The organism is Plantactinospora veratri, from assembly GCF_036421995.1.
GTDB lineage: Bacteria > Actinomycetota > Actinomycetes > Mycobacteriales > Micromonosporaceae > Plantactinospora > Plantactinospora veratri.
Genome location: NZ_JAZGQL010000014.1, coordinates 230,685 through 288,214 on the forward strand (window position 1 = coordinate 230,685; position 57,530 = coordinate 288,214).

Genomic DNA, 57,530 nt, shown 5'->3' on the forward strand with positions numbered 1-57,530 from the left:
GACCGCCCATCGATGGGAGAGCGCCATGGTCACACGGAGAGCCGTGCTCGGCGGGGCCGGCGCCATAGCGGGCGCCACCGCGGCGGGCGGCCTGCTCGGCGAGGGCACCGCCCGGGCGGATGCCACCATCACCGTCACGCCCGGCGCCGACTTCGGCGCCTGGGAGGGCTGGGGCACCTCGCTGGCCTGGTGGGCCAATGTCTTCGGCAACCGGGACGACTTCGCCGACATCTTCTTCACCACCAGGTCGGTGGGGTACAACGGGGTGACGCTGCCCGGCCTCGGGCTCACCATCGCCCGCTACAACCTGGGCGCGTGCAGTTGGAACTCGGTCGACGGCGCCACCATGGTGGCCTCACCCAACATCCCCTCGTTCAAGCAGATCGAGGGCTTCTGGCAGGACTGGCGCAACACCGACCCGGCCTCCTCGGCCTGGAACTGGAACGCCGACGCCAACCAGCGGGCGGCCCTGACGAAGGCCACCCAGCGGGGCGCGGTCAGCGAACTCTTCGCCAACTCCCCGATGTGGTGGATGTGCCTCAACCACAACCCGTCGGGTGCGGCCGGCGGCGGCAACAACCTCCAGTCCTGGAACTACGCGCAGCACGCCTACCACCTGGCGGTGACCGCCCGTCGGGCGCGGGACAGTTGGGGGGTGACCTTCCGGACGGTCGACCCCTTCAACGAACCGTCGTCGAGCTGGTGGACCGCGACGGGCACCCAGGAGGGGTGCCATATCGACGCGAGTATCCAGCGCACGGTCCTGACCAACCTGCGGACGGCCCTCGACGACCAGGGCCTCACCGGCGTCGCGATTTCGGCCTCCGACGAGACCAGCTACGACCTCGCCCGGACCACCTGGAACAGCTTCGACGCGGCCACCAGGGCGGTGGTCCGGCAGGTGAACGTGCACGGCTACCAGGGCAGCGGCGGCCGGCGGGACCTGCTCCACGCCGACGTCAGGGCGGCCGGCAAGACGCTCTGGAACTCGGAGACCGGCGACAGCGACGGCACCGGCATCACCATGGCCAAGAACCTCTGCCTCGACTGGACCTGGTTGCACCCCACCGCCTGGGTCTACTGGCAGGTGATGGATCCGAGCGCCGGATGGGCAGCCATCGCGTACGACCCCGCCACGCGTACCCCCGGAGCGGTCCAGCCGAAATACTACGTCCTGGCGCAGTTCACCCGGCACATCCGCCCCGGTATGCGGATCCTCAACACCGGCAACGGCAGCGCGGTGGCGGCGTACGACGCGGCGGCCCGGCGACTGGTCGTCGTCGCGGTCAACACCGGCGCCGCACAGACCCTCACCTTCGACCTCTCCGCCTTCGCCACGGTCACCGGCGGCGTGGCCCGGTGGACCACCGTCCCGGCCGGTGCCGACCGCTACACCCGGCGCACCGACGTCCCGCTCGACGGCAGGTCGGTGCGCCTCGCCTTCCCCGCCGCCTCCGTGCAGACTCTGGAGATCGACGGAGTGAGCCCCTGACCCGTTCCGCCGCCCCTCGGCCACGCCGGCGCAAGGTGGCCGGCCACTAGGAGATCGTGCTGACCAGGTGGGCGACGGTCCGGGCGACCGCCTCCCGGGCCGGCGCCAGGTACTTCCGGGGATCGACGACCGGCGCGGCGGCCAACTCGGCCCGGACGGCCTCGGTGAAGGCGACGTTCAGGATGGTGCCGACATTGATCTTCACGATCCCGGCCCGCACGGCCCGGACCAGGTCGTCGTCGGGGACACCGGAGGAGCCGTGCAGCACCAGCGGCACCGGCAGGGTCTCCCGGAGCCGGCCGATGAGCGCGAAGTCGAGCGCGGCGGTCCGGTCCGTCATCGCGTGCGAGCTGCCCACCGCCACCGCCAGCGCGTCGACCCCGGTCGCGGCGACGAACTCGGCCGCCTCGGCCGGATCGGTGCGTACCCCCGGGGCGTGCGCCCCGTCCTTGCCGCCGACCTCCCCCAGCTCGGCCTCCAGCCACAGCCCGCGCGCGTGCGCCCAGCCGACCGCCCGCACGGTGGCGCGGACGTTGTCGGCGTAGTCGAGCGTCGACGCGTCGAACATCGCGGAGCTGATCCCGGCCCCCTCGGCGGCGTGCAGCAGGTCCGGGCTCTGCACGTGGTCGAGGTGTACGGCGACCGGCACGGCGGCGAGTTCGGCCACTGCGGTGACCGCGGCGGCGATCGGGGCCAGCCGGCCGTGATGAAAGCGGACCGCGTTCTCGCTGATCTGGAGGATCACCGCCCGGCCGGCCTGCTCGGCCCCGGCGACGATCGCCTCGGCGTGCTCCAGGGTGATCACGTTGAAGGCCACGATCGCGGTGTCGGCGGCACGCGCGCGGTCGACCAACTGTCCGGTGGCGGTGAGGGGCATCTCTGCTCCGTTCCCGGGTTCTCCGGTCTCGAAGTGTCGGCCGGGTGGTCGACGTGCCGACTCTTGACAGCTTCACGACGAAAAGCAAATATCCCCAGCACCGCACAACCGAGTGGCACCGCATCACGAGAAGGTGATCGGGTGGCAGCTCCACTGCTCGTCGGCCTCGACGTCGGCACCACGGCCAGCAAGGCCGTGGTCTTCACCGACGCGGGTGAGCCGCTGGCCCAGGCCTCGGCGCCCACGCCCTGGACACCCACCCGCACCGGCGCCGAACTCGACGCGACCGCCCTGTTCGGCTCCGCCGTCGCGGCCCTGGCCGGGGCACTGTCCGCCGCCCCGCCCGGCCCGGTCGCCGGACTCGGCGTCGCGAGCATGGGCGAATCCGGGGTACTGCTGGACCGCTCCGGCGAGCCCCTCGGCCCGGTCGTCGCCTGGCACGACACCCGGGACGCGACGGAGGTGACCGACCTGCACGCCCGGATCGGCCCGGACACGTTCGCCCGCACCACCGGGCTGCCGCTGCGGCACCAGTGGGCGCTCACCAAGCACCGCTGGCTGCTCGCCCACCACCCGGAGACCCGGAACGCCGTACGCCGGCTCAACATCGCCGAGTGGGTGGTCCGCAAACTCGGCGGAGCGGAGGCCACCGAACAGTCCCTCGCCTCCCGGACCGGCTGGCTGCGGCTCGACGGCCGGGACTGGTGGCCCGAGGCGCTGGAGTGGTCCGGGGCGCGCGCCTCGCTGATGCCCGAGGTGGTGACCGCCGGAACCGCGCTCGGCACCGTCGAGGCGGGCACCGGACCCGACCGGCTCGCCGGAGCCACCCTCACCGTCTGCGGCCACGACCACCAGGTCGCCGCGATCGGCGCCGGAGCGGTACGTCCCGGCGACGAGCTCGACTCCTGCGGTACGGCGGAGGCACTGGTCCGGTCGGTCCCGCCGGCCCTGCCCCCGGAGACCGTCGCCGGGCTGGTCACCGCCGGGGTCACCGTCGGATGGCACGCCCTGGCCGGTCGCTGGTGCCTGCTCGGCGCCACCACCGGAGGACTGGTGCTGCAACGGGTACTCGCCGGACTCGGCCTGGACCGGGCCGACCTGTCCCGGCTCGACACCCTCGCCGCGCGGGTCGAACCGGGCCGGGTCGAGGTGCGGATCGCCGACGAGGGGCGGTCGGTGGTCGTACCGGCGGGGCAGCCCGCCGAGCCGGCACAGATCTGGCGGGCGGCGCTGGAGACGGTCACCGAGGAGATCGGCGCCATCCACGACGCGATGACCGGGTACAGCGGCGACCACCGTGAGATCGTCGCCGTCGGCGGCTGGTCGCGCAGCGAGACGCTGATGGCGGTCAAGGCCCGCCGGCTCGGCCCGGTACGCCGCTCCCCGGTCGTCGAGGCCGGGGCGCGCGGCGCCGCTCTGCTGGCCGGGCTCTCGGCCGGGGTCTACGGCGGCGTGCACGACTTCCCGGACGCCGTCGGCAGCGCGGCCGGAGCCGACTCCGACGACACGGCCGCGGCGGGGCGCCGGTGGTGAGGAGCCGACCGCCGTACCCGGACGAGCGCGGAGGGCATATCCCGCAGGCGTTGCGCAGCGGGGGCCGGGCCGAGGCCGGCGAGGTGGCCGCCGCGCTCGGGCTCACCGGCGAGACGGTTGGCAAGGACCCGAGCGACATCGACCTGCTCGTCACCGACACCGGGCTGCCCGACGGACGGCGTCGCGAGCTGACGAACGCCGGTCTGCGAGTGGAGTACGCGTGATCCTCACCCTGACCCCCAACCCGAGCGTCGACCGCACTGTCTTCGTCGACGCGCTCCCCCGGGGGGCGGTGATCCGCAGCCGTCGTGGCCGGAGCGAACCCAGCGGCAAGGGCGTCAACGTCGCGCTGGCCCTGCAACGTCACGGCCGGTCGGCCACCGCCGTCCTGCCGGTGGGCGGTTCGATCGGTGCCCAGCTCGCCCGGATGCTCCGGCTGGCCGGGCTGCCCGTCCGGGAGGTGCCGGTGCGGGGTGAGATCCGCAGCAACATCAGTCTGGTCGAGCCGGACGGCACCGTCACCAAGGTGAACGAGCCCGGTCCGGAACTGGCGGCCGGGGAGACCGAGGCGCTGGTGCGCGCCGTCCTGGACAACCTCACCGGCGTCACCTGGCTGGCCTGCTGCGGGAGCCTGCCCGACGGCGTACCGCCGGACCTGTACGCAAGTCTGGCCGAGACGGCCCGGTCCCGCGGTGTCCGGGTCGCGGTCGACACCTCCGGCGAACCGCTGCGGGCCAGCCTTGCCGGCCGACCCGACCTGGTCAAACCGAACTCCGCCGAACTGGCCCACCTGGTCGGCCGACCGTTGCGTACCTTCGGCGACGCGGTCGACGCGGCGCTCCAGGTGCGCCGGCTCGGCGCGGACGCGGTGCTGGCCAGCCTCGGCGCGGACGGCGCGCTGCTGGTCGACGCCACCGGGGTGCGGCACGCCGAGGCGCAGGTGGCCCGGGTGGTCAGCGCCGTCGGTGCCGGTGACGCCGCGCTGGCCGGCTTCCTGCACGGCGGCGGGGCCGGTACGGCCGCACTGCGTACCGCAGTGGCCTGGGGCACGGCGGCCGTCCAGCACGAGGGAACGCTCTTCCCCGCCGCCGATTCGGATCAGACGGTACTGGTCAGCACCGACGTCGACCCGAACCGGCCGCTACGGGACCCCGACGTCGGCCTGCCCCGCGCCGAACCCGGCACCCGGCCGACCTGAGCGGCGGCGACCGCCCCCAGGGCGCACTCGCCTGGACGGAGAACCCGACGACTCCGCGACCGTGCTCGGCACGGACGCGAGCAACCGTCCCGCCGGGCTGGCGGTCGCGCCCGGGTCAGCTGTTGCGGGCCTGTTGGCACGGCATGCAGAAGCGGGCGTGCGGCAGGATCTCCAGCCGCTCGGTGGGGATCTCCCGCTGGCACTGCTCACACGTGCCGTAGGTGCCCTCGGTCATCCGCTTCAACGCTTCGCTGTTGTCGGCCACGGCCCGCTGAGTGGAGTTGATCAGAGCGGTGACGGTCTGTGGATCCAGGCCGATCTGCTCGGGGTTCGTCCGGTGCGCCCTGAGCTTGGTCAGTTCGGCGGTCTGCTGGTCGAGCTGGGCTTGCAGGACCTGCTGGAAGTTCTGGAGACGGCTGTTGCCAACGGTGGTCATGACGTTCCCTTTCTTGAGATACCAAGGCTGATATGGCCGCGGGACGCGGCGTGGACGGGTTGAGCCGGACCGGTCAGTGTCGGTGCGGGCCGCGACGTATCGCCGCGAGGGCGGACAGGCCGGCGCCGTGCACGGCGGCGACCCGAGGGCGCCGGGCGGACCGGACCGGTAGCCGCAGGGCGGCGGCGGTGCGGGCGACCAGCTCCGGAGCGATCGCACCGCCGCCGACGAGGACCAGGCCACGGTGTACGGCTGCTCTGTCCACGTCGCGCGCCTGCGCGTCGCGACGTAGGTCCTGGACCAGCTCGGTGACGGTGTGCACGACGATGTCGTCTGCGGTGGGGCCGGTGAGGTCCCGGATCCCGATGTTGGCCTGACGCGCCGCTATCAGGCCACCGTCGGCCAGGAGCGCGACCTCGATGAGCTGTGCGCCGATGTCTGCGATCAGCAGTGGACCCGGCGCCGCGCCGGCCCCGATGGCGGCGGCCCGGATGGTGGGCGTGACCAGCAGCCGGGACGGGTCGAAGACCGTGCTGAGCAGGTCCCGCATGGCGTCGTCGTCGGCCGCCTTGCTCAGCACCGGTCGGCAGGCGACCACGACGGCACCGGCGGGCAGCGGCCGCTGATAACGGGAGAGGATCCGCGCGAGCAGCGCCCGCAGGCCGCTCGAGTCGACGATACGACCGCGCCGCATCAAGGGTCGGGGGTTGCTCAGGCTGTCGTTGAGGCTGGGCAGTTGGACCAGGGGGCGGCCGGAGGCCCAGATTCGGGTGTAGCCGCTGCCCAGGTCGATCCCGACCGCGGCCGGCTCGGTACGGGTGGTCTCCGAGGCCGAAGACTCGGTGGCCTCCGGGGCCGGAGGCTCGGTGCGGAAGGCGGCCGCGTCGGACGCCGATGTCAGGGCGCCGTGTTGATCGATGATGCTCACCGTCAAGCCCCTTCCACGTCGAGTACGGTCGGTCGCCGGAGTTGACCGAGGAGAATGCTGGTAGCGCCGATCGCCTGCCAGTCCGTGGCAGGTGTGTGCGGGCGCTGCTGCTAGCGGGTCGTGCCTCTGGGCGCGGTGCGGGCTGCTACACGCACTCGGGCCGCTGACCTTTCCTGCACCGGACCGTCAGAACCTGGTGGCGCGGGCGGTGCGCTGTCGGCCGGCGCATCGACGGCATGCGCGCGCAGGTTGGCGACGCGCCGATAATCGGTGACCTTACCGGTCGTCATCACACCTCCTCGCACGTTCGCGACCAGATAGAACCTCGAGCATCCGCCGCTCGTGCCGTTGGGACACCGGCCGCTGTCGGTAACGTCTTCGCCTTCTCACTGCCGACGACCGGCAACGTTGGCTGCTCGGATACCCGCAACGGCGGGTCACCGGTACCTCTGTCGAGCGTCCTTCACGTCAAGACCGATGCCCGGGTAACGGGATGTCCGGAACCAGGGTGCTACGCCACCCGCGCCACGTCGCCGGGGACAGGCGCTCCCTCGTGACGGCCGGCCCGCTGGTTCGCCCGGACCGCGACCTCGAGATGTCCGGCCGGTGTTCCGTCGGGCGGGTGGGCCGGGACCAGGACCACCGGGCAGGTGGCCAACTGGAGCAGCCGGGCGGCGACGCTGCCGAACACGAGGCTGGCCACCGGACCGTGCCCGCCGTTGCCGACGACGAGCAGGTCGGCGCCGGTACGTCCGGCAAGATCCACGAGCCTGCGCGGGGTGTCTCGGATGGCGGCCCTGGAGCACCGCACGGTGGTGTCGATGCCTTCGTCCCGCAACCGCCGCGCGGAGCGGTGCAGCCCGGCCACGGTGGCGCTGGCGTCTTCGGCCAGGAAGCCGGCAGGGCTGATCGTGACCTCCTGCACGTGCAGGAGCACCAGCCTGCCGCCGAACGTACGGGCAAGCCCCGCCGCGACCGCCAACGCGGTCTCCGCCGCCGGCGAGCCGTCAGCGCCGCAGGCGATGGTGTGGAACACGGATCCTCCTTCGGTGGCCCGTCCGCCGCACAGGTGCGGATGACGGCCGGAACAACCCAACCGCCGCTGCCGGCAGCGCTCCCTCCGTACTGCCGTCAAGGCTGCCTGGTCCACCGGCCAGCGGCCGTGGCCGCGTCCGGCCGACTTCGCGACCTCTGGTTGCCGGCCCCCGGCAGCCGCCTGCCCGCCCGACACCGGCCCCGTCCGGGAAGCCGTCCCGTGAAGACGGATGTCCAGCGCAGGCCGCCCCACGGCGGCATAATGATCGAGATCAACCACCCGAACGGCCCAGGTCGGCCGGAACGGGACGGTCGAGTCGAGGTCTCCCAGCCGGGGACGATCCCACCGGCGGCCGCGCCTCGTCACCGCAAGCGGCGGCAACCACCACGAGGAGGCCACGATCGTGACTTCAGAACCCGGGAACACCTCGGACGCTCCCATGCCGGCGGCCTTCTTCGGCCACGGCAACCCGATGAACGCACTCGAGGTCAACCGCTACTCCTCGGCGTGGCGGGCCTTCGGCGAGACGGTGCCGCGCCCGCGCGCGATCCTGGTGGTCAGCGCCCACTGGTACATCAACGCCACCGCCGTCACCGCGATGCCGAGGCCGCGGACGATCCACGACTTCTACGGCTTCCCGCAGCAGCTCTTCGACGTGCAGTACCCCGCACCCGGGCTGCCCGAGATGGCGGCCGAGGTCAGTGACGTCGTCCACCCGACCTGGGTAGGTGCCGACGTCGACAGTTGGGGCATCGACCACGGCACATGGTCCGTACTCGTGCACGCCTTCCCCGACGCCTCCATTCCGGTGGTCCAACTCAGCATCAACGCCGACAAGCCTCTGAACTACCACCTGGAACTGGGCGCGAAGTTGGCGCCGCTGCGCGAACGCGGGGTCCTCATCGTCGCCAGCGGCAATGTCGTGCACAACCTGCGCGGGATGAACTGGAAGCTCACCGACGAGGGCTACGACTGGGCTCAGCGCTTCGACGAGGACGCCAAGACCCGCATGCTCATCGACCCGACCGAGTTCGCCACCCTCGACGCCCATCCGGACTTCGGCCGCGCCGCCCCCACCCCGGACCACTTCATCCCCGCCCTGTACCTCGCCGGGCTGGCCGGCGCCACCGACGCGCCGGACACCGAGATCCTGGTCGACGGCTACGCCTACGGGTCGCTGTCGATGACGGCGTACACGCTGGGCCTGCGCTGTCCGAGCAGCACCGGCGGCGCCGGCTCGCCGCAACCGCCGGCCGACCTGCCCCCCGACGGGTCCAACATCTAGCCCGGTGACCGCAGGGGCTCGCCGGGCCGGGGTCCGGGTCCCTCCGGTACGCCGGCCTCGGCGGTCATCCGGATTTGTCGCCGCGTTGCCGGGGCGCGGCGAGTTCGTCGGTGACCAGCAGCTCGCGCCGGAACTGGCCGGTCCGGTAGGCGGCGCGGCCCACCATGTGCGCGGCGACGGGTGCGGTGGCGAGTTGGAACGCTCCGACGAGTACCAGGGTGGTGATGTCCACGAGGGTGCCCAACCGCAGCGCGGTGCCGGTCAGGATGAGCAGTAGTCCGAGCACCTGCGGCTTGGTCGCCGCGTGCATCCGCGAGAGCAGGTCCGGAAAGCGCAGCAGGCCGAGACCGGCGGCGAGGCTGAGCAGGGCGCCGCTGAGCAGGCACGCGGCGGCGAGGACATCGACGATGACGGAGAGCTTCATCGCTGCCCCGCAGGACCGGGCGGCAGATCCTCCGGATCCTCGTCGTGCCGGGGTACCGTCCCGGCGACCGGTGTCACCGGGTCGACGAACCGGCCGACGGCGATCGAGGCGATCGGGCCGAGCAGGGCCAGCCCGAGCAGGATCGGTAGGCCGGTGGCGTCCCGGGTGTAGGCCGCCTCGGTGGCGATCGCGCCGACGGTGATGGCGAGCAGCACATCGTTGGCGACGATCCGGTCCAACGTGGACGGCCCCCGCACGATCCGGATCAGTGCCAGGCCGAGACCGGCGGCGAGCAGCACCGCGACGGCGAAGGCGACGACAGTCATGGCTGACCTTTCTCGTTGGTGATCTGCTTCAGTTCGGCCTCCGAGCCGATGGCGCGCACGATCCTGGCCTCCAGGGCATGGACCTCGCGGCGGAACTCCTCGACGGCCTCGGGATCGCGGACGTCGAAGACGTGGATGTAGAGCACGCCCGCGGCTCGGTCCGTGTCGACGATGAGGCTGCCGGGGATCAGCGAGACCGCCTCCCCGCACAGGGTGAGGTTCAGGTCCGAGCGGACGGCCAGCCGCACGGCTATCACGGCACTGCGTGGCCGGTACCCGAACCGGAACGCGGTCCAGGCCAGGTGCGCGCTCGCCGCCACCAGGTCGACGAGGAATCTGGCGGCGAATCGCACCAGGCCCATCGGGTGTGGCCGTCCGACGAAGGTCACCGGCGGCAGCGGGAAGACCGCGAGCACGACCGCGGCGACGACGAGTCCGCCGAGGAGGGTCGCCCAGGAGAAGACGCCCCAGAGCAGCATCCAGATCACGGTGAGCCCGCCGAGGGCGATCAACCGGTCGCGGGTGCGCCGGCCCGGACGGGCGGTCACGGTACACCGCCGGGGAACACGGCCCGCACGTAGGGATCGCGGGCCAGCAGGTCGTTGGCTGCCGTGTCGGTGAGGTCGTACAACGGCCCGGCGACCAGCGTCAGCGCGACACCGGCCACCACCAGCGCGGCGGTCGCGGCCACCATCATCCGGGACGAGGGCCGGGGCGGGGCGTCGGCGGACACGCCGGCCGGGGACCGCCAGAACGCCAGGTTCCACACCCGACCTATCGCGTAGAGGGTGAGCAGGCTGGTCAGCATCGCCCCGGCCACCAGGACGTACGCCAGCGGGCCGCCGTCCTGGACACCGGCGCGTACCAGTCCGAGCTTGCCGAGGAAGCCGGAGAACGGCGGGATGCCGGCGAGGTTGAGCGCGGGGATGAAGAAGAGCACGCCCAGCACCGGAGTGGTGCGTGCCAGCCCACCGAGCCGGTCGACGGCGGTGGTTCCGCCGCGTCGCTCGATCAGCCCGGCGACCAGGAACAGCGTCGTCTGGATCACGATGTGGTGCACGGTGTAGAAGACCGCCGCCGCGATGCCGGCCCGGGTGGCCAGCCCGACCCCGAACAGCAGGTACCCGATGTGGCTGACCAGGGTGAACGAGAGCATCCGTTTGATGTCGGACTGGGCGACGGCGCCGAGGATGCCGACCACCAGGGTCGCCAGTGCGGCGACCGTCAGCACGTCGGCCACCTCGCCGCCGGGGAAGAGCAGGGTCTCGGTGCGGATGATGGCATAGACGCCGACCTTGGTGAGCAGACCGGCGAAGACGGCGGTGACCGGGGCCGGAGCGGTCGGGTAGCTGTCCGGCAGCCATGCCGACAGCGGGAAGACGGCCGCCTTGATGCCGAAGGCCAGCAGCAGCATGCCCTGGAGGAGCAGGCTGACGCTGTCGGGCAGCGCGTCGAGCCGCGACACGAGTTGCGCCAGGTTGAGGGTTCCGGTGGCGGCGTACACCAGGCCGATGCCGACCAGGAAGATCACCGAGGAGAGCAGGCTCACCACGACGTACGTGGTGCCGGCCCGGACCCGGGTCTCGGTGCCGCCGAGGGTGATCAGCACATAGCTGGCGGCCAGCAGGATCTCGAAGCCGACATAGAGGTTGAACAGGTCACCGGAGAGGAAGGCGTTGGTGACGCCGGCGGTGAGGATGAGGTACGTCGGGTGGTAGACCGCCAGCGGCGCCGCCTGCTCGCCGTCGGCCACACCCTGCCCTATCGAGTACACCAGCACGCAGAGCGTCACCGCGGCGGAGACCACCAGCATCAACGCGGCGAGTTGGTCGGCGACCAGCACGATGCCCAGCGGTACCGGCCAGCCGCCCACCGCGGCGACCAGCGGGCCGCTCCGGGACAGCACCAGCAGCGCCACCGACGCGGCCAGGGTGGCGGTCAGGACGCCGATGCTGACCGCCCGCTGGATCCGGGGTCGCCGGAACATCAGCAGGGTCACCGCCGCACCCAGCAGCGGCATGACCACGGGCAACGGAACCAGCCAGGTCACGGGCCCCCCACTCGGGTCACGCCACGGTCGGCGGTATCGGTTCCGGCATCCGTATCGGCGTCGGCGTCGGCGTCGGCGTCGGCGTCGGCGTCGGCGTCGGCGGCATCCGATCCCTCGTCGCGTTCGGCCATCGCCATGATCCGACGGTCCTCGATGTCGTCCTGCACCTCGTCGTGGCCGACCAGTCGCCAGCTCCGGTAGGCGAGGGCGAGCAGGAACGCCGTCATCCCGAGCGTGATGACGATGGCGGTGAGGATCATGGCCTGCGGGAGCGGATCCGTCATCTCCCCGGGCGCGGTGGTGCCGACGATCGGCGGGCCACCCGGCACCGCAGCGGACAGAATCAGCAGGTTGGCGCCGTTGCCGAGCAGGATCACCCCCAGCAGCACCCGGGTCAGCGTACGTTCCAGCAGCAGTGTCACCCCGGCGGCGAAGAGCACGCCGACGGCGACCAGCATGATCAGACTCAACTTCACACCAGCTCCTCCGTCTGCTCGGATGTCCGGTCGGCGTCCTGATGCCGGTCCACCTCGGCGCCGAGACTGCGCAGTACGTCGAGGACCAGTCCCACGACGATCAGATAGACGCCGATGTCGAACAGCGTCGAGGTGACCAGGTGGACGTGGCCCAGCAGCGGCAGGTGGCAGTCGAGTACCGCGCTTTGCAGGACCTGCCCGCCCAGCACCATGGCACCGATGCCGGTACCCACGGCGACGAACAGACCGGCACCGAGCAGCGCCCCGGCGTCGACCGGAGCGGCGGTGGACAGTTCGTGCCGCCCACCGGCCAGGTAGCGGATCACCAGCGCCAGGGCCGCGACCAGGCCGCCGGTGAAGCCACCGCCGGGGGTGTTGTGCCCGGTGAACAACAGGTACACCGACAGCAGCACGATGGTGTGGAACAGCAGCCGGGTGACCACCTCCAGCATGGTGGAGCGGCGACCCGCCTCCACGGTGTGTCCGGCCATCAGCCATACCGGCTCACCACCCGGCGGCGTCGACGGCGAATCGCCGGGCCCTCGACGGTGCAGTCGCCGGGCCCGCCGGAAGATCAGGCTCGCCACTCCGGTGGCCACCGCCACCAGCACCGACACCTCGCCCATCGTGTCCCAGGCCCGGATGTCGACCAGGATGACGTTGACGATGTTGTGGCCGCCGCCGTACGACACGGCCAGGTCCGGGAAGTCCACCGAGACCGGCGTCGCGGTTCGGGCCCCGACGGCGACGTACGCCATGGCGGCCATGACCGTCCCGACCGCGACACCGATGCCGACCCGGATCCACCTGGTCCGAGGTTGTGGCCGCTCGGAGAAGTGGCTGGGCAGCCGCCGGAGCACCAGTATCACCATCACCATCGTGACCGTCTCGACCAGGAACTGGGTCAGCGCCAGGTCGGGTGCGCCGTACAGCAGGAACAGGCCGGCGACGGCATAGCCGGTGATCCCGACCAGGATCACCGCGGTCAGTCTCCGGCGGGCCCGGGTGGCGAACACCGCCGCGACGACCAGCACCGCGACCGGCAGCGCGTGCAGCGGCGCCGCCCAGAGCTGGATCGGCTGCCCGAACGGCCTGCCCACGAGGAGCACCGTGCCGGCCGAGGCGATCAGCACCAGCAGGGTGACACCGAGGTAGAACGGCAGCGAACCGCGCTGGGTCGCGCCGGTCACCTCCACCGCCGTCCGGTCCACCGCGGCCATCACCCGGTCGTAGCCGGAGCCGGCGGAACGGCCGACGGTGCGCGCCGACCGGCGACGGCCGGGCAGACCCGACCGGAACAGCACCGTGCCCAGCACGAGCACCAGGCCGGAGAGGCCGAGCGCCAGGCCGGGCCCGTGCCACAGCGCCAGGTGGTACACCGGACCGGCCGCCGCGAAGCGGTCGGCGTACGGCGACAGCAGCCGATCCACCACCGGAGCGGCGATCCCGGCGGCGAGGCCGGTCACCGCGATCAGCATGGGGGCGGCCAGCAGCGCCGACACCACCGCCCGGTCCACGCCCGGCACGGTGCCTCCGTCGGGATTCTCCCCCGGCACGCTCGCCTTGCTCGCGAAGGCGCCCCAGACGAACCGCAGCGTGTACGCCACGGTGAGCACCGAGCCGGCGAGCACCGCGACCAGCACCACCCGGCCGGTGGCTCCGGCGTCGAACAGGGACGCGAAGACCGCCTCCTTGCCGACGAAGCCGAGCAGCGGCGGTAGCCCGGCCATCGACGCCGCGGCCAGTCCGGCGGCCACGGCGAGTGCGGGCGCCCGCCGGCCGAGACCGCTCAGCCGGCGCAGGTCACGGGTACCGGTCGCCCGGTCCACGATGCCGACCACGAGGAAGAGTGCCGCTTTGAACAACGCGTGCGCCAGCAGCATCGCCACGCCGGCCACCGCCACGTCCCGCCCGCCGACGCCGAGCACGGCGGTCAGCAGGCCGAGTTGGCTCACCGTGCCGTAGGCGAGCAGCAGCTTCAGGTCGTGCTGACGCAGGGCGGTCCAGCCGCCGAAGAGCATCGTGGCCACGCCGCCGCCGACAGCCATGACCAGCCAGGTCGTCGCCGCCGGACCACCGGCGGCGGTGATCGCCGGCGCGAGCTGCGCGACCAGGAAGACCCCGGCTTTGACCATCGCGGCGGCGTGCAGGTAGGCGCTGACCGGGGTCGGTGCCGCCATCGCCGCCGGCAGCCAGAAGCTGAACGGGAAGATCGCCGACTTGGACAACGCACCGAGCAGGATCAGCCCGACCGCCGTGGCCAGGTACCAGCCGCCGGGCAGCGCGCCGGCCACCTCCGACCACCGGTAGCTGCCGGCATGCTCGCCGAGCATGACGATGCCGACCAGCATCGCCAGGCCACCGGCGGTGGTCACGACGAGCGCCTGCAACGCCGCCCGCCGGCTGGGCCTGCTGGTCACCGAGTGCCCGATCAACAGGTACGAGCAGACGGTGGTCAGCTCCCAGAACACGTACAGCAGGAGCAGGTCGTCACTGACGACCAGGCCGAGCATGGTTCCGGCGAACGCGACGAAGACACCGGCGAACCGGCCCAGGCCCGGCTCGGTGGCGTCGAAGTACCGCGCGCAGTACACCAGGACCAGCGCGCCGATCCCGCCGACGAGCAGCACCATCAGCCACGACAGCGAGTCCATCCGCAACGCCAGGGTCAGCCCGAGCGGGCGTACCCATGGATAGGTCGACTCGACGGCGCCTCCGCCGACGACCTGGCCGGTGTGCGCGGCGGCCCAGCCGGCGGCCGCGAGCGGTGCCCCGGCCAGCAGGTAGAACGCCCTCGGTCCGAGCCACCGCACCAGCGCCGGTGCCGCCACCGCGACCGCCAGGTGCGCCAGCAGGACGATCAGCACGTGGCGGCCAACAGGTCCCGCAACTGTGCCAGCCCGTCGTCGTGCCCGACGGCCACGACCACGTCGCCGGCCCGGAACACGAAGTCCGGACCAGGTGAGGCGCTGACCTCCTCACCGCGCACCACCGCGACGATGGAGGCCCCGGTACGGGTCCGCGCCCGGGTCTCGCCGAGCGGGCGGTCCACGTACGTCGACCCGGCCCGGATGCGGATCCGCACCGCCTGCACCCCGCCCAGCGGCTCGACCAGGTCCGCGACGTGGTCCATGGTGACCGTGCCGTGCAGCACATCCGCCACCGAACGGGCCTCGGCCGGCCGCAACGTCACGGTGCCGAGTGCCCGCTCCGGCTCGGCCTGGTCGTAGAGGACCAGAACCTGCCGACCGTCGAGGTGCGACACGATCCCCAACCGGTTACCCTCCCACGTGGTCAGCACGTGCGATATCCCGACGCCGGGCAGGCCAATACGTTCCATCGTCATGGGCACTCCTGTTCAGGATCGGTGCGGTGGACCTGCGGACCGGACCGCATCGTGCTCGGTGGCGGTGGTACCCCGTGTCGAATACGTCCAACCGGGTCTCGGGCGACGCGCCGGCAGGGGGCGGCCCCAGGCGCGGATCCCTTCGTCGGGCGGGAAGAGTGGCAGCGACCCCGTGAGCGCCTCGGGTGGCTCGGAGCCGACCACGATCGCACCGCTAGCGAATCCCGCTCCAGCGGCGCAGGTCGAGCCTAACCCGGCCATCCGCGGGCACCATCGGGCGACACCGGAAATCTACTTCCGCGGCTCGTTGCCGGACGTCGGCAATCGCGCTCGCGAACCGTACGGCGACGGCCTGTCCGCCGTAGTGTACCTGGCCTGGCGGGCCTGGTCAGCTTGCCGACCGTCGGCATCAGGCGCGGCCGATCTCGTCTGGTGCCGCACCTCGCCGTACGGCCGCCGCACGGCCACGCTGGAGTCATGCACAGTCATCGTCCGCGACCCCGTACCGCCCGCGCCGGCCGTCGACCGCAGGATCCGTACATCGAGGCACGATCCGCCCGGGCCCGCCGGTTCGGCTGGATACTGCTGGCGCTGGCGGTGGCGGTCATAGTGGCCGGCATGCGGACCGGACACGGCTTCGTACTGGCGGCCGGGCTCGCGCTCGCCCCGGTCGGCCTGCACCTGATCGCCGGTGGTCCGGGGGCGGCCGACCGGGTGGAGCGCGGCCGTACCATCCGCACGACCGGACCCGGCGACCGTAGCCGAACCGATCACCGCCATTCGCCCGGTCCGGTGCGATTCGCCCGCTCCCCTGGTCGGCGGAGCGGGCGGACCGGCGGAAGCAACACCCCGACCGTCCGGAAAGGACGGTCAGGCAGCCGCGACCAACCACGGTACGGCCGTCGGCGAACCGAGACGAGCGCGCGGTGGCGCGCTGTCCGGTGCGCCCACACGGTTCGCTATCCGGTGCGCTCACATGGTGCGCAGAACTGTGCATCCGGCCGGGTCCGCAACCACTCGATGCTGATCCTCGCCCGGCACCGGCCGCAGGTGCCGTAGCTGCCCTCGGCCATCCGTTGCAGCGCGTGCGCGGTATCCGCGATCGCCTGCCGGGTGACGGTGATCTGTTCGGTCAGGCCGGGGTCGTCGCGGCGGCGGCCGGGCGGACCACTCCGGACGGTGAGGTCGGCGAGATGGTCGGTGTGCCGTTGGAACTGCGCCTCAAGAGTCTCACGCAGCGCCTCGATCGGGTCGTACCCGGTGCTGGTGGCCTCGATCGGGTCGTACACGGTGTGGGTCATCACGCTCATCCCTTCACCGGACTGGGCTTACGACGCGGGTCCGTTCCGTCGCGGCCGGGAGACGGCCGCCGCCACGCAGGTCCGGCCACGACGCGCGGCTGGCCGAGCTGCCAGCCGAACGTGCACACGCCGGCCCGATGACCGGGTGACGGAAACGGTCGCGAAACCTGCCCGCTGCGTCCCGTCGAGCGGCCGGGCGCCGCGACAGACCCGGGGTCTGACGCGGCCCCCGACGCTTGGCCAGGCCCCAGAACCGCGACCCGGCCGGTATCGACGCCGGCTACTGGGGCCGGAGCCTCTGGCGGCTCCGCACGTCCGGTGACGCCACCGGCGGCACGGTGCCGAAGTAACCGCCGGGACAGCGGCTGACCCCGTCGTCAGCCGCTGCCCGGCCTGCCGTGCAGGCGCCCGCCCTGTCACTTCTCAGCGCCCGCCGGCTCGCTTTCGCAGATCATTCGCCGTACGTCTACCCCCAAGCCTGCCCGTGGCCCGCCGGCACCGCACCGGCTCCGGCCGGAAGCGTGCAGGGGCTGTCGTTGCCATACCTCGGCAATCGGCGGCTCGGGCCCCGGGGCACGGCGGATCTGCCGAAGGGCCCGGCTGCGGAGCCGGTGGTCGCCGCCGAGCCGGCCCAGCCTGGCTCCGGGCGGCGGCAGACCCGATCCGGTCTGTCAGGCACGCAGGGTCGCGGCCACCGGGCCGCGCTCCGGCATCCGGGAGGGCGCCACGGCGTGTACCTCTCCTCGGTGGCCCAGCGTCGCCACCCAGGCCAGGTCGAGTTCGTCGGCCGGTTGCAACGTCTCGGTGAGCCGGACCAGCGGGCCGGCGTCCACCCCGGTGCCGTGGCCGGGCGCGTCGGTGGAGAGGAACAGCGCCTCGACCCGTCCCTGCCGCGCCGCGGTGAGCACCTCGCGGGGATCGCCGGTGGTGCGTCCGGTGCCGCGCAACCGTCGGTAGGTCGCCACGGCGGTGGCCTCGTCGCGACGCAGCATCGGCTCGACGAGTGCCCACGCCCGCCGGTGCAGGACGTCCACGGGCACGCCGCGCGGACTGCCGTCCACCCCGGTCGGCAACAGCCGTGGATAGGTGTTCGCCTTGCGGTACAACGCCTGTAGGGGGCGGACGCCGGCCAGGACGAGCGGGACCTGTCCCTGGTGGCAGAGGTCGCCCAGGGCCTGGTCGACCCGCTGGAAGTGCTGTAGCACCCGCTGTCCGGTGTCCCGGTCGCCGCCGTCGTGGAACAGCGTCCCGCCGCCTGCCCCGGCCCGGTCGGCCAGGAACGCGTGCGCGTGCTGTTGCGTCCGGGGCATGGTCAGCCACACCGCCAGCGGCAGACCTTCCAGGGCCACCTCGTCCAGGCCGCGACGGGTCCCCTCGAAGAGCCGGATCTCGTCGTGCGTGAGCGTGAGTACGCAGAACCGGCCGCTCGCGCTCAGCAACGGCAGCAGTGGCCGTACCACGAACCGGTCGCCGACGGTGACCAATTCGGGCAGCCGGAGCGGCACGCGTACCTGCCGCGCCTCGTCCGGGCCGAGGAACAGCGCCAGGCCGTCGCTGGGTTGGTCCCACGACCGGGGCAGGTCCAGCAGCTGCCACGCCGGTCCGAGCACGGCGTCGAGCCGGCCCACGCCGATACCGTCGGCCCGGAGGACCTGTTCGGTGTGCCGCAGCAGGTTCCGCAGCCGGATGCGGTTGCGGACCGTCGCCGGCCCGCCGCGTTGGGTCGGTAGGTACAGCGAGATTCGCAGGCCACCGCGACTGCTCGCCAGCTCCGCGAGATCGGGCGCGGTCAGCAGATCCATCTCGGCTCCAGTCAGGCAGTTCACGGGCGCGGCGACCTCGCACGCCGTGGCCGGCGCGGCGTCGGCTCCGGCGACCGGGCGGCGTACCGTCAGCGACGTCATGCACCTCGCACGTCGGCGCCGCGTTGGGCATGCCGGCCGGGACGGTCCGCGCAGTGGCTACGGCTCGGGGACCGACCTACCAGTTGGCCGGTGGGTCGCTGGCCGGAAAGGACTGCTCTCCCCACTGGTCGACGATGTCGACCGGTACGTCCGGGGCCGGCACCCGCAGGTCGGGTGGCAGCACCCGGTCGACGGGCACCTCGGGCAGGGGGAGGTGTGGTGGCGTAACGGTGGCCAGGACCTGGTTTGTCATGTCATCTCCGTGTCTTTGATCCGCCGCTGGCGCCGTAGGCGGCTACGTTGTGGTCGAAGCCGGGACGCCGCAACCGGTACGACTGGTTGATCGGAATCGCGGCGCCCGGCCGCCATCCGGCGGGTGACGCGTCGGGATTCGGCGGCTCCGGCGCCGGTGAGGTGTCGTCGGCGTCGTAGGAGATCAGGTCGACGACGTCGGTGACGCCGGGAACCATGGCGGTCATCGCGACCGCCGCCATCGCGGTCGTCCTGCGCCCGGTGCGGCCGGTGAGGGTGACCAGGCCGTCGTCCACCTCGGCGCGGACATCACCGGCGGGGATCATCAGGCCGCGCCGTAGTACCCGCTGGGTCACCTCGTCACGGATGACCGCGTCCAGCCGGTCGTGCACCTTCAACAGGTCGCTGCGGGTGACGATGCCCATCAACCGGTTCCGGTCGTCCACGACCAGCAGCCGGCCGACCCCCCGGCGGCGCATCAGCCGGCCCGCGGTCGCCAGGGACGCATCGGGCGAGATGGTGACCGGTGGGGCGCTCATCACGTGCACCGCCCCCGTCTCGGGCCAGCGCAGCCGAGGGAACCGCAGGCGCCACCGGCGGCCCGGGGTGTGGTTGCCCGCCTCGTCGGTCTGCACGGTGTCGCGCAGGTCGGTCCAGGACACCACGCCGGTGACGGTGTCGAATCCGTCGACGACCGGGACGGCGCTGATCTGCCGTTCGGTCAGCACGGACGCGATCTGAGTTACCGGTGCGTCGTCGTGCACCGTGATCACGTCGGTGGTCATCACATCGCGTACCCGCCACTGCATGGTGCTCCTCCTGTCCGAGCGATCAGGCACCGAAAGCGGTGTCGTGATCGGAAACTCCTGCCGGCGCGGCGCCCGCCGTCGGCGGCCGAGACCCGCTACTCGGCTCGGCTTCGCCACCCGGTTCGGGCGGCGCGGGCGATCCGTCCCCGTCGGGTCCGGGCAGTGCGGCCCGCAGCGTCGGCGACGACCCTCGCACCGTCCCTCGGCCGCGGATCGGGTCACCGGGGTCTCCGTCGCGCGGACGGCCGGTGTCCCGCAGTGAAAGGCGCGGCGGGCGGAACGGCGCAACGGAGACGCACCAACCCAGCACGGCCACGATCGCGACCATCAGCACCCGGTCGAGCACGGCGTACCCGACGGCGAACATCCCCACCAGAACCGCCGCGGCACCGGCCGCGAGCATCAGGGCGAACCGAACCCTCCCACCCACGAACAGCTCCTTGGATCACGGCGGGCGGCGCTCGCGGGCGTCGCCCACTTCCCGGCGCCTCGGTCCGGGTGCCGTGCCGTGTCTCCATGCTCGCCCGCGCAGGCCAGCCCGGACAGGGTCGCGGCGCGCAGACACGGTCGGGGTCAAACTGCCGGTGGTCGGCAAGAAGACGAGGCGTGTGGTCCTCGGCAGCTCGCGGTCCGGGCGCACCGGGCACCGTCGCCGCGTTTCCTGACGCGCTGGCGAAGCGGCAGGCGAAGGTGTTCGGCACGGTGGATGGCTCCGACGACGGCCGGGGAACACCACGTACGTCCGCGCTCGACCGGCGGGTTCGCCGTCCGGCGGGTACCCTCGGCGGGTGTTCTCGGCTCAAGGCCCGTCTCTGCGCGAACTCTGCGTCCAGGCGATGTCCTCGGTCGAGCGCGGCTACGACCTGCTGGCGCCGAAGTTCGACCACACCCCCTTCCGTACCTCGGCGCGCATTCTCGACGCGAGCGCCCACGCGCTGGCCGAACTCGGGCCGTTCGACGACGGGTTGGACGTCTGCTGCGGCACCGGTGCGGGCATGCTGGTGCTCGAGTCCCTCTGCCGAGGCAGGATCACCGGCCTCGACTTCAGTGCCGGCATGCTCGCGCAGGCCCGGAACGCGCATCCGGACGCCTCATGGGTTCGCGCCGACGCCCGGGCGCTGCCTTTCGCCGAGGGCTTCGACCTCGCGGTCAACTTCGGCGCGCTCGGGCACTTCCTGCCTGCCGAACGGCCCGCCCTCTTCGCGGGGGTGTACCGCGCACTGCGGCCCGGCGGGCTCTTCACCTTCGCGATCAGCACACCGTCGCCGCCGACCTCGGTCTGGCACTGGGCCACGCTCGGATTCGACCTGGCGATGCGGGTCCGCAACGCCGTCTGGCGTCCTCCGTTCGTCATGTACTACCGCACCACACCGCTGCGCGCACTCCACGACGACCTGACGGCGGCCGGCTTCAGCACGACCACCGTCCCGCTGGCCGCCCTGGGGCAGCACCGCAACGGCAGTCCCCGGTACCACCTCTTCCTGGCGCGGAAGCCCGCGGACCCGCGCTGACGCCCGCCGCGCCTCGCGGTGCCGACTCCGCTCCCCCAGCTCGTGGGCGGTTACCGCCGCATCGCGCGGATGATGTTCGGCGCGCCGGGAGTGGGGTAATGGGACAGGCGTTCGAGAAGAGGGGATGAGCACCGTGACCGATCACAATCCGGCGAAGGACCCCGAGCAGTGGGTGACCGGCGACGAGCCGCCGACCGGACCGCAGGAGTCGTACCTGGCCACCCTGGCCCGCGAGGCCGGCCGGGACGTACCGGACAACCTGACGAAGGCGGAGGCATCGCAGCTCATCGACGAGTTGCAGGAGCAGACCGGCCGGGGCAGCCGATCCTGACCTCGCCGGCCCGACCGTTCGTCGCAGGTGGGCCCGGACGGGCTCGACCCGTCCGGGCCCGCCGACCTGCGCTGGCGCGGCTGACCAGTGCCGGCAGGGACCGGTAACTGCTAGATCAAGATCGAGCCGGAACGATACCAACAGGACGAATGCGTTGGTACTGTGCGGCAGTGTCTCCCCCGCTAGCTGCCGAACGCGCCCGGACCGGCGCCACCGCGGATCCCCCCGCACCCACGCGCGGCCGGCCACGACGTGAGGCGTCGCTCTCCTGGCTGCTGTTACTGCCATCGGTCGTGGTCTTCGGACTGTTCATCTTCTGGCCCCTGGCCCGCACCTTCTACCTCTCCGCCCACGGCAACGACATCTTCGGTGCGCCGAGTGCCTTTGTCGGCCTCGACCACTACACCGAGATGTTGTCGGGCGAGTTCGGCGAGGTCCTGGCCACGACGGCGTTGTTCACGCTGATCAGCGTGCTGCCCGCGGTGGTCGGCGCGCTTGTCGTGGTGTTGCTGCTGGAGGCGCGGCTGCGCGGCGTACGGGTGCTGCGAACCGCCTTCGCCCTCCCGTTCGCGTTCTCCGTGGCGACCGCGTCGGTGGTCTTCGCCGTCATCTACAACCCGGCGATCGGGATCGCGAACGGCCTGCTCGGGGCGGTCGGGATCGACCGGGTCAACTGGCTCACCGATCCGTCCATCGCGCTGCCCGCGGTCGGTCTGGCCACGGTCTGGATGAACCTCGGCTACAACGTGCTGGTGCTCTCCGCCGGGGTCGCGGCGATCCCGCCCGAGGTGGTGGAGGCGGCCCGGCTCGACGGCGCCACCGGCTGGCGGCTGGCCACCGGCATCACCATCCCGCTGCTCTCCCCGCAACTGTTCTTCCTGGTCGTGGTCTCCACGATCCACGCGTTGCAGAGCTTCGGTCAGATCCACATCCTGACCAAGGGCGGCCCGGACGACGCGACCACCACCCTGGTCTACTCGATCTACGAGCGGGCCTTCGCGTTCGGGTCGTCCGACTTCGGCGGGGCGAGCGCCCAGGCGGTGGTACTGCTGGTGATCATGCTGATCTGCACGGCGATCCAGTTCGGCATCCTGGAGCGGCGGGTGCACTACCGATGAGAAAACCGAACCCCGGCCGGATCGTCGTCTACGTCGTCCTCGGGCTGGCGCTGATCCCGGTGCTCTTCCCGGTCTACTACGCGTTCGCCGGTGCCGTGATGGGCCCCGGTGACCTGGCCAGCTATCCGCCGGCGCTGGTGCCGAGCGCCCTGCACTGGGCGAACTTCGGCGACGTCTTCCGCTCGGTGCCGCTGGGCCGGTTCTACCTCAACTCCGCCGTACAGGCCGGCGTGATCACCCTCGCCCAGGTGGTGACCAGCATCCTGGCCGCGTACGCCTTCGCGTTCCTGCGGATGCCGGCGAAGGCCGCGACCTTCGGTCTCTTCCTGGCCACCCTGATGGTGCCCTGGGAAGCGATCATCATCCCGAACTACCTGGCGATCTCGGACTGGGGGCTGACCCGGGGCGGGTTGACCTACCTCGGGCTGGTCCTGCCGTTCCTCGCCTCGGCGTTCGGCACCTTCCTGCTGCGCCAGGCGTTCCTCCAGTTCCCGTCCGAGCTGCGGGACGCGGCGGTGATCGACGGCTGCGGCCACTGGCGACTACTGTGGCGGGTGGTCGTACCGCTGTCCAAGCCGTCGATCGCCGCGGTCGGGGTCTACGTCTTCCTCTCCGCCTGGAACCAGTACTTCTGGCCGTTGATCCTGATCCGGGACGCCGAGTTCCAGACCCTCCAGATCGGCATCTCGCAGCTCAACGACGCCGAGGCGGCCCAACCCGGTCTTGTCCTGGCCGGCGTCGCGCTCTCCCTGCTCCCCACGTTGGCCGTGGTCGTCTTCGGCCAGCGGTACATCGTGCGCGGACTCACCGCCGGCGCACTGCGGTAAACCCCCGACAAGGACCGTCGCATCTCTCAAAAGGAGTAGAAATGGCAAATTCGCGGCTACGCCGGACGGGTGTGGCGGCCGTCGCCCTGCTCGTCGCCACCGCGCTGGTCAGTGGGTGCGGCTCGGGCTCCGACGGAGGCGACTCGGCCGAGGCTCTGGACGCACCGGGCGCCGAGGCGCTCGACAATGCCGACGGCAAGACGACCGTCGAGTTCTGGCACGCCATGAAGGGCGCGAACGCCGCCGCGGTCGACAAGCTGGTCGCCGACTTCAACGCGCGCAGCGGCGGCAAGGTCGAGGTCAAGCCGGTCTTCCAGGGCAGCTACGACGAGACGATCGCCAAGTACAAGGCGTCGGTGCAGCAGAAGAACACCCCGGCCCTGGTCCAGGTCTACGACATCGGCAGCCGGTTCATGGTGGACTCCCGGCAGGTCGTCCCGATGTACAAGTTCATCGAGAAGGACGGCTTCGACACCGCCGACATCGAGCCGAACATCGCCAGCTACTACTCGGTCGAGGGCAAGCTCTGGTCGATGCCGTTCAACTCCTCGACCCCGCTGCTCTACCTGAACAAGGAGGCGTTCGAGCGGGCCCGGCTCGACCCGACCAAGCCGCCGAAGACCCTGGCCGAGATCGGCGAGATGGCCAAGCAGCTCACCGTCAAGGACAGCAGCGGCAAGACCACCCAGTACGGCTTCGGCGCCGCGATCTACGGCTGGCTGCTCGAACAACTCCTCGCCACCGACGGCAAGGAGTACTGCGACAACGGCAACGGGCGGGAGAAGCTCGCCACGAAGGTGCAGTTCGACCAGGCCACCGGGGTGCAGGTGGCGCAGTGGTGGGCTGACCTGGTACGCAACGGGTACGCGACGAACACCGGCCGGAAGACCGACGACGCCCAGGCGGCGTTCAAGGCCGGCACGGTCGCGATGCACCTCGAATCCACCAGCGTGCTGCGCGGCTATGTCGACGCCGCCAAGGGCCGGTTCACCGTCCTCACCGCGCCGTACCCGAAGGTCTCCGACGCCTCCGCCGGTGGCCCGATCATCGGTGGCGCCTCGCTCTGGATCAACGGTGTCGGGCACAGCGACGCCGAGAAGCGGGGAGCCTGGGAGTTCGTGAAGTTCGCCTCCGGCGCGGCGCAGCAGGCCCAGTGGCACACCGGGACCGGCTACGTGCCGATCAACCCGAAGGCCCTGGAGGAGCAGGTCGACAAGGACTGGGTGGCCCGGTACCCGCAGTTCCGGACCGCGGTCGACCAGTTGCACGCGCTCCCGCCGTCGGTCGCCTCCGCCGGCTGCCTGCTCGGGGTGATGCCGCAGGCGCGCAAGGCCTCCGAGGACGGCCTGGAGGCCGCGATCGTCGGCGCGAAGCCGGCCGAGCAGGCCTTGAAGGACGCCGCGGCGGGCGTCCAGCCGGAGATCGAGAGTTACAACAAGTCGGTCGGTTGAGTTCGGCGGCGGCAAAGGGCCCGCGGGCGGCCGTCGGGCAGGTCTCGCCCTGCTTCGACGGTCGTCCGGCCCGGCCGTCGCCCGACGATGGCCGATCTCCCGCCCGGCCGTCGACGGCGCGGCGAGCCGCCGACCGGACCTGTCGGGCAGGCGCGGCTCCGGGGTGGGTGTTCCGGGTCGACCCCGCGAAGTCCGGATACCAGCAGGTCAAGGAGTACGGAACCGGGCTGGGAATTCCCCCGACCCCGCTCGGTTTCGCATAGCGCGGACGGATGGTGGACGTACCGACCGAACCACCCCGGTCAGTCGCCCCGACTACCCCCGTGGTGGCCGAGGGCTTCGCGGTCGCCGGTCACCCGTCCGCGACGCGCGGCCGGCACGCCGGACAGGATCGGCCGCAGCCGGTGCCGCCGCCGGGCCCCGGCGGGTCGATGGTTCGCCACAGTCGGGAGCTGTCGTACCAGTGGTCGGTGAAGAGCAGTCGCAGTTGGCGACGGGTGAACGGGGCGGGGAGCCTCCGTTCGGCCTCGCCCAGGCTGATGCTGGTGCTGGGCAGTGGGCCGCTGGCATGGCGGGCGACCAGGTCCCGGACCCGTACCGGGCACGGGTCGGTGGCGTGGTAGACCTCGCCGGGCGTCAGCGGCGGGCCGGTGGCGGCGGTGGCGATGACCGCGCCGAGGTGCTCGACCCGGATGGTGGAGAGCCAGGCCCGGCCCTCGTCGACCCAGCAGCCCAACGCCCGCACCAGGTCGAGCAGCGTCGGCAGGAACCAGGTGTCGCCCGGACCGGTGACGAACATGGGACGGAGCACGACGCCGCCCGCGGCGCGTACCAGCCGTTCGGCGTCGTACCGGGAGCGGCTGGTCGGGGAAACCGGCCGAGGGTCGAGCTGGTCCTCGGTCGGGCCCCGGTGCACCCCGTCGCCGTAGACCGCGGCGGTGCTCAGGGCGACGATCCGGCGTACCCCGGCGCGACGTGCCTCCGCGAGCAGCGCCGCCGTGCCGTGATGGTTGACCAGCTGACAGGTCGCCTCGTCGCCGCCGATCCGGGCCGCCAGGTGCACGACGGTCTCCACCTCGTCGCAGATGCCGCGCAGCGACGAGGGTTGCCCGAGGTCGGCGGGTACCAGCCGCACTCCGTCGCCGCCCACGGTCTCGGGTGAACGGCGGTGCACGAGGAGGTGGACGCGCCGGCCTTCCACGGCCGGGAGCAGCACGCGCAACGTGGCGGCGCCGACGAAGCCGGTACCACCGGTGAGCAGGATGCCGCCACTCACCAGGGCCACCCGACCGCTTGGACCGCGAGGGCCTGGACGATCAGGCCGAGGTAGAACCAGGCCAGGAATCCCCGTGCCGGCGCGGCCGGCCAGACCGGTACGGACCGGGAGAGGAAGCGCTCGCCGCCGACCCACAGGAAGCCCCCGGCGGAGAGCGGGAACCATGCCGCGAACGCCGCGAGACCCTCGGCCCGCCAGGGTCGGAACATCACCAGGGCGATCACCACCGCCCCGAGTGCCGAGCCGATCGCCAGACCCGCGCTGCCGCGCGCGCCGACGACGTTGGAGTAGTAGTTCGGTTCGTCCCGAGGGGTCCAACTGGTCTTCCGGGCGAACTCGAAGTGCAGGAAGACGGCGGCGAACATCACCAGCACCGGCACGGCGTGCCAGGTCGGTGCGGCATCGGCGCGGATCAACAGGGCCAGCCAGATGTAGCAACTCACCATCAGTTGACCCGGATAGCTGACCAGCAGGTTGAGGAAGAGCCGCGCGCTGGCCCGGGGCGCCGCGCGTTCCCACCCGACGAGCAGACAGACGTAGCCGAGGTTGAGCAGCGACCAGCCGGCGAGCCAGGGGGATATCGCCAGGTTGACGGCGACGACGACCAGTCCGCAGGCCGCCGTCGCCGCACGCACCTCCCCGAGCCGTACCGCGCCTCGGGGCAGCGGCCGGTCCGGGTGGTGCTCACGGTCGTAGGCCAGGTCCTTCTGCTCGTCGACGATCCGGATGAACAGCAGCGTCAGGAGCACCGAGGCGATCTCCACCAGGAGGTACGGGCTGAGCTGCCAACGCCGGATGTTCGGCTGGACCAGCGAGATCGAGCCGTCGAGGGCGAGGACCCAGAGCAGCGCGTACGTGCCGTAGACGCGCAGCGGGAAGCGTTCCCGCGCGAAGCCCAGCAGCCGGCCCGCCGGCCCCGTCCTGCCTGCCGTGATGTCCCCCGCCATGCCTGCTGTCATGCCTCCTCCAGAAGCGTCACCGTGCCCTCGGCGCCATCGATCTCGATGGCGGCGCCGTCAGGAATCCGGTCCGTCGCGCCGGGCACCGACACGACGGTCGGGATGCCGAACTTGCGACCGGTGATGGCCGTGTGCGAGAGCATGGTGCCGCGCTCGACCACGATGCCCCGGGCCGACATCATCAGGAAGAGCCATCCGGGGTCGGTCTCCCGGGCGATCAGGATCATGTCGTCGCACGGATCCACCCGGGCGTGCGGGTCCCGGACGACCCGGGCGGTGCCCCGGACCTTGCCACTGCTGGATCCCAGGCCGCGCAACTGCGACCGACCGCCGTCGCCGTCGCCATCGACCGGAGTCGGGTCACGGTCAGGATCGGGCCAGGTGTCCCGCACCGGCCCCATGGTGGCGAAGTGCATCGGCAGTTCCCGGTCCGAACGGTCGTACTCGGCCCGGCGCACCGCGACGAGTGCACCGAGTTGGTCGGTCGGCCCGGTGCCGTCGAAGTACCCGAAGATCTCGTCCTGGGTCAGGTGGACGACGTCGCCCGGGTTCGCGAGCACCCCCCGGGCGGCCAGGGCGTCGCCCAGCGCCGAGAAGGTGCGTTTGGCGAAGCCGAACAGCTCGCTGCGGGAGTACCGCGAGTCCTCCCGGTACCGGATGTAGCGGCGCTGGCGGGCCAGTAGCACCGCGAGGACCAACCGCCGGGGCGACCCGGTTCCGAGGAGTTCGGCGAGGCGACGGTCGCCCCGGTCACGGGCGGCGCGCTCGGCGTCCCGCAGCCCGGCGACCGTCATGCTCTGTTCCGCGTACGACCGGATGACCCGGACCAGCTGCTCGGGCCGCTGCCGGGGGTTGGCCTGCTCCAGCTTCAGTTCGTGCAGTCCCCGGTCGCCGTAGCGCTCGACGTGCTCGTGCAGCCGGAGCGCGAGCGCGTCACCGTACGCGCCGCCGGCCATCGCACGCCACACCTTGTCGTCCGGGCCGTGGGCGACCGCCGCCGCCAACCGTGGATCCACCCGGACCCGCTCGGCAATGTCGACAATGGAGAGCAGCGCCCGCATGCTCTGGTTCTCCTCGTCGCCGCAGAGCAGGTCACTGAGCAGCCCGGGGTCGGCGTCCGGCAACCAGCGCGCGAAGAGTGCCGCCGTCGCACCGGCGGTGCTGGTCAACAGGAGATCGTTGACCAGCGTCCTGCCCCAGTGCCGACCCACCTCCGCCCAGACGTGGTGGAAGTCGTCGATCAGCCCGAGCGGGTCGGTGGAGTCGAGTGGGTGGCCCCGGCGCGGGCCGGCGATTCCGGCCCACCAGCGCCCGAAGTCGCGCATCGCCCGGTCGTGGGTCACCGCGAGTCCGGCCAGCCGCACCCCGGCCGCCACCGACCGGTAGATGCCGGTCGGGGTACGGGCGAGCCGGTCGCGCCGGGCGTCCGGTGCCGTCCGCTCCAGGCCCATCATCCGCTCCCAGGCCGCCCGCCAGACGGGGAAGAGCGCGGTACTGCGGTGCAGGCGGTACCAGGCGGAGAGCGAGTAGTAGATGCGGCCCCGCAGCCGCCCGACCATCCGGTCGAGGTCGGGCTCGCGGCGGCGAAGCTCGGCGTCGCTCACCCCGAACCGCCGGTAGAGGTCGGTGAAGATGACCCGGTAGAACCGCTGCGCGAACGAGTACGTCAGGACAGTGCTGACCCCGGGGAAGCTCTCGGTGATGTTCGCGTTGCTCCAGAGTCGCTGCCGCGCCCAGTCGAGCACGATCGGCCGGCTCTGCAACACGTGCACCCGGCCGTCCGCGGTGATCGTCCCTTCGATGTCCTGTGGTACGCCGAAGATCTCCTCGATGCGGTGGCCCAGCCGGACCAGTTCGGACACCTCGCGCCCGCGCAGCACCGGGCCGGGCGCTTCGGCGCGTTCGGCGACGTGCGACCGGACGTCACCGGTGGCCCGGTCGACGAAGTAGTGGTCGACCGGCACCTTCTCCTGGACGATCCCCTCGCCGATGCCCTGTCCCGCCGCGATGACGGTGTCCCGGGTGCCGAGGCGTGGGTCGGCGGTGAAGAGCACGAACGACCGCTCTCCGAACACCATGCGCTGGACGCCCACCGCCATGGCGACCGCCGGTCGACCGGTGCCGGCGGGTGCGGCCCGTCCGCCGGCCACGGCGTGCCGGTACAGCAGGCTCTCCGGGTTGAAGGCGGACGCCCAGCAGTGTCGGACCCGCTCCAGCAGCCGGTCCCGGGTGACGTAGAGGAAGCTGTCGCTGAGGCCGGCGAACGCGTCGTCGGTGGAGTCCTCGCTGTCGCCCGGCTCTGCCCCGACCGCTGACGCCCGTACCGCGACGACGGCGTCCGGGCCGAAGGTGGTGTCGAAGGTGCGGAGTATCGCGGCGGCGAGGTCGGCGGGGATCGCGGCGTCGCCGACCAGGCTCCGCAGCGCGGCGGCGTGCTCGGCCAGGCTGGCCGGGTCGGAGTAGTCGATCCGGCCCAGGCGGTCGGCGATCTCCGGCTGGTGCGGACGCAGGATCTCGGTGTAGCAGCGGGTGGAGAGGCAGAAGAACGGGGGGACGGGCAGACCCTGTGCGGCCATCTCGGCCTGGCGGGCGAACTTCGGCCCGACTGCCGGCACGGCACGCAGGTGTCGTCCGGTGACGATCCGGCGCATCGGCCTCACCACACGAACGGCACGAGGCGGCGCAGGCCGGCGGCGTACCCCGCGTATTCGGTGGTGGCGAAGAGCAGCCGCTCCTCGACCAGGATCCGCACCACCACCGCCGGTGCCAGAAGTACGACCAGGGCGGCGGCGCTGGCGTTGTTGAGGAAGAACAACACGAATGCCAGGTGCGCCAGCAGCATTCCGGCGTAGGCGGGGTGCCGGACGAGGCGGTACGGGCCGGCGCGCACGATCTGGTGGTCGGTGACGGTGCGGACCTTGTGGCTGTAGAAGCGGCCGAGTGTCCGGATCGCCCACAGCCGGAGGGCGACCCCGCCGACGAACGGCACGAGCAGCAGCGGCATCCAGGGCCGGTACGCCTCCCAGGTGGGCGGGATCAGCAGCGCGGTCAGCACGAGGACGACCCGGGCGAGCCCGTAGAGCAGAACGGTGCCACGGTCGGTCGTCCGGGGGTCCTCCCGGGCGCTGCGGATCGTGACGTTGGCCTCCAGGACCAGCCAGATCAGATATCCCGCCAGGAAGAGCACCGCCACCCGGTACTGCGGCGACGACCACCGGGTGAGCGCGTGTACCAGGGCCAGGATGGTGGTGAGGCCGATGACGCCGAGCGCGATGACCGGAAAGCGGCGTAGGGCGCCCTTCATCGGACCACCTCGGCCGGCGTCCGGAGGATGTCGTCGAGAAGCTCGTTGGCCATCCGCTTCTCGATCGCGGTGAACGACGTCGCGTTCATCGCGCTGAACTTCATGGTGCACTGGGCCGCGCGGGTGCCGTTCTGCATGATGTCGACGCTGACGTCGAACCGGAGGCGGTCCGGTCGCCGCGCGTCCAGCCGGTCGACCGTGTAGAGCACCGTAGCGTCGACCGGGAAGAGGAACCGGTCGAACCGGGTGGTCCAGGAGTGCAGCAGGTACTGCAGACCCGGGCCCGACGGGTCGGTGGCGTAGAACCCCTCCGTCACGGCGAGGATCATCTGCCGGGCCGCCTCGTTGATCACCATCCCGGAGATGTGCCAGCCGCTGACGTGGTCGAGCACCAGTTCGTTGTCCACGTCGATGGAGAGTCGGGCCCGGAACCGCTCCGGCTCGATCCGTTCCACGTCGGCGAGCAGGACGTTCTCCTGTCGCCGCTTGTGCACCCGGGACCGGTGCACCACGTCCTGGTGCTGGTTCGCGATGGTGATCCGGGTGGTGAGGTCACGCAGGGACAGCTCCTGCTCGATCTTCTCCCTGGCGGCGCCGTTCAGGCACTGCCCGAGGAGAATCTGCCGTCGCTCCTGCGGGTCGTCGTATCGGCCGCTACGCAGTTCGGCGAGGAACTGGGACAGCCCACGGACGTCGGGACGGTCGATCGAGGTGGCGAAGCGGTCGCCGACCACCAGTATGCGCTGCATAGGATTCCCCCCTGATCTGTCCTGGAGCGCAGAAGATCCGCCAGCCGGAGCGGAGCGTCGTGGCCGGTGCCTTCAAAGGTGTCCCAGGTGCATGCCTCCACCGGCCGTAGCCTCATCCGGGTGCTGGCGCGGGCACGCCGCACCATCGCCTCCAAGGTCGTCTGCGACTGATGGTAGTCGATGCGTGACGAGCCGTCGAGTGTGGACGGTGCGTCACCCTGCTCCGGGGCGCTGCCGTGGAGCGGTCTGTCAGGGCGACGCTGTCGATAGAATTCGGGCCCATGGAGGGAACCCTCATACCCGGCGAGATCGGTTCGTCACTGCACGGCGTCAGAACCGGCGAGCGTACGGTGACGTTGACCTTCGACGACGGGCCGCGTAGCGGTGACACCGACCCGGTTCTCGCCGAACTCGCCCACGTCGGCGCGTACGCGACCTTCTTCACCCTCCTTGTCCGCGTCCGTCGCGAACGGCCGCTCCTCGCCGAGATCGTCGCCGCCGGGCACGAGGTCGCACTGCACGGCTTCGACCACCGTCGACTCACCCGCACCAACCCCGCGGTGGTGCCGGCGCTGCTGCGCGACGCCCGCGCCGAGCTGGAGGACCTTGCCGGACTGCCGGTGCGGTTCTTCCGCCCTCCCTACGGCGCGCAGAACACCCTCGTGTGGCAGGCGACCGTGGATGCCGGGCTGGTCCCGGTCGTGTGGCAACGGGAGTGCCGCGACTGGGACAGGGCCGCGCCCGATCTGGCGTTCGCGGAACTCGACCACCTCGAACCCGGCATGGTGGTGCTCGCGCACGACACCGTGGCGCTCCCGGACGACGGCGCCGAGCCCTTCGACGCGCCGGCCGTCGACCGGGGCGCGGTCACCGCCGCCATCATGTCCCGGATCGGCGCGCAGGATCTGGTCGCGACGTCGCTCGGGCGCGCGCTGGACACCGGCACCCCGGACTGGCGCGTCTGGCTCGACACACCTGCCGCGGCGGTACCGCTGGCTCCCGCCGCCGAGGTCGAGTAGGAACTCCAACCGACAGGTGTGGCCGGGCCAGAGTCAGGCAGGGTATGTGATGTTGACGGTGGCGCTGCTGCGCCGGCTGCCCTCGACGAGTTGGTAGGTGAACCTGTCGGTGCGGCCGTGGTTCGGGTTGGGGCGGTAGATGATGCGCCGGTCGGAGAGGACCTGCACGGTGCCGTAACGCGGCGGGCTGGTGATGACGATCTCGGCGTACCGGCTGGTGTAGTCGTTGGCGAGTACGTCGATCGTGATCGCCTTGGTACTGGTCAGCCGAAGGGTGTCGGTGTTCGCGTCGGGTGATCGGACCAGTACCCCGGCCATGTTCAGGGCGTCGTTGATGAAGTAGTTGACCTCGCCGGTGATGCGGTTCGTGGTCTGTACGTCGGGATATCGGTCGCCGTTGGCGTGCACCACCTTGGCGGCCCAGCTCGTCCGGCCGGTCGGGTCGCTCTGGAGTTGCTGGATGGAACCGTTCTGGCGGATCCGCAGCACCCCGTTGCTGTGGTCGGTGCAGCCGTTGGTGTAGGAGACGAGGGTGCCGTCAGTGCCGTCGCGGTTCCAGTCGGCCAGTCGCACGGTCGGGGTGTCGAGGGAGCAGTAGTCGATCGGGCCGGGCACCACCGAGGTGCCGGTGATGATGAAGTTCTGCACCCCGCCGGGACCTACGGTGTAGGGGCTGTACCGGCCGTTGTCGCTGAACCTGCCGCTGCCCATGAAGACCGGCTGGACGATGTGCGAGTTGTAGCTCGCCGACGGGGTGAAGGTGGGGGGCTGGAGCACCACCAGGGTGAAGTTCGCCGGGGGTGGTGGGCCGGGAGTCCAGCCGACCCAGATCTCGTCCTCCGGGTCGGCGTCCAGGTTGACCGACACCCCGATGTCGGGGCAGTCGGTGTAGACCGTGCCACCGCCGGGTTTCAGGTAGGTGTAGGCGACCGGCGGCACATAGATTCCGGGTGCGCTGCCGTAGGAGACGATCGTCGAGCAGAGGCTCGGCTCCACCACGCCGAGGACGGCCGAGTCGACCAGACCGTCGTTGTTGAAGTTGCCGTACAGGAGCGCGCCGCGTGCACCGGCCTGGGCTGCGGGCGGGACCGCGCCCAGCGCGGCCACGATGACCGTCGCGACGATCGGGACAAGACGTTTGACTGACATGGCGATTCCCTAGTTGCGGCGTTGTCGGTCGTCGCTCCGGTCTTACAGACGTTAGGCCATGTCACAGAGCGTGCCCCTTCACTAGCGGTGATCTGACAGACACACTGCGTGTATTACTGTAGGTGTCGTGCCTCGCGGGCCCGCGAACCCGGCCGCCAGGTCCGATCCCGGGTACGCCGGCATCGACGACGAACCCGGATACCCGAACCTAGCCGGGCCTCCTCCCCGACCCCGCCGTCGCCGTTGCGGTCGACCCCGCCTCGAACGCCGCACCCAGATCGCCGGTACGCATCGCCGGGACGAGCCGCCGCAGCGCGTCCACGGTCATCGGCGTCGGGTTGTTCGTGCGCGGGTACTCCGCGGCACACCGCTGCGCGATCCGGTCGTCCGCCTCCTCGCCGATGCCCAGCTCCGCGAGGGTGGTCGGCAGCTCCAGCCGACCGAGCAGGGCTCGTACCGCCTCCGCCGCGCCGACGAGGTCGTCGCCGCGTTCCGAGCTGAGTGCCCGGGCGAGGGTACGGGCACAGTCCGGCGCCAACCCGCCGGCGTTGAACGCGATGCAGTACGGCAACGCCAGCCCCGACGAGACGCCGTGCGGTACGGACCGCTCGTGCGCGATGCAGTACGCGAGCGAGTGCCCCAGCAGCACGCCCGCGTTGAGCGCCTGGCCCGACAGGTGCGACGCCCAGAGGCAGGCGGCCCGGGCCTCGACGTCACCGTGGCAGGCCGCCTCCAGGTTCCCGACCAGCAGGGCGATCGCCGCCCTGGCATGGTGCACGGTCATCGGCGAGCGGTCGGTGGACATCAGCGACTCGGCCGCGTGTGACAGGGCGTCCATCCCGGTGATCGCGACGATCCGTCCAGGTAGCCCGTCGAGCAGCGCCGGGTCGAGCACGACGGCCGTGCCGACGTACCCGGGGGTGGCCGAGATGCGTTTCGCCCCGGCCACCGTCACCATCGCCGCCCGGGTCGCCTCGGAGCCCGTACCGCAGGTCGTCGGCACCATGACGAGCGGGGCGACGCCGCCGGGCGGCGCCACCGGGCCGAGCCAGTCGGCGGCGCCGCCGTCGTTGTGCCGCAGCAGCGCGACCAGCTTGGCCGCGTCCAGCACGGAGCCGCCGCCGACCGCGACCACGACGTCCGCCCGGACCTCCCGGGCCCGCGCCGCCGCCCGGTCGATGCGGACGTCGTCCGGTTCGGCGCCGAACCCGCCGACGACCGTCACCCGGTACGCGGCATTCAGCGCGTCGAGCATCGGCCCGAGTAGTCCCGCGCCCGCGACGGCGTCGTCGACCGCGACGAACACCGAGGCGCCGTCGGGCAGGTGCAGCCGGGACGAGAGCACCCGGGCGGCCAGAGCGGAGCTGCCCCGGCCGCTGACCACGGTTGCCGGCGAGACGAACTCGGCGGTCGAGCCGCTCGCCGGTAGGAACACCGTCTCCATCAGGACTCCCCCAGTTCACCGGATCCGGCCGGTACGGCCCGGTCCGCCTCAGGCCGTACGCGGGCTTCCCGCGCCGGATCCGCCGCACCGGGACCCGGCGGCCGTGGCCGGCCGGCTCCGGAATACAGGTCGCCGATACTGTCCCGGTCGATGGCGCCGGTCGGGCCGTGCCAGACGATCCGCCCGCCGTTCAACACGTGCAGGTACGAGCAGGTGCGCTCGACGACCGAGAAGTTCTGTTCGACGAGGAGGACGGTGATGCCGCGTTCGTTCAGGGTGCGGATCGCCGCCACCAGCTCGGAGATGAGCTTCGGTGACAGCCCGGCCGTGGGCTCGTCGAGCAGCAGTACGTCACAGGTCGCCATGAGCCCACGGGAGACCGCGAGCATCTGGCGCTGGCCGCCGGAGAGGTTTCCCGCCGGATCGCCGAGCCGGTCCGCCAGTACCGGAAAGATCTCCAGCACCGACTCCCGCGCCTGCTCGTACGGGGTGGCCCGCCGGCCGGTGAGCCAGCAGAGCCGCAGGTTCTCGGCGACCGACAGTTCCAGGACGGCGGCCCGCTCCTGCGGCACCATCGCCAGACCGAGCCGGCGCCGCCGGGCCGGAGAGAGCCGGCTGGCGACCTGCCCACCGATCGACACCTCGCCGGTGGTCCGGACGAAACCGGCCGCGGCCAGCAACAGGGTCGACTTCCCGGCCCCGTTCGGGCCCAGCACACCCACCGCGCTGCCCCGCTCGACCCGGAGCGAGACGTCCTTCGCGGCGGCCACCGCGCCGTGGTAGGCGGAGAAGCCGGTCAACGCCAGCGCCGCCGGATGTTGGGTCGGATCGTCACTCATCTCGCCACCTCACCCAGGTACCGTTCGCGGACCTCGTGCGAGTCCAGGACCGTGGCCGCGTCCCCACGGGCGAACTCGGCCCCCTGGTCCATCGCCACCACGGTGTCGGCCAGCGACCGGACCAGTTCGAGGTTGTGCTCCACCAGCAGCGCGGCGACCGAGGCGGACCGCAGTTTGTCGATCTCGGCCGCCAGCCGCTGCTGCTCCACCGACGACAGCCCGGCGAACGGCTCGTCGAGCAGCAGCACCCGGGCGCCGGAGACCATCGCCCGGGCGATCTCGACGAGACGCTGCTCGCCGAGACTGAGTTCGCCCGGACTGTCCTGGGCGAGCCGGTCGAGCCCGAGCGCCGCGAGTGCGGTGACCGCGCGGTCGCGCCGGTCCCGGGCGCCCCGGGACAGCCCCGGCCCGCCGAGCATCTCGAACCACCGGCGGCGCACGTCGCCGGCGACCGAGCCCATGGCCACGTTCTGCCACACCGTCAGTTCCGGGATCAGCCGGGGTGTCTGGAAGGTACGCACGATGCCGAGCCGGCTGCGCTGCGGGGGCGACAGCCGGGTGAGGTCGACCACGTCGTCGCCGTACCGCACGGAGAGCGCCGACACCGTGACCGGCACGAACCCGGAGAGCCCGTTGATCGCGGTGCTCTTGCCCGCGCCGTTCGGCCCGATCAGGGCCAGGATCTCGCCGCCGGTGACGTCCAGGCTGAGCTGCGCGACCGCGACGACGCCGCCGAACCGCACGGTCATCTCGCGTACGGAGAGTCGAACGGTGTTCATCCGGTGCTTCCTCTCACCGCGTGGATTCGCCCGCCGACCCAGCTCACGAGCTGGCTGAGCCCACGCGGCATGAACAGCGCCACGAAGGCGAGTGCGACGCCGTAGAAGACCAGCCGGTACTCGGCCAGCGGCCGGAGCAGCTCGGGCAGGGTCACCACGACCACCGCACCGAGCACCGGCGCCCACCGCCAACCCCGGCCGCCGATGATGGCGATCGCGATCAGCCGGATGGAGGTCTCCAGCGACATCTGGTCCGGCCCGATGTAGTGCACGAGTTGGGCGAGGAACGCGCCCGCGATGGTGACCGGCACCGAGCTGATCATGAAGGCGAAGAGCCGTATCCAGGCCACCGACAGGCCGAGCGACTGGGACGCGGGTACATCGAACCGGGTGGCCAGCATCGCGGTCCCGAGTGGTGACTCCCGCAGGCTGCTCTGTAGGTAGTACGCGACGGCGAGCACCAGGCCGGACATCACCAGCACCTGGCCCGGACCGGCGAACCCCGGCACGGCGATCTGCTGGATGCCGCTGATCCCGGCGTACCCGCCGGTGAGCGGGGTCGCGTTCTGCACCACGACGACCGACAGCAGCCCGATGGCCAGGGTCGTGATGCCGAAGTAGTAGCCGACGACCCGCAACGTGACCAGCACGATGAGCGCCGCCACCAGCAGCGAGACGACGATCGGGACCAGCACCGCCAGCGCCACCGAACCGGACTCGGTCAGCCTCGCCCAGCCGTACGCGCCGATGGCGAAGAAGACGACGTGGCCGAGCGAGACCAGTCCGGTGTACCCGACGAGGATGTTCAGCCCGACCCCGGCCAGCGCGAAGATCGCGGTCATCGCCGCGATCTGGGCCTCGTGCGGGCCCAGCACCGCCGCGAGCGCGACCGCACCGGCGGCGATCGCCGCCGCCTCGCCGAGATGCACGCCCTGCCGGGTCGCGCGTGCCGCACCGCGTGCCGCCGCCATCAGACCACCCTCGCCTTGATGCCGCGGCCGGCCAGGATGCCCTGCGGCAGCACCAGCAGCACGGCCATGATGATCAGTGGTGCGATCGCCTGCCGGGCGGCGGTGTTCAGGTATCCCGCCGCGTAGTTCTCGGCGAGGCCGATGATCACGCCACCCACGACGGCGCCGTACGGGTGCCGGAGCCCACCGATCATCGCGGCGGCGAAACCGCTGATGGTCAGCGCCACACCCATGCTGGCGCTGACCAGCAGCACGGTGCCCAGCAGTACGCCCGCGAACACTCCGACGATGCCGGCGAAGACCCAGCCGACCACCGTCAGGCGGGCGACCTGCACACCGGAGAGCCGCGCGGCGTCCACGTCGGCCGACATGGCGCGCATCTGCAAGCCGATGTCGGTCTTGCGGTAGAAGACGAAGAAGGCAGCCATCAGCAGCCCGGCGGCGAGCAGGATCGCGAAGTAGTCGAACGAGATGCTGAACGACTCCAGCTTGACCGCCTGGGCGGTGACCGGGCTCGCCAGCCGGTACGTCTCGGAGCCCAGCACGTTGTTCGCGAGGTTCGCCAGTACCGTCGAGACGCCGATCGTGCCGACGATGATCAGGTCGATGTCCCGGCGCCGGGCCATCGCCGGCCGGACGAAGAGCAGCCCCAGCAGCACGCTGGCGACCAGGACCACCGCGACCGCCTCCAGGAACCCGCTGAGGTATCCCCCACCGGCGGTGGTGCGGACGGCGACGAAGAGCGCGGCGACCATGACGATGTCACCCTGGGCGAAGTTGAGCACTCCGGTGCCGTTGAACAGCGTCGAGATGCCGAGTGCCACCAGCGCGTAGCCGCAGCCGATGCAGAGCCCGATGATCGTGAAATAAAGTAGCTCAGTCATCTCCGGTGCGGTCAGACAGCGACCGTCTCTCCTGTCTTCCAGAGCCGGAACGCGAGGTCGTCTGCCTTGATCGGCGCCCGCTCGGTCAGGTTCCACGGCGACCTGCCACAGGCCAGACCCTCGATCGCGGTCGCCTTCGACAACCACTCCTGCACGGCCTGCCGGCTGGTGCCGCCCTGCTTGAACGCCCGGATCAACACCGTCATCGCGTCGTACGCGGTCGCGCCCTCGAAGGTCAGCGGGTCGTCCGGGTACGCCTTCGCCCAGGACTCGGCGAGGGCCCGGCTGGCCGGGGATTCGTCGCCCAGCGGCGTCATGAAGTAGAGGCCGTCGGCGTCCTTGCCGGCGATCTCGCCGACGGCGATGTCACCGGCGGCCACGTTGCCGACGATCGGCACGTTCCAGCCGATCTCCGCCTTGCCCTTGACCACGGCCGCGTACGGGGTGCCGAAGCTGAACATCGCCACGAAGTCGGGGTTCTTGCGCCGCAGCGAGACGAGTTGCGGGGCGAGGTTCGAGGCGGTCGGCTCGAACGTCTCGGACCCGACGATCTCCAGGTCGGACTCGCCGAGAATCGCGTCGAGCTGCTGCTTGGCCGAGGTGCCGTACGCCCCGGTGTCGGTGAAGATGCCGACCCGGCGGAAGTTGTTCCGGGCGGCGAAGTTGATGACGTTCCGGATCTGCTCCGAGTCCCGGGCGTTCACCTGGTACTGGAACGGATTCTTGATCGAGTTGCTGGCACCGAAGACGAACTCGGGCAGCCCGGCCGCCTCGACGGCGTTCGCCTGGGCGAGCGCGACCGGCGACGAGTGGGCCCCGAACATCGCGACCGCGCCGGCCTGGGCGAAGCGGGTCACCAGCGGTACCGCCTCGCTGGGGTTGTTCGCGTCGTCCTGGAAGTCGACCTTGACGGAGATGTCGCCGAGTTCGCCCGACTCCTCGGCCTGCTTCAGGCGCAGCTCGATGCCCTTGCGGTACAGGTTCCCGGTCCGGGACACCGCGCCGGAGAACGGCAGCGCGACGCCGACCAGTACCTCGCCGGACCCCGACTCCTCACCGGCGGCGGTGACGCTGCCGGAGTCGAGTGAGCAGGCCGAGAGGGCCCCGGCGGCGAGGACGAGGGCCAGGGTGGTACGTGTGCTCGCGGATATCCATCGTGGGGGTCGCCTGCGGTGGAACATCAGGTCTCCTATTCCGGCCGGCCGGTGTGGCGGCTGGCCTCTGCGCCCGAACCGGGCGGGGTGGTGGAATGTCGCAATTCGGTGTGGCACCGCGCGGCGGTGCCGGCGCTCATCCCCAGGAGCCGGACGCCGTCATCGCTTGATCGCGATGGCCTTCGTCTCGACGTAGTCCTCGATGCCCTCGGTCCCGCCCTCCCGACCCTGGCCGCTGTTCTTGAAGCCGCCGAAGGGCAGCTCCGGCCGGTTGGGCATGGCGTCGTTGACCCCGATGACGCCGAACTCGAGCCGCTCCATCGCGTCCCAGAGCCGGTTGAAGTCCGCGCCGAACACGTAGGCGGCCAGCCCGTACGTCGTGTCGTTGGCCCGGGCGACCACGTCCTCGCCGTCGTCGAACGGATAGACCGGGAGCACCGGCCCGAAGGTCTCCTCGTGGGCGATCTGCATCCCCTCGTGCACGTCGGTCAGCAGGGTCGGCTCGTGGAAGGCACCCCTGAGCCGGGGGTCGTCCGGGATCCAACGCCCGCCGCCGGACAGCACGGTGGCCCCCTTCGCGACGGCGTCCTCGACGTGCCGCTCGACCTTGGCCAGGCCGGCGAAGTCGATCAGCGGACCGGTCGTCACCCCGGCGTCCAGCCCGCGCCCGAGACGCAGCGCGCCGATCCGCTCGGCGAGCCGGCCGGTCAGTTCGGCCAGCAGGGACCGGTGCACGAAGAGCCGGTTGATCGAGATGCAGCTCTGGCCCGCGTTGGGGAACTTCGCGAACATGAGGTTGTCGACCGTGCTGTCCAGATCCGCGTCGGGGAAGACGATGGCCGGCGAGTGACCGCCCATCTCCAGCGAGACGCGCCGCAGCACGGCACCTGGCCGGCGGGCCAGGCTCAGCCCGACCTCGGTGGAGCCGGTGAAGCTCACCTTGCGGATCCGGGGATCGTCCATGACCGCGTTGACGACCTCGGCCGGCCGCGAGGTGGTGAGGACGTTGAGCACGCCGGGCGGAAGCTGCTCGTTGATCAGCCTGGTCACCGCGACCGCGATCAGCGGGGTCTGCTCGGCCGGCTTGGCGACCACCGGCGAGCCGACCGAGAGCGACAGACCGATCTTTCGCATCAGCATGCTCGCCGGGAAGTTCCAGGGCGTGACCAGCAGCGCCGGGCCGACCGGAGAGGTGAGGACGACGCCGGGGCCGTGCGCCGAGGACGGGGTGATCCGGCCGTACGCCCGGCGGCCCTCCTCGACCCCCCACTCCAGCATGGCGGCGCCCCGGAGGATCTCGCCGTGCGCCTCGGCGTACGGCTTGCCGTTCTCGACCGAGAGCAGCCGGGCGAGCCCCTCGGCATGTGCGCGGATCGCCTGCACGGCGGCCCGCAGTCGCCCGGCCCGGGCCTCGGCCGCCTCGGCACGCCAGGCGTGGTACGCGCCCACCGCCGCGTCGACCGCGGCTCGTGCCTCCGCTTCGCCGGCGTCGGCGGCGCGTCCGACGACGTCGAGCGTCGCCGGGTCGAGTACGTCGAAGGTGGTTTCGGCGGTCGTCCACTTCCCGGCGATCAGCAGGGTCCGGCCGGGCTCGCCGGGCAGCAGACCGGCGTCGAATTCCGCGGTGACGGGCTGAGCCACGACACTCACTCCTCTTCCTGTGTTTGGGATCGGGTCTGCGTACGGACGCGGTCCGGGTCCGGCCGGAGCGCGGCGGATGCCGACGACGCGGCCGGCGCCGGTTCGAGCAGGGCGGTGCCGACGGTGGAGAGCGGGCCACCCTGGGACTGGCCGTACAGCCGGAGCCTCGTGCCGCCGTCGCCACCACCGGCCGGGTCGGGCCCGACCCAGACCGTGAAGTCCGCGCCGACCAGGTCCATCCCGCGGTACGACGCCGACAGCTCCCGCAGCACGCTGCCGGTGCCGCCGTACTCCAGCGCGCCCCGGGCCAGCCAGGCCATCTTCAACAGGCCGTGCACGATGGTTCCGGGCAGCCCGCTGGCCCGCGCGAAGGACTCGTCGTAGTGCGCCTCGTAGAGGTCGTCGGTGGCGACCGCGTACCGGACGACGTCCCGGCTGGAGACGGTGGTGGAGAAGACCCGGACCGCGTCCTCGGGCAGCTCCGTTCCGGTCGGCCGGCCGGCCGCGGCCGACCGCGCCCCGGTCGCCGTCGACGGTGCCGGCGGTCCTGCCGGCGACTCCGGGTACCGCCGGATCGCGGTGTACCGCAGCCTCGCCGCCTCGGCCCGGGAGCCGGCCCGGCGGTACAGGGTCTCGATGGTGTACAGCTCCAGCCGGCCGGTCCGGCCGTGCTTGGTCTCGGCGTCGATCACGGTGGAGCTGCGTTCGAGTGCGTCGCCGACCCGGACGTCCGCCAGCCACCGGCACGCGTTGCCGCCGTTGAGCCGGGCGGGCGCGTCGGGGATGCCCAGGGCGAAGGCGTCGACGTACTGCGCGCTCAGGAAGGACGGTGGCACCAGTTCCGCCTGGCCGTCGGCCGGCAGGTAGGGGTGCTGGGCGAGCCCGGAGACCTCCCGGACCCGCTCGGCCCGCCAGCGCTCGCAGACGAACGGCGCCCAGCCGGTGCTGTTGCCGACGATCGTGGCCGGGTCACGCATCGGGGCCTCCCGCCGGGCCGCGCTCCTCGTCCAGCCAGCTCGCCTCGCGCAGCGCGCTGCGTACCTGCGGGGCGATCGGCCGGTCGAGTTCCTCGTTGATGTGTGCGAGCAGCCCGGCGGTACGGCTGACGATCGCCACCCCCCGGTGCAGGTGCCACGGGACGCCGGCACCGAGCAGGATCGCCGCCGCCGCGCCGGTGGCGTTCACCACGAGCCGGCGCCCGGCCCGTTCCTCGATCGCGGCGCCGACCGCGGCGAGCCAGCCGGTCTCCTCGGTCGCGACGTCCAGCTCGGTCGCGACCTGTAGCAGCCGGATCGCCCGGGGGTCGCCGGTCCGGTGCAGCCCGTGCCCGAAGCCGGGTACCCGCCGGCCGTCGTCGAGGATCCGGCCGACCGCGTGCTCGGCCGCGACCCGGGGGCCGGTGCCGGCCCGCACCCGCGCGCCGATGTCGGCCAGCAGCTTGCCGGCCTGCTCCATCGAGCCGAGCAGCGAGCTGCCGGCGCCGAGCACACCGGCGGCCAGCGCGCCCTGGAGCGCGTCCGGCGCCGCCGAGTAGGTCAGCCGGGCGGCCAGCGCGCTCGGCTGCATCCCGTGGTCGACCAGGCTGACCAGCACGGCGTCGACCGCGCGGATCTGCGCGGCCGAGGGGCGCCGGCCGGTCACGCTGAGCAGCAGGGTCTCGGTGTACGAGGTGTGCCCGATCAGCTCCTCGACCAGGTCGTACCGGCGCAGTTCGATCCGCTGCGCGTTCGCGTGCCCGACGTTGGTGGAGATCCCGAGATCCGGGCGGCGCAGCGCCGGTTCGGAGGTCGCCTCGCTCATCGGCCGGCCCCACTGGCGGTGAAGGCCAGCGCGTCGAGCACCACGGTCCCGCCGTCGACCACCCGGATCGGGTTGCACTCGATCTCGCCGATCCCGGCCGTGCCGTCCCGCACGACGGCGTCGAGCCGGGCCAGTACGGCGGCGAGCTGCTCGGCCAGCCCCGGCACGCCGGCCGGCGCCCGCGTCTCGAACTGTGCCGAGAGCTTGAGCCGCCGCAGCTCGTGTTCGACGTACGCCGGGTCGTACGGCGGCACCAGGGTCCGTACGTCGTCGATCTCGTTCGCCCAGATCCCGCCGCTGCCGAGCACGGCGCGGCTGCCGAACGTCGCATCGGACAGCACCCCGACGATCAGCTCCGGCCCGGCCGGAACCTGCTCGACGACGAGTGCCCTGGTCATGCCGAACTGCCCGGTCATCCGCTCGTACGCCGCCGCGAGCCGGTCCGGGCCGTCGAGCCCGACCTCGACCGCTCCCTGCCGGGCGCGGTGCGCCAGGAAGGGCTCGACGAGCTTGAGCACGCACGGGTACCCGACCTCGTCGGCCGCGGTGAGCGCCTCCGCCACGGTGCCGACCCCGACCCGGCGCGGTGTGCGTACGCCCAGCCGGTCCAGCAGCTCCATCGTGCGCGCCTCGTCGAGGCCGTGCCGCTGCCCGTCCCCGAGCCACGGCAGATCGTCCCGCAGCGTCCCGCCGAGGTCGACCGTCGTCGCCGGACCGGACCGGCCGGGTGCCTGCCGCTGGCCCTGTCGACCGGCGCGGACGAGTCCCATCCCGCGCAGTGCCCGGGCCGGGTCGGCGCCGACCACCAGGCCGGCCTGGGCGGCCGCGAGGCGGATCCGGTCGCTGACGCCGAGCCAGGTGAGCACCAGCGGACTGCGCAGTTCGGCACGCGTCCGGACGAGGATGTCGATCAGCTTCTCGCCGAGGTACTCCATGCTGCCGAGGAAGACCAGCAGCGTGTCGACCGAGGGGTCGCGGTCGAGGATCCGCAGGGTGTTCGCCATCAGGTCGACGTCGTTGATCACCTGGGCGGTGAAGTCGATCGGGTTCGTCAGTCCGGCGAAGGCCGGCAGCGCCGCCCGCAGGTCCCGCATCGTCTCGTCGGCGAGGTCCGTCAGCGGTACGCCGTACCGGTCGCAGGCGTCCGACAGGTATGCCGCCGCGCCGCCGGAGTTGGTCGCCACCGCCAGCCCGTCGACCGGCGTCTCGATGGTCAGGGCACGGGCGACGTCGACGGCGTCGTCCATGCTCCGCAGCCGGACCGCGCCGAACCGGTCGAAGACGGCGTCGAAGGCGCTGTCCACACCGGAGAACTGGGCGGTGTGCGAGGCCACCGACCGGCTTCCCCGCTCGGACGCTCCGGACTTCAGCAGGAAGACCGGCTTGCCCGCGGACTGCAACTCGCCGAGCGCGACCGCCAGCTGGTCACCGTCCGCCACGCCCTCGACGTAGCCGAGCACGGCCGAGGTGGCCGGGTCGGTGGCGAGGTAGCGGAGGTAGTCGGGGAACGTCACGCCCGCCTCGTTGCCGGTGGCGATGACGTGTGAGAAGCGACCGCCCGCCCAGTACGCCTCGGTCAGCAGGTTGAAGGCGGTGCCGCCGCTCTGCGAGACGAGGGCCAACCCGCCCGCCTCGATCGCCGGCATGGTTTCCAGGGTCGTCGCGAACGTCGCGAAGGAGCGGTGCGCGAACGAGGCGAGCCCCAGACTGTTCGGTCCGGCGAGCGCGATTCCGGCGGATTCGGCGATGCGGGACAGCCGATCCTGGAGCGCCTTTCCGTCGGCGCCGGTCTCGGCGAATCCGCCGCCGAACACCACGGCCGCCCGCGCCCCGCGCTCGGCCGCCGCTTCCAGCGCGGCAACCGCCGCCTCCGCCGGAATGCAGATGACGAACAGCTCGACATCCGCCGGCAGCGAGGCGATGTCCGGATAGCAGCGGATGCCCTGCACCGACTCGTACTTGGGGTTGACCGGGTAGATCGACCCGCGGTAGCCACGGTCGGCGAGGATACGCAGGGGGCGGCCGCCGATCCGGTCGGGACGGTCGGACGCGCCGACGACAGCGATGCTCGACGGCCGCAACAGATAGCGGATCGACTCGTACCGCGGAGTCTGCATGGATTCTCCGTTCCAGGGGCCGACCGCCCGCAGCCAGGACGAACGGGGCCAGGGCCGGTGGTGATGATCGCAGAGTATGTGCACCGGGTGTTGTGAATGTCAACAGTCTCGCGGCAGGTCGGTCGTCGGCACGACGGCCCCCGACGACGGCGCGGAACACGCCCGGTGCCCGGACATCGACACGGCTGCGCGCGCCGGGCCCGGGAAGATCGACCGGACGCCCGACCGTGACCGGCACCGCCCGGTACGGCCGACCCGGGATGGTCCGGGTCCGGCATGGCAAACTTGCCCGCATGGTGGACGCGACCGCAGGCGGGGAGACGCTGGCGACAGATCTGGTGATAACCGAACTGCTCTCATTTCGGCTGCACCGGGTGGTCAACGCATTCGAGCGCAGCGCGGCCCTGCTCTTCCGCCGGGAATTCGATGTCAGCCTCGGTGAATGGCGGGCACTGGCGCTGCTCGGCGGCGGGGTGGCGAGCACCACGAATCGCATTGCCAGACTCGCCGGCATCGACCCCGCTCAAATGAGCCGCATCGTCACCAAGCTCGCCGACCGCGGTTTCGTCGTCCGTTCCAGCGGCCCCGGCAACAGTTCACCGATTTCGCTGACGCCGGCCGGCCTGCGCACCTACCGGGGTCTGATCGCGGCGGCGCGGGCCCGGAACACCGCCTTCCTCTCCGCCCTCACCGAGGACGAGATCGTCCATCTCAACAGCGCACTGGAGAAGCTCGCGAACCTCGCCATCGGCATGGAACGGGCCGGGCCGGACTGTGAGCCCGGCACGGCGGCGGAGATCGCCCGCTGATCCCGTCGGTCGCCCCGGGCGCCGGGCCCGCCCAGGACGCGTGAGACGACCGGCGGGCCGGACGGCGGGGCGGCCGCGCCGGACCGGAGACGCGCGGCAGGCGTAGCTCAGGCGATCCGGTCCAGGTCGCGACCTCGTACCCGCCCCGCCAGCGGTTGGCCGTTGGTCAGCCGGGCCACCTCGGCCACCGCGTGTTCGCCGAGCCGCCTCAGCTCGTGCCCCTGCGAGCCGGCCAGGTGGGGCGTGACCAGGACGTTCGGCAGCCGCAGCAGCGGGTGGTCCGCCGGTAGCGGCTCCGGTTCGGTGACGTCGAGCACGGCGTCGATCCGGCCGCTGCGGCACTGCTCGGTGAGAGCGACCGTGTCCACAAGCGAGCCACGGGCGGTGTTGACCACGGTGGCACCGTCCGGCAGCAGGGCCAGTCGCCGGGAGTCGAGCAGGTGACGGGTCTCCGGCAGTTCGGGCGCGTGGATGCTGACCACGTCGCTGCGGCGGCACAGTTCGTCGGTGTCGACGAGTTCGGCGCCGAACTGTCGCGCCTCGGCCGTGCTCAGGTGCGGGTCGGCGAGCAGCGGTCGGACGTCGAAGGCGCGCAGTCGCTCCAGGACGAGCCGGCCGATCCGGGACGCGCCGATCACCCCGACCGTCCGTCCGTACAGGCCGGTGCCGGTGCCGGAACGCCAGTCGCCGCCGGCCCGGTCGCGGGCGTACCAGTGGGCCCGGACGAGGGCCCGCTTGCCGGCGAAGACGACGGCCGCCACGGTGTACTCGGCGACCGGTACGGCGTTGGCCTGCGCGGCCGAGGAGACGGCGATGCCGCGCGCGAAGACGGCCGGGGTGACGTGCCGCTTCACCGAGCCGGCGGCGTGCACGACGGCGCGCAGCCGGGGCGTGACCGCGAGCACCCGCTCGTCGATCGGCGGGCAGCCCCACCCGGTGACCAGCACCTCGACCTCGCCGAGCGCGGCCCGGGCCGCCGGGCTGTCGAACGAGGTGAGGGCCGCGTCCGGTGCCAGTCGGACCAGCGTCCGCAGCCGCTGTAGCAGATCCGCGGGGAAGAGGGCGGGCAGCGCCCAGGTCTGCATGGCGAGGGCGGCGGCGGGGCGGTCCGGCACGGATCGTCTCCTGAACTGGCAGTTGTGTAAACGGTTACCCAAACGGGAGCCTAGGCAGACATAGGGCACGAGGTCTATGGGTTGACTAGCCTAGGTAAACGCTTTATCTTCGTGCCACCTTGTTTCGGTCACATGACGATCGTGATGATGGGAGGCCGCCGGGTGAGTGCCACCGATACCAGGCGGCCGTCGGAGATCCGGGCTTCCGAGGGCTCCACCGTCACCGGCGCCCGGCGCCGGCTCGGCCACCGCCAGCGGATCCGGCGCGATCTGGTCCTCCTGCTCCTCATGGCGCCGGGTGTGGCCTACTTCCTGGTCTTCCACTACGGCGCGCTGTTCGGCAACACCCTCGCCTTCGTCGACTACGTGCCGTTCCTGGGACTGGCCGGCAGTGAGTGGGTCGGGACGGACAACCTCCGGCAGATGCTCGGCGACCCCGGGTTCTGGAACGCGGTACGCAACACGCTGGTGATCGCCACACTCCAGCTCGTCTTCTTCTTCCCCGCCCCGCTCGCCCTGGCCCTGCTGCTGCACAGCCTGGTGGGCAGTACCGTCAAGCGGTTCGTGCAGAGCGTCGTCTACCTGCCGCACTTCCTCTCCTGGGTGATCGTCCTGGCCCTCTTCCAGCACATGCTCGGCGGCGCGGGCGTGCTCAACGGATGGTTGGCCGAACTCGGCCTGGGCTCGGTACACGTGATGGGCAACCCGGACAGCTACCGGCCGCTGGTCGTCGCGCAGCTGATCTGGAAGGAGTGCGGCTGGGCCACCATCATCTTCCTGGCCGCACTGTCCCAGGTGGACGAGCAGCAGTACGAGGCGTCGGCTCTCGACGGTGCCGGCTGGTGGCGGCGGCTGTGGCACGTGACGCTGCCCGGCATCCGCCCGGTGCTGGTGCTGCTGCTGGTACTGCGGCTCGGCGAGTTCCTCGACGTCGGCTTCGAGCAGTTCTTCCTACAGCGCCAGGCGGTCGGCCCGGAGGCCGGCGAGGTACTCGACACGTTCGTCTACTTCACCGGCTTCGCCAACGGCGAGTTCGGGTACGCGGCCGCCGCCGGGCTGTTCAAGGGCGTCATCGGGGTGGCCCTGGTCTACACCGCGAACAAGGTCGCGCACCGGCTCGGCGAGCAGGGGGTGTACCACCGATGAGGACCGTGGTCCGGCAGAGCCGGCCGAGCTACCCCGCCTGGCAGGGCAGGCCGGGACCGGGGATCCGGATCGCCAAGGCGGCCGCGCTGGCCTTCGTCGTGCTGCTCGTACTCTTTCCGATGTGGACCGTGCTGGCCACCAGCCTGGCCGCGCCACAGGACGTGATCGCGAACGGCGGCTGGGTGGTGTGGCCACGGCGGGTCAGCTTCGACGCGTACGTGGAAATTCTCGACGGCGGCATCGTGACGCGGGCGCTGCTGGTCAGCGCGGGCGTCACCGTGGTCGGCACGGCACTGAGCCTGGCCTGCACGGTCTTCCTCGCCTACGCGCTGAGCCGCCCCGGCCTCTACGGCGGCCGGCCGGTGCTGCTGCTGGTGCTCTTCACGTTCCTGTTCCCGCCCGGCATGATCCCGCTGTTCCTGGTGGTGCGCACCACCGGGCTGTTCGACCAGTACGCGGCGCTGGTCCTGCCGTTTCTGGTCAACGTCTTCAACCTCGTGGTGATGCGGGGCTTCTTCCAGTCGATCCCGGCCGAGCTGCTGGAGGCGGCCCGGATCGACGGTGCCGGCGACTGGGCGGTGCTGTGGCGGGTGGTGCTGCCGCTGTCCAAGGCGGTGCTCGCGGTCGTCGGGCTCTTCTACGCGGTCGCGTACTGGAACCGCTTCTTCGAGGCCATCATCTATTTCAACGACCAGTCGAAGTGGCCGATCGGCACGGTCCTGCGGCAGTACGTCACCAGCGGGGCCGACATCACCGGCGAAGCCTCCGCGGTCGCCGCGCCGCAGTCGACCCAGATGGCCGTGGTCGTACTCGCCACCGCGCCGATCGTCTTCGTCTACCCGTTCCTACAGCGCTACTTCGTCAAGGGCGTACTCACCGGAGCCCTCAAGGCCTGATCTCCACCCTCCCTCCTGAGAGGACGGACGCCATGACTGTTCACGCCACCCGGCGGTCGGTGCTGAAACTGGCCGGCGTCGGCGCGCTCGCCGGTACCGCCGGGCCGCTGCTCGCCGGCTGCGGCGACGGCTCCGGCGGCGACGTCGGCAACGCCGGCAAGGACCTCGTGCCCTGGCCCAGCTACCTGCCGTTCGCCGGACCGCCGCCGGACGCGCCCGGTGACGAGTCCGGCGTGCAGCCGCTGTACCTGAACTACCCGAAGCAGGTGGTCCGGTCGGTCGCCGACACCGTCGGGGACGGCTCCGAGGTCACCGCGATGGTCATCACGTACGGCGCACCGCCCAAGCCGGTGGAGGCGAACCGGTACTGGCAGGCGATCAACAAGGCGCTCAACGTCAACCTCAGGGTCGTGGTCGTACCCGACGCCGAGTACGGCCAGAAGATGACCACCCTGATGGCCTCCGGCGACGACCTGCCGGACATCATCATGTTCACCAACCTCGCCCTGCCCCGCGCCGCGGAGTTCATCCAGGCCCGGTGCGCCGACCTGTCCGACCTGGTCGGCGGCGACGCGGTCAAGGACTACCCCAACCTGGCCAACATCCCGACCCGCACCTGGCAGGGCATGGGCCGGATCAACGGCCGGATCTACGGCGTTCCGCTGGAGCGGCCCGTCCCCGGCAACAGCCTCTTCGTCAACCGCACCGCGCTGAACCAGGCCGGCGTGCCGAAGGACTGGGACGTCGAGGGGTACGTCGCCGCGACGAGGAAGGTCACCGGCGGCCGGCGGTGGGGCATCGCCGGCTCCAAGTCCCTCTTCGGCGGCCTCGGCGCGGTCACCTACCACGCCGGGTCGTTGGGCGCGCCCAACGGTTGGCGGGTGGAGGACGGAAAGTTCGTCAGTACGCTGACCACCCCGCAGTTCGAGGAGGCGCTCGGCGTCATGCGGCGCCTCGCCGAGGCCGGCGCGTACCATCCGGACACCCTGACGCTCAGCGCCACCGACCTACAGACGTTCTGGTACAACGGCACGGTGGTGTCGATCACCGACGGGTTCGGCACCGTCGCGCTGTCGAACATTTCCAAGATCGACCGTCGGTTCGAGTTCGACCTCGGCCGGCCGTACGGGCCGGCCCCGACGCCGTGGCGCGGCAACAGCCTCTTCGGCTACGTCGCCTTCAAGAAGGCGAGCACCGACCGGGTGCGGATGCTGCTGCGGATCAGCGACTACCTCAGCGCCCCCTTCGGCACCGCCGAGTTCGAGCTGGCCAACTACGGCGTCGAGGGGGTGCACCACACCAAGGATGCCGACGGGATCAGGACGACCGAGCTGTACAAGGTGGAGAACAGCACCAACCTGCCGGTCAAGTACCTGGGGGTCGCGCCCTCCGTGCTGTACCTCCCCGGCTTTCCCGAGGCGGCCCGGGCCGCCCACGAGTGGGAGAAGGCGGTCCTGCCGAAGAGCGTCGCCAACCCGGAGGTGGGGCTGCGCTCGGCGACCGCCAGCAGCAAGGGCGCCGAGCTGAGCCGGATCGCCGGCGACGCCGTCTCGGCGATCGTGTTCGGTCGCCGGGCGGCCACCACCTGGAAGGATGCGGTCAGCCAGTGGCGCCAGGCCGGCGGCGACCGGGTCGCGGAGGAACTCGCCGTCGAGTACGCGGCGGCGAAGTGAGCGCCGCTGGCGTTGCGGCGGCCGGCCGCGTCCCCGGCAGCGGGAGGGTCACCGGAAGCGGGGGCGGACCGAGTCGCGCACGACCAGGTGCGTGCCCAGGGTGACGTGCGGCGGGGTGCCGCCGCGCGCCTCGTGCTCCAGCGCGAGTCGCACGGCGGTGCGCCCCACCTCCTCGTGCGGCAGGTGCACGGTGGTCAGGCCGAGGTCGAGCGAGGGTGGCAGGTCGTCGAAGCCGACCATCGACACGTCCTCGGGCACCCGCAGCCCGTGCTCGGCCAGCGCCTTGTGGGCACCGCCGGCAAGGAGGTCGTTGACGCAGAAGACGGCGGTGAAGTCCGGCGGGCCGGCGACCAGCCGCTCCTTCATCATCCGGTACCCCTCGTGCCACTCCATCGTGCCCTCGACCTCCAGCGCCGGGTCGTGCGGCACCCGGTGCGCGTCCAGCGCCCGCCGATAACCGGCCAACCGCCCGTCGGCCGTGGTGTAGCCGGGACGGCGGCCGACGAAGAGGATCCGCTCGTGCCCGGCGGAGAGCAGATGGCTGGTGGCCGCGAAGGCACCACCGGCGTTGTCGTACTCCACCACCACGGCGGGGACGTCCGGGCCGAGCGGCGGCCGGCCGCACAGCACCAGCCGGGAACCGATCGCGGCCAGGGCGTGCGCGTACTGGCTCATCCGCTCGCGGTACTTCTCGTCGGCCACCACGTTGCCGACCAGGATCACCGCCTCGGCGTGCTGCTCCCGCATGAACTTCACCATCGCCAGCTCGCGCTCCGGGTCGCCACCGGTGGTGCCGATCAGGCAGAGCCGGCCCTCGGCGGCGGTCTGGGTCTCCACCCCCTGCGCGACGTGCGCGTAGTGCGGTGAGATCACCGAGTTGAGCACGATGGCGACGCTCTTGCTGGGCGTGCCGGCCAGGGCCCGGGCGTGCGCGTTGGCCACGTAGTCCAGTTCCTTGACCGCGCGCATGACCCGCGCTCGGGTGGCCGGGGCGGCCGGGTAACTGCCGCTGAGGATCCGGGAGACGGTCGCCACCGAGACGCCGGCCCGGTCGGCGACCTCGCGGATCGTGGACCGCCGCCGCCCACCCGCAGGTTCAGCCGTCCGCCGCGCCATCGTCCTCCATCCCGGGCAAGTGTTTCCGGAAAACGGTTACAGAAACAGGTCGCCGTGTCAACCCGCGGGCCATCGCACGGGCGCGCCACCGCCGGCCGGAAAGCGGGCGTACCCAGCCTGGGCGCCGAGGGTCAGCTCGACGCGCTCGCCGTCCGGGAACGTCACCACCACCCGGTCACCGTCGACCAGCACGGTGACCGACTCGGCGACCGCGGTCGGGTCGACGCGGTCACCGGTCAGTGCGACCAGGCAGACGTAGACCGCGCTACCGCCGGGATGGGCCGGCGCGGTCAGGTACGGGGTGGCGGAGAAGACCCCGTACGCGTTCGCGTCCAGGGCGCGGGCCACGGCGGCGTCCCGCAGCCCGTGCCGGCCGATCAGCACACTGGCCAGTCCGTCCGGCCGCCGCACCGCAGCCCAGCCGGGCCCGGTGTCGACGCTCGGCGGGCGGGTGCCGGCCAGCGCGTACCCGCCCTCGCGCACCTGACAGCCCGGTGGGGCGGTCACCCGGTGCACCCGCAGCTCCCACGGCCCGCGCACCACCGATGCCGTCTGCACCCGTACCTGGCCGGCCGGCAGTTCGTCCGAGTAGGCCGAGGCGGCGAACCGGTCGTGTACGGCGATCGGTTCGATGCGGCGGCGGCGGGAGACCGTGCCGTCCGGCCCGAGTACGGCGAGATGGCCGTCCACCGCCCGGGTCCGGGCCTCCTCGCCGGTGTCGGGGGCGGCGTGCGAGGCGTATCCGAACCGGGTGTAGTGCGGGTCCTCCAACCCGTCGGCGGCGAGGTGCCGGGCCCGGTCGCTGCCGTGGTTGACCAGCCGCACGATCCCGTCGTGCCGGGTGGCGTGCAGCAGCCAGCCGGGTGCGGGCAGCGCGACGACCCGGTCGGCCTCGTCGATCGGCGCCGCGCTCTCCCGGGCCGTCCACACCGGGTGGTCGGCGGGCAGCAGCAGGCCGAGGAAGGCCTTGCTGGCCCAGTACGGCGACGCCGGCCCGGAGTAGTGCTGGGTGCAGGGCAGGAACCTCTCGTACCAGCCGAGGTCGAGCAGTCCCCGCTCGTCCGGCACGCCCCGCTCGTGGAAGTGCCGCAGCACCCCGCTGGCGATCCGACGGGTGCGGCCGGGCGGCAGCGGGGTGGCGTCGGTCAGCTCGCCGAGCCAGAGCGGCGCGACGCTGGCGAACCGGTAGCACAGCGACCGACCCTGGTGCACCGGGGCGCCGTCCCGGCCGAACATGTGCTGGTACTGCCCCAGGAAGGCGCGCAGTCGCTCCCGGTACCGGTCGCCGCGTTCCCGGTCGCCGGACATCCGGGCCCACAGCAGCGGGTACAGGTGCATAGCCCAGCCCGCGTAGTAGTCGAAGCACTGCCCGGCACCGTCGGTGTACCAGCCGTCCCCGACGTACCACTGCTCGATCCGCTCCAGCCCGGCGTCGATCTCGGCGGGATCGTGCGGTGCCCCCACGGTGGCCAGGAACTGCCCGACCACCACCGGGAAGAGCACCCAGTTGCTCTGCCACGTCCGCTTGCCGGTGACGGCGGCCAGCCAGTCCACCACCCGCTGCCGCACCGGCGGGTCGAGCCGGTCGAAGAGCCACGGCCGGGTCTCGTGCAGGGCGAGGGCGATCGAGGCCGCCTCCACGAGTTGCTGGGAGCAGTCGGCCGGGGTCGGCCACGCGTACCGGTGTGCGGGGTCGGTGCCGTGGGCGAGGCCGTCCGCGTAGCGCTCGACCAGGGCCGCCGGCACGTCACCGCCGGCACCGGCGATCCGGAACGCGGCGAGCAGGAACGTCCGGGCGTACCCCTCCAGGCCGTCGCTGGACAGGCCGGCGCTGCTCGGCCGCCCGGGCAGGCGTACCTGGGAGAAGCCCGGCACCGCGTGGGGCACCACCGCGTCGAGCAGGCGGTCGGCGGTGGCCTCCCAGTGCGCCCGGGTCCACCCGGTGTACGGCGAGAGCCAGCCATCGACAGCCGGGTAGTTAGTTAAAGCGTTTGTACCGATGCGGAGGAGCATAGGTCACCGTCCGGACCACGATCAACCTTCGTGTACCAGCGTGACTAGCCGCAATCTCATCTCATTGACATCGATGCAACTCTCTGGTTACCTGCACGGCATAGTAAGCGTTTCCACAGCGGCCCCGGCCGCGACCCGACGAAGTGGAGTGCGCTATGCCCCAACTGCCCAGACGCAGCCTGCTGATGGGCGTCGCGATGGCCGGCGTCGCGACCCAACTCCCCGGCCCTCGACCGGCCGCCGCCGCACCGACCCGCGTCACACCGGCCCGCCCCGGGACGCCCGCCGCCGCCGACCCCGACGCCCGGGTGCCACTGCGCTGGCTCGACGGCGACGCGCCACGCGCCCTGGTCGGCACGACCTGGGGCGTGCCGTGGCCGCGCGGCGCCCTGCCCCGGGGCCAGGAACTCTGCCTGAGCACCGCCGCCGGTACGGCCGTACCCGTGCAGTCCTGGCCGATCGGGTTCTGGCCGGACGGCACGGTCAAGTGGACCGCCCACGCGATCGGCCCCGGCGTACCACCCGCCGCGGACTACCTGCTCCGCCCCGGCCAGCCCGCCGCACCCGACCTGCCGGTGCGGGTCACCGAGACCGCCAGGGTGATCGAGGTGGACACCGGCGTCGTCCGCTGCCGGATAGCCCGGCGCGGTCGGGTGCTGGTGCCCTCGATCGTCCGTGGCGACCGCACCGTCGCGGCGAACGGCACGCTGGTCTGCCTGCGGCGGGACGCCACCGGCGAGGACGAGGCGGGCACCGTCCGCCAGCAGCGGTTCACCGCCGAGATCCACGAGGTGCGGGTCGAACAGCGCGGCCCGGTGCGGGCGGTGGTCCGGGTCGACGGTCGGCACCGGGCCGCTCGGGGGCGCCGGGAGTGGTTGCCGTTCACGATCCGGCTCTACCTCTACGCCGGCGGCGACGGCATCCGCATGGTGCACAGCTTCGTCTTCGACGGCGACGAGCGCAAGGACTTCGTCAGCGGCCTCGGCGTCCGGTTCCAGGTACCGATGACCGACCAGCCGCACGACCGGCACGTGCGGTTCGCCGGGGACGGCACGGAGCGGGCCGGTGAGCTGGGTGGGGTGCTCGGCGAGGCCGTTCGCGGGATCACCGGCCTGCGCCGCGACCCGGGTGCGGCGGTACGGCAGGCGCAGGTCGCCGGAGAGCGGACCCCCGACGTGGCCACCTGGGACACCCGGGTGAGCAGCCGGCTGCACCTCGTGCCCACCTGGGGCGACTACAGCCTGCGGCAGCTCTCCGACGGCTGCTTCGACATCCGCAAGCGGACCCGCGCCGGGCACGGCTGGGTGCAGGTCGACACCGGTCGGCGCGCCGGCGGCCTCGGCTACGTGGGCGGGGTCTCCGGCGGTCTCGCCTTCGGCATGAAGGACTTCTGGCAGTTGCACCCGACCCAGCTCGACGTTCGGGGCGCGGCCGACGAGAGCGCCGAGGTCACCGTCTGGCTCTGGTCACCCGACGCCGCCCCGATGGACCTGCGCTTCTACCACGACGGGATGGGCCAGGACAGCTATCCGGAGCAGCTGGAGGGGCTCGAAATCACGTACGAGGACTACGAGCCCGGCTTCGGCAGCCCGTACGGGATCGCGCGTACCACCGAGATGTACTTCTGGGCGCTCGGCGGCACCCCCTCCGCCGAGCGGTTCGGCCAGCTCGCCGCGGCCGTCCGGACCCCGCCGCTGATCGTCGCCCCGCCGGCCCAGCTGCACGCGGCCGGCGTCTTCGGCGACTGGAGTCCGGTCGACCGGAGCACCCCGGCACGGCGGGAGATCGAGGACCGGCTCGACTTCCTCTTCGACTTCCACCGTGGGCAGGTCGAGCAGCGTTCCTGGTACGGATTCTGGAACTACGGCGACATCATGCACAGCTACGATCCGGACCGGCACGTGTGGCGCTACGACGTCGGCGGGTACGCCTGGGCCAACTCCGAACTCTCCCCCGACCTGTGGCTCTGGTACCAGTACCTGCGCTCCGGCCGGGCGGACGTGTTCCGGTTCGCCGAGGCGATGACCCGGCACACCGGCGAGGTCGACGTCTACCACCTCGGCAGGTACCGCGACCTCGGCACCCGGCACGGGGTGCTGCACTGGGCCGACAGCGCCAAGCAGCTGCGGATCAGCAGTGCCGCGTACCGGCGCTTCTACTACTTCCTCACCGCCGACGAGCGGGTCGGCGACCTGATGCGCGACCTCGTCGACGCCGACCGCACCTTCCTGGCTCTGGACCCGATCCGCAAGATCCGCACCGAGCCGTACGAGCCGGACCCGCACGCACTCGGGATCGGGTTCGGCACCGACTGGAGCGGCCTCGCGGCGGCCTGGCTCACCGAGTGGGAACGCGACGGCGACCCGGTCGCCCGGACCAAGCTGGTCAACACCGCCCGCTCGATCGCCGCCCAACCGAACGGCTTCATCCAGGGCGACGGCCTCTACGACCTCGACACCGGGCTGTTCGCGATCGGCGCGCCGAAGGTGAGCGTGGGCTCGCTCGGCGCCGTCTTCGGCCTGGTCGAGATCTGCGCCGAGCTTGTCGACCTGCTCGACCTGCCGGAGTTCACCGACGCCTGGTTGCAGTACTGCCGGCTCTACAACGGCACCGCCGCCGAGCAGATCACCGAGACCGGGCAGTCGTTCGGCAACCTCAACCTGCGCCAGGCCCACGCCCGGCTCACCGCGTACGCCGCCGCCAGGACCGGCAACCCGGCGCTGGCCGCCCGCGCCTGGCAGGAGTTCCACACCGGCCACGCCGGCTATCCACGCGACCTCGACTGGCGATCGGTCCGAATCGAGGGTCCGGCCGTGCTGAAACCCGTCGACGAGGCGAGCTTCGTCTCCACGAACGCGAGTTCCCAGTACGGCCTGGCCGCGATCCAGTGCCTGGCGCTGGTCGGCGACCACCTACCCGCTCAGGAGGAGCGATGAGACCGAGGACGAAGTTTTCCGCAGTGCTGGCCGTGACAACGCTGCTGACCGGCGCCGGCGTGGTGGTCGCCCTGGGAGCGGCGGCCGCGCCGGTCGGGTACGTGGCCGGGCCCGACGTCACGGCTGGCGCCCCGAACCGGCTGCCGGCCGACCCCCGTCGGATGGAGAGTCTCGGTCGCGGGGTCGTCGCCGTGCGATCGAGCGGCACCCAGGTGCTGGTCAGCTGGCGGCTGCTCGGTCTCGACCCCGCCGGTATCGGCTTCAACGTCTACCGTGGTTCCGGCGGCGGTGCGGCCGTCAAACTCAACCCGTCGCCGCTGACCGGCGGGACCAACTACACCGACACCACCGCGAACCTGGGCCAGGCGAACACCTACCACGTACGCCCGGTGGTCAACGGTGCGGAACAGTCGCCGAGCGGTTCGTTCACGCTCTCCGCCAACCACGCCACCGAACCGGTGGTCCGGGTGCCGTTGCGCGGCGGCGGGGCGGTCAAGTTCGTCTGGGTCGGTGACCTCGACGGCGACGGCGAGTACGACTACGTGCTCGACCGGCAGACCTCCCCGCAGACCGTCGAGGCCTACCGCGCCAACGGCCAGTTCCTCTGGTCGGTCAACATGGGCCCGAACAGCACCGACCAGAACAACATCGAGGGCGGCTCGGCCACCATCGACGTCGGCCACAACGACGGCGTCACCGTCTACGACCTCGACAGCGACGGCCGCGCCGAGGTCGCCCTGCGGATCGCCAACGGCGTCCGGTTCGGCAACGGCACCACCTTCACCAACAGCGACAACAACCGGCAGTTCATCGCCATCCTCGACGGCCTG

At 71.9% G+C, this 57,530-nt stretch carries 51 protein-coding genes (1 of these 51 only partly in view); 17 read left to right on the plus strand and 34 right to left on the minus strand.

What is annotated here, in order from left to right; translation table 11 throughout:
* The first annotated feature begins 25 nt into the window (after window positions 1–25).
* On the plus strand, window positions 26–1,492 hold the full coding sequence (locus V1634_RS19770; RefSeq protein ID WP_331209358.1) for a glycoside hydrolase: 1,467 nt from the start codon (window positions 26–28) through the stop codon (window positions 1,490–1,492).
* Window positions 1,493–1,538: 46 nt separating this feature from the next.
* Here V1634_RS19770 and V1634_RS19775 read toward each other — a convergent pair whose 3' ends face one another.
* Window positions 1,539–2,369, minus strand: coding sequence for a class II fructose-bisphosphate aldolase (locus V1634_RS19775; protein ID WP_331209359.1), 831 nt, complete (start codon window positions 2,367–2,369; stop codon window positions 1,539–1,541).
* A gap of 141 nt (window positions 2,370–2,510) precedes the next feature.
* On the opposite strand from V1634_RS19775, the gene V1634_RS19780 reads away from it, so the two are divergent.
* From V1634_RS19780 to pfkB, 3 genes are read left to right on the plus strand one after another with little or no spacing between them, the layout of a single operon-like run.
* Window positions 2,511–3,902: an FGGY-family carbohydrate kinase gene (locus tag V1634_RS19780; protein WP_331209360.1), complete on the plus strand. Its 1,392-nt coding sequence runs from the start codon at window positions 2,511–2,513 to the stop codon at window positions 3,900–3,902.
* Between the two features lie 50 nt (window positions 3,903–3,952).
* The gene (locus V1634_RS19785; RefSeq protein ID WP_331209361.1) at window positions 3,953–4,126 is read left to right on the plus strand and encodes a hypothetical protein; all 174 of its coding nucleotides are present in this window, start codon (window positions 3,953–3,955) and stop codon (window positions 4,124–4,126) included.
* Window positions 4,123–5,100 (plus strand): 1-phosphofructokinase, encoded by a 978-nt coding sequence (gene pfkB, locus V1634_RS19790; protein WP_331209362.1) that lies wholly within the window; start codon window positions 4,123–4,125, stop codon window positions 5,098–5,100. The genes V1634_RS19785 and pfkB overlap by 4 nt, the downstream gene beginning before the upstream one ends.
* A gap of 115 nt (window positions 5,101–5,215) precedes the next feature.
* Here the strand turns inward: pfkB and V1634_RS19795 are convergent, their stop codons facing one another.
* The 3 genes from V1634_RS19795 to V1634_RS19805 form a co-directional block, all read right to left on the minus strand.
* Entirely contained in the window at window positions 5,216–5,536 is a 321-nt protein-coding gene (locus V1634_RS19795) for a TraR/DksA family transcriptional regulator (RefSeq protein ID WP_331209363.1), read from the minus strand.
* A gap of 73 nt (window positions 5,537–5,609) precedes the next feature.
* Window positions 5,610–6,464 carry a cell shape-determining protein MreB gene (locus V1634_RS19800; protein ID WP_331209364.1) on the minus strand — a complete coding sequence of 285 codons (855 nt, stop codon included), beginning with the start codon at window positions 6,462–6,464 and terminating at the stop codon, window positions 5,610–5,612.
* A gap of 511 nt (window positions 6,465–6,975) precedes the next feature.
* A complete protein-coding gene (locus tag V1634_RS19805) occupies window positions 6,976–7,500 on the minus strand; it encodes a universal stress protein (protein WP_331209365.1) in 525 nt (174 codons plus the stop codon).
* A 403-nt stretch (window positions 7,501–7,903) separates the two neighbouring features.
* Between V1634_RS19805 and ygiD the strand changes: the two genes are divergently transcribed.
* Window positions 7,904–8,785 (plus strand): 4,5-DOPA-extradiol-dioxygenase, encoded by an 882-nt coding sequence (gene ygiD, locus V1634_RS19810; RefSeq protein ID WP_331209366.1) that lies wholly within the window; start codon window positions 7,904–7,906, stop codon window positions 8,783–8,785.
* Between the two features lie 64 nt (window positions 8,786–8,849).
* Here ygiD and mnhG read toward each other — a convergent pair whose 3' ends face one another.
* The 11 genes from mnhG to V1634_RS19865 all read right to left on the minus strand — a co-directional run bounded on the left by mnhG (window position 8,850) and on the right by V1634_RS19865 (window position 19,673).
* Entirely contained in the window at window positions 8,850–9,209 is a 360-nt protein-coding gene (gene mnhG / locus V1634_RS19815; RefSeq protein ID WP_331209367.1) for a monovalent cation/H(+) antiporter subunit G, read from the minus strand.
* Window positions 9,206–9,535, minus strand: coding sequence for a monovalent cation/H+ antiporter complex subunit F (locus V1634_RS19820; RefSeq protein WP_331209368.1), 330 nt, complete (start codon window positions 9,533–9,535; stop codon window positions 9,206–9,208). Before V1634_RS19820 ends, mnhG begins: the two co-directional genes overlap by 4 nt.
* The gene (locus tag V1634_RS19825) at window positions 9,532–10,083 is read right to left on the minus strand and encodes a Na+/H+ antiporter subunit E (RefSeq protein ID WP_331209369.1); all 552 of its coding nucleotides are present in this window, start codon (window positions 10,081–10,083) and stop codon (window positions 9,532–9,534) included. Before V1634_RS19825 ends, V1634_RS19820 begins: the two co-directional genes overlap by 4 nt.
* A complete protein-coding gene (locus V1634_RS19830; protein ID WP_331209370.1) occupies window positions 10,080–11,585 on the minus strand; it encodes a Na+/H+ antiporter subunit D in 1,506 nt (501 codons plus the stop codon). The genes V1634_RS19825 and V1634_RS19830 overlap by 4 nt, the downstream gene beginning before the upstream one ends.
* A complete protein-coding gene (locus V1634_RS19835; protein ID WP_331209463.1) occupies window positions 11,582–12,043 on the minus strand; it encodes a Na(+)/H(+) antiporter subunit C in 462 nt (153 codons plus the stop codon). The genes V1634_RS19830 and V1634_RS19835 overlap by 4 nt, the downstream gene beginning before the upstream one ends.
* 14 nt (window positions 12,044–12,057) lie before the next feature.
* Window positions 12,058–14,928 (minus strand): Na+/H+ antiporter subunit A, encoded by a 2,871-nt coding sequence (locus V1634_RS19840; RefSeq protein ID WP_331209371.1) that lies wholly within the window; start codon window positions 14,926–14,928, stop codon window positions 12,058–12,060.
* On the minus strand, window positions 14,922–15,407 hold the full coding sequence (locus V1634_RS19845; protein WP_331209372.1) for a cation:proton antiporter regulatory subunit: 486 nt from the start codon (window positions 15,405–15,407) through the stop codon (window positions 14,922–14,924). Before V1634_RS19845 ends, V1634_RS19840 begins: the two co-directional genes overlap by 7 nt.
* Window positions 15,408–16,366: 959 nt before the next feature.
* A complete protein-coding gene (locus V1634_RS19850) occupies window positions 16,367–16,708 on the minus strand; it encodes a TraR/DksA family transcriptional regulator (protein WP_331209373.1) in 342 nt (113 codons plus the stop codon).
* A 671-nt stretch (window positions 16,709–17,379) separates the two neighbouring features.
* A complete protein-coding gene (locus V1634_RS19855) occupies window positions 17,380–18,612 on the minus strand; it encodes a baeRF3 domain-containing protein (RefSeq protein ID WP_331209374.1) in 1,233 nt (410 codons plus the stop codon).
* Window positions 18,613–18,688: 76 nt separating this feature from the next.
* Complete coding sequence (locus V1634_RS19860; protein WP_331209375.1) at window positions 18,689–18,865, minus strand: hypothetical protein; 177 nt, start codon at window positions 18,863–18,865, stop codon at window positions 18,689–18,691.
* Window position 18,866: 1 nt separating this feature from the next.
* Entirely contained in the window at window positions 18,867–19,673 is an 807-nt protein-coding gene (locus tag V1634_RS19865) for a CBS domain-containing protein (protein ID WP_331209376.1), read from the minus strand.
* 788 nt (window positions 19,674–20,461) lie between these two features.
* Between V1634_RS19865 and V1634_RS19870 the strand changes: the two genes are divergently transcribed.
* The 5 genes from V1634_RS19870 (at window position 20,462) to V1634_RS19890 (ending at window position 24,911) form a co-directional block, all read left to right on the plus strand.
* On the plus strand, window positions 20,462–21,184 hold the full coding sequence (locus tag V1634_RS19870; protein ID WP_331209377.1) for a class I SAM-dependent methyltransferase: 723 nt from the start codon (window positions 20,462–20,464) through the stop codon (window positions 21,182–21,184).
* 124 nt (window positions 21,185–21,308) lie between these two features.
* Entirely contained in the window at window positions 21,309–21,515 is a 207-nt protein-coding gene (locus V1634_RS19875) for a DUF3072 domain-containing protein (RefSeq protein WP_331209378.1), read from the plus strand.
* Window positions 21,516–21,808: 293 nt separating this feature from the next.
* The gene (locus V1634_RS19880) at window positions 21,809–22,633 is read left to right on the plus strand and encodes a carbohydrate ABC transporter permease (RefSeq protein WP_331209379.1); all 825 of its coding nucleotides are present in this window, start codon (window positions 21,809–21,811) and stop codon (window positions 22,631–22,633) included.
* Entirely contained in the window at window positions 22,630–23,460 is an 831-nt protein-coding gene (locus V1634_RS19885) for a carbohydrate ABC transporter permease (protein WP_331209380.1), read from the plus strand. The genes V1634_RS19880 and V1634_RS19885 overlap by 4 nt, the downstream gene beginning before the upstream one ends.
* A 41-nt stretch (window positions 23,461–23,501) precedes the next feature.
* The gene (locus V1634_RS19890; protein WP_331209381.1) at window positions 23,502–24,911 is read left to right on the plus strand and encodes an ABC transporter substrate-binding protein; all 1,410 of its coding nucleotides are present in this window, start codon (window positions 23,502–23,504) and stop codon (window positions 24,909–24,911) included.
* 352 nt (window positions 24,912–25,263) lie between these two features.
* Here V1634_RS19890 and V1634_RS19895 read toward each other — a convergent pair whose 3' ends face one another.
* From V1634_RS19895 to V1634_RS19915, 5 genes are read right to left on the minus strand one after another with little or no spacing between them, the layout of a single operon-like run.
* On the minus strand, window positions 25,264–26,187 hold the full coding sequence (locus V1634_RS19895; RefSeq protein ID WP_331209382.1) for an NAD-dependent epimerase/dehydratase family protein: 924 nt from the start codon (window positions 26,185–26,187) through the stop codon (window positions 25,264–25,266).
* A complete protein-coding gene (locus V1634_RS19900; protein WP_331209383.1) occupies window positions 26,184–27,146 on the minus strand; it encodes a UbiA prenyltransferase family protein in 963 nt (320 codons plus the stop codon). Before V1634_RS19900 ends, V1634_RS19895 begins: the two co-directional genes overlap by 4 nt.
* On the minus strand, window positions 27,143–29,797 hold the full coding sequence (locus V1634_RS19905) for a PEP/pyruvate-binding domain-containing protein (protein ID WP_331209384.1): 2,655 nt from the start codon (window positions 29,795–29,797) through the stop codon (window positions 27,143–27,145). The genes V1634_RS19900 and V1634_RS19905 overlap by 4 nt, the downstream gene beginning before the upstream one ends.
* A gap of 5 nt (window positions 29,798–29,802) precedes the next feature.
* Window positions 29,803–30,450: a methyltransferase family protein gene (locus V1634_RS19910; RefSeq protein ID WP_331209385.1), complete on the minus strand. Its 648-nt coding sequence runs from the start codon at window positions 30,448–30,450 to the stop codon at window positions 29,803–29,805.
* Entirely contained in the window at window positions 30,447–31,199 is a 753-nt protein-coding gene (locus V1634_RS19915) for an AfsA-related hotdog domain-containing protein (RefSeq protein ID WP_331209386.1), read from the minus strand. Before V1634_RS19915 ends, V1634_RS19910 begins: the two co-directional genes overlap by 4 nt.
* 281 nt (window positions 31,200–31,480) lie before the next feature.
* Here V1634_RS19915 and V1634_RS19920 point away from each other — a divergent pair, with 281 nt between their 5' ends.
* Window positions 31,481–32,218, plus strand: coding sequence for a polysaccharide deacetylase family protein (locus V1634_RS19920; RefSeq protein ID WP_331209387.1), 738 nt, complete (start codon window positions 31,481–31,483; stop codon window positions 32,216–32,218).
* 33 nt (window positions 32,219–32,251) lie between these two features.
* On the opposite strand, the gene V1634_RS19925 is transcribed toward V1634_RS19920, so the two are convergent.
* From V1634_RS19925 to V1634_RS19975, 11 genes are all read right to left on the minus strand, one after another.
* Window positions 32,252–33,367 (minus strand): Ig-like domain-containing protein, encoded by a 1,116-nt coding sequence (locus tag V1634_RS19925; protein WP_331209388.1) that lies wholly within the window; start codon window positions 33,365–33,367, stop codon window positions 32,252–32,254.
* A gap of 208 nt (window positions 33,368–33,575) precedes the next feature.
* Window positions 33,576–34,811, minus strand: coding sequence for an iron-containing alcohol dehydrogenase family protein (locus V1634_RS19930; protein ID WP_331209389.1), 1,236 nt, complete (start codon window positions 34,809–34,811; stop codon window positions 33,576–33,578).
* Window positions 34,811–35,650, minus strand: a complete 840-nt coding sequence (locus V1634_RS19935) for an ABC transporter ATP-binding protein (RefSeq protein WP_331209390.1) — start codon at window positions 35,648–35,650, stop codon at window positions 34,811–34,813. Before V1634_RS19935 ends, V1634_RS19930 begins: the two co-directional genes overlap by 1 nt.
* Window positions 35,647–36,429, minus strand: coding sequence for an ABC transporter ATP-binding protein (locus V1634_RS19940; RefSeq protein WP_331209391.1), 783 nt, complete (start codon window positions 36,427–36,429; stop codon window positions 35,647–35,649). The genes V1634_RS19935 and V1634_RS19940 overlap by 4 nt, the downstream gene beginning before the upstream one ends.
* Window positions 36,426–37,400 carry a branched-chain amino acid ABC transporter permease gene (locus tag V1634_RS19945; RefSeq protein ID WP_331209392.1) on the minus strand — a complete coding sequence of 325 codons (975 nt, stop codon included), beginning with the start codon at window positions 37,398–37,400 and terminating at the stop codon, window positions 36,426–36,428. Before V1634_RS19945 ends, V1634_RS19940 begins: the two co-directional genes overlap by 4 nt.
* A complete protein-coding gene (locus V1634_RS19950) occupies window positions 37,400–38,284 on the minus strand; it encodes a branched-chain amino acid ABC transporter permease (RefSeq protein ID WP_331209393.1) in 885 nt (294 codons plus the stop codon). Before V1634_RS19950 ends, V1634_RS19945 begins: the two co-directional genes overlap by 1 nt.
* 11 nt (window positions 38,285–38,295) lie before the next feature.
* Window positions 38,296–39,465 carry an ABC transporter substrate-binding protein gene (locus V1634_RS19955; protein ID WP_331209394.1) on the minus strand — a complete coding sequence of 390 codons (1,170 nt, stop codon included), beginning with the start codon at window positions 39,463–39,465 and terminating at the stop codon, window positions 38,296–38,298.
* 132 nt (window positions 39,466–39,597) lie between these two features.
* Window positions 39,598–41,079, minus strand: coding sequence for an NAD-dependent succinate-semialdehyde dehydrogenase (locus tag V1634_RS19960; RefSeq protein ID WP_331209395.1), 1,482 nt, complete (start codon window positions 41,077–41,079; stop codon window positions 39,598–39,600).
* A gap of 5 nt (window positions 41,080–41,084) precedes the next feature.
* Window positions 41,085–42,056, minus strand: a complete 972-nt coding sequence (locus tag V1634_RS19965; protein WP_331209396.1) for an FAS1-like dehydratase domain-containing protein — start codon at window positions 42,054–42,056, stop codon at window positions 41,085–41,087.
* Window positions 42,049–42,879, minus strand: coding sequence for a citryl-CoA lyase (locus tag V1634_RS19970; RefSeq protein WP_331209397.1), 831 nt, complete (start codon window positions 42,877–42,879; stop codon window positions 42,049–42,051). Before V1634_RS19970 ends, V1634_RS19965 begins: the two co-directional genes overlap by 8 nt.
* Window positions 42,876–44,996 carry an acetate--CoA ligase family protein gene (locus V1634_RS19975; protein ID WP_331209398.1) on the minus strand — a complete coding sequence of 707 codons (2,121 nt, stop codon included), beginning with the start codon at window positions 44,994–44,996 and terminating at the stop codon, window positions 42,876–42,878. Before V1634_RS19975 ends, V1634_RS19970 begins: the two co-directional genes overlap by 4 nt.
* A 293-nt stretch (window positions 44,997–45,289) precedes the next feature.
* On the opposite strand from V1634_RS19975, the gene V1634_RS19980 reads away from it, so the two are divergent.
* Window positions 45,290–45,805, plus strand: a complete 516-nt coding sequence (locus V1634_RS19980) for a MarR family winged helix-turn-helix transcriptional regulator (protein ID WP_331209399.1) — start codon at window positions 45,290–45,292, stop codon at window positions 45,803–45,805.
* A gap of 107 nt (window positions 45,806–45,912) precedes the next feature.
* Here the strand turns inward: V1634_RS19980 and V1634_RS19985 are convergent, their stop codons facing one another.
* Window positions 45,913–46,920: a hydroxyacid dehydrogenase gene (locus V1634_RS19985; protein WP_331209400.1), complete on the minus strand. Its 1,008-nt coding sequence runs from the start codon at window positions 46,918–46,920 to the stop codon at window positions 45,913–45,915.
* A 162-nt stretch (window positions 46,921–47,082) separates the two neighbouring features.
* On the opposite strand from V1634_RS19985, the gene V1634_RS19990 reads away from it, so the two are divergent.
* Genes V1634_RS19990 through V1634_RS20000 form a run of 3 tightly spaced genes read left to right on the plus strand, consistent with a single transcriptional unit; the run spans window position 47,083 to window position 50,635 of the window.
* Entirely contained in the window at window positions 47,083–48,066 is a 984-nt protein-coding gene (locus V1634_RS19990) for an ABC transporter permease (RefSeq protein WP_331209401.1), read from the plus strand.
* A complete protein-coding gene (locus tag V1634_RS19995; protein ID WP_331209402.1) occupies window positions 48,063–48,962 on the plus strand; it encodes a carbohydrate ABC transporter permease in 900 nt (299 codons plus the stop codon). The genes V1634_RS19990 and V1634_RS19995 overlap by 4 nt, the downstream gene beginning before the upstream one ends.
* A 32-nt stretch (window positions 48,963–48,994) precedes the next feature.
* Entirely contained in the window at window positions 48,995–50,635 is a 1,641-nt protein-coding gene (locus tag V1634_RS20000) for an extracellular solute-binding protein (RefSeq protein WP_331209403.1), read from the plus strand.
* 48 nt (window positions 50,636–50,683) lie between these two features.
* On the opposite strand, the gene V1634_RS20005 is transcribed toward V1634_RS20000, so the two are convergent.
* Window positions 50,684–51,751: a LacI family DNA-binding transcriptional regulator gene (locus V1634_RS20005; RefSeq protein WP_331209404.1), complete on the minus strand. Its 1,068-nt coding sequence runs from the start codon at window positions 51,749–51,751 to the stop codon at window positions 50,684–50,686.
* Window positions 51,752–51,808: 57 nt separating this feature from the next.
* Complete coding sequence (locus V1634_RS20010; RefSeq protein WP_331209405.1) at window positions 51,809–53,764, minus strand: DUF2264 domain-containing protein; 1,956 nt, start codon at window positions 53,762–53,764, stop codon at window positions 51,809–51,811.
* 155 nt (window positions 53,765–53,919) lie between these two features.
* Between V1634_RS20010 and V1634_RS20015 the strand changes: the two genes are divergently transcribed.
* Together V1634_RS20015 and V1634_RS20020 are read left to right on the plus strand one after the other, a co-directional pair.
* Window positions 53,920–56,700 carry an exo-rhamnogalacturonan lyase family protein gene (locus tag V1634_RS20015; protein WP_331209406.1) on the plus strand — a complete coding sequence of 927 codons (2,781 nt, stop codon included), beginning with the start codon at window positions 53,920–53,922 and terminating at the stop codon, window positions 56,698–56,700.
* Window positions 56,697–57,530, plus strand: the 5' end (the start) of a protein-coding gene (locus tag V1634_RS20020; protein WP_331209407.1) for a rhamnogalacturonan lyase family protein. The gene runs 1,053 nt beyond the window's last position; 834 of the gene's 1,887 nt are visible here — the first part of the coding sequence; the start codon lies at window positions 56,697–56,699; its stop codon lies beyond the right edge, outside the window. Before V1634_RS20015 ends, V1634_RS20020 begins: the two co-directional genes overlap by 4 nt.

Coding starts and splice junctions, on each gene's coding strand:
- V1634_RS20010 (WP_331209405.1), bottom strand. CDS start 53,764: ATGCTCCTCCGCATCGGTACAAACGCTTTAACTAACTACCCGGCTGTC.
- V1634_RS20000 (WP_331209403.1), top strand. CDS start 48,995: ATGACTGTTCACGCCACCCGGCGGTCGGTGCTGAAACTGGCCGGCGTC.
- V1634_RS19910 (WP_331209385.1), bottom strand. CDS start 30,450: ATGAAGGGCGCCCTACGCCGCTTTCCGGTCATCGCGCTCGGCGTCATC.
- V1634_RS19950 (WP_331209393.1), bottom strand. CDS start 38,284: ATGACTGAGCTACTTTATTTCACGATCATCGGGCTCTGCATCGGCTGC.
- V1634_RS19955 (WP_331209394.1), bottom strand. CDS start 39,465: ATGTTCCACCGCAGGCGACCCCCACGATGGATATCCGCGAGCACACGT.
- V1634_RS19930 (WP_331209389.1), bottom strand. CDS start 34,811: ATGGAGACGGTGTTCCTACCGGCGAGCGGCTCGACCGCCGAGTTCGTC.
- V1634_RS19935 (WP_331209390.1), bottom strand. CDS start 35,650: ATGAGTGACGATCCGACCCAACATCCGGCGGCGCTGGCGTTGACCGGC.
- V1634_RS19940 (WP_331209391.1), bottom strand. CDS start 36,429: ATGAACACCGTTCGACTCTCCGTACGCGAGATGACCGTGCGGTTCGGC.
- V1634_RS19795 (WP_331209363.1), bottom strand. CDS start 5,536: ATGACCACCGTTGGCAACAGCCGTCTCCAGAACTTCCAGCAGGTCCTG.
- V1634_RS19945 (WP_331209392.1), bottom strand. CDS start 37,400: ATGGCGGCGGCACGCGGTGCGGCACGCGCGACCCGGCAGGGCGTGCAT.
- V1634_RS19970 (WP_331209397.1), bottom strand. CDS start 42,879: ATGAGCGAGGCGACCTCCGAACCGGCGCTGCGCCGCCCGGATCTCGGG.
- V1634_RS19890 (WP_331209381.1), top strand. CDS start 23,502: ATGGCAAATTCGCGGCTACGCCGGACGGGTGTGGCGGCCGTCGCCCTG.
- mnhG (WP_331209367.1), bottom strand. CDS start 9,209: ATGAAGCTCTCCGTCATCGTCGATGTCCTCGCCGCCGCGTGCCTGCTC.
- V1634_RS19915 (WP_331209386.1), bottom strand. CDS start 31,199: ATGCAGCGCATACTGGTGGTCGGCGACCGCTTCGCCACCTCGATCGAC.
- V1634_RS20005 (WP_331209404.1), bottom strand. CDS start 51,751: ATGGCGCGGCGGACGGCTGAACCTGCGGGTGGGCGGCGGCGGTCCACG.
- V1634_RS19865 (WP_331209376.1), bottom strand. CDS start 19,673: ATGCAGTGGCGGGTACGCGATGTGATGACCACCGACGTGATCACGGTG.
- V1634_RS19860 (WP_331209375.1), bottom strand. CDS start 18,865: ATGACAAACCAGGTCCTGGCCACCGTTACGCCACCACACCTCCCCCTG.
- V1634_RS19920 (WP_331209387.1), top strand. CDS start 31,481: ATGGAGGGAACCCTCATACCCGGCGAGATCGGTTCGTCACTGCACGGC.
- V1634_RS19850 (WP_331209373.1), bottom strand. CDS start 16,708: ATGACCCACACCGTGTACGACCCGATCGAGGCCACCAGCACCGGGTAC.
- V1634_RS19975 (WP_331209398.1), bottom strand. CDS start 44,996: ATGCAGACTCCGCGGTACGAGTCGATCCGCTATCTGTTGCGGCCGTCG.
- V1634_RS19900 (WP_331209383.1), bottom strand. CDS start 27,146: ATGACAGCAGGCATGGCGGGGGACATCACGGCAGGCAGGACGGGGCCG.
- V1634_RS19995 (WP_331209402.1), top strand. CDS start 48,063: ATGAGGACCGTGGTCCGGCAGAGCCGGCCGAGCTACCCCGCCTGGCAG.
- V1634_RS19770 (WP_331209358.1), top strand. CDS start 26: ATGGTCACACGGAGAGCCGTGCTCGGCGGGGCCGGCGCCATAGCGGGC.
- V1634_RS19885 (WP_331209380.1), top strand. CDS start 22,630: ATGAGAAAACCGAACCCCGGCCGGATCGTCGTCTACGTCGTCCTCGGG.
- V1634_RS19965 (WP_331209396.1), bottom strand. CDS start 42,056: ATGCGTGACCCGGCCACGATCGTCGGCAACAGCACCGGCTGGGCGCCG.
- V1634_RS19905 (WP_331209384.1), bottom strand. CDS start 29,797: ATGCGCCGGATCGTCACCGGACGACACCTGCGTGCCGTGCCGGCAGTC.
- V1634_RS19775 (WP_331209359.1), bottom strand. CDS start 2,369: ATGCCCCTCACCGCCACCGGACAGTTGGTCGACCGCGCGCGTGCCGCC.
- V1634_RS19820 (WP_331209368.1), bottom strand. CDS start 9,535: ATGACTGTCGTCGCCTTCGCCGTCGCGGTGCTGCTCGCCGCCGGTCTC.
- V1634_RS19875 (WP_331209378.1), top strand. CDS start 21,309: ATGAGCACCGTGACCGATCACAATCCGGCGAAGGACCCCGAGCAGTGG.
- V1634_RS19980 (WP_331209399.1), top strand. CDS start 45,290: ATGGTGGACGCGACCGCAGGCGGGGAGACGCTGGCGACAGATCTGGTG.
- V1634_RS19845 (WP_331209372.1), bottom strand. CDS start 15,407: ATGACGATGGAACGTATTGGCCTGCCCGGCGTCGGGATATCGCACGTG.
- V1634_RS19925 (WP_331209388.1), bottom strand. CDS start 33,367: ATGTCAGTCAAACGTCTTGTCCCGATCGTCGCGACGGTCATCGTGGCC.
- V1634_RS19855 (WP_331209374.1), bottom strand. CDS start 18,612: ATGACGTCGCTGACGGTACGCCGCCCGGTCGCCGGAGCCGACGCCGCG.
- V1634_RS19835 (WP_331209463.1), bottom strand. CDS start 12,043: ATGCTGGTCGCCGTCGGCGTGCTCTTCGCCGCCGGGGTGACACTGCTG.
- V1634_RS20015 (WP_331209406.1), top strand. CDS start 53,920: ATGCCCCAACTGCCCAGACGCAGCCTGCTGATGGGCGTCGCGATGGCC.